This window comes from Streptomyces phaeofaciens, from assembly GCF_014648915.1.
GTDB lineage: Bacteria > Actinomycetota > Actinomycetes > Streptomycetales > Streptomycetaceae > Streptomyces > Streptomyces phaeofaciens.
Genome location: NZ_BMSA01000002.1, coordinates 1 through 57,671, shown reverse-complemented (window position 1 = coordinate 57,671; position 57,671 = coordinate 1). Strand labels below are relative to the sequence as shown.

The following is a 57,671-nucleotide window of genomic DNA, read 5'->3' as shown; positions in this document are numbered from 1 at the left end:
GCCGCAGCGGCACCCGGTCGTACGACGTGACGGCATGCGCGTCACCGTGTCGCGACACGCCGCCGTCGAGAACGATCGCCCGCGCCGACACGCCACCGGGATCACCGGCGGGCCCGCGAGGAGGGGCCTGGCCGGCGCGGGCGACGGAAGCGGCCCCGGGAGCCGCGACGCGCGAGACCGACCGCACGGCGGCGGCATCACGAGTGAGGGACGCCACCGGGCCGTACGAGGAGGGGGAGGCGGGGGAGGCGGGGGAAGTGGTGAGGGCGGAGGAGGGCGCCGAGGTCGCCGAGGACGCGTGCGTCGCCTTCGCCGCCTTGTCGGCGGCCGCGGTCCCGTCCGGCACCGGCGCCACCCCGGCCCCGGCCTCGGGCGCCTGCGGGACGGGCAGCGGAAGGGGCTGCACGGGTAGGGAGGGAAGCGCCGGGAGAGTCGGAAGGGCCGACAGGTCGGGCAGGTCCGGCAGGTCCGGCAGACTCGGGGCTCCTGGAAGGCCGGCCAGATCCGTGAGGTCGGCCGGAGCGGTCGGATCCGTGACGGCCGTGAGGTCTGTGAGGTCTGCGAGGTCCGCCTGCATCGGCACCCCGGCCACCGGCACCCCGGGCGATCCCGTCGCCCTTTCCGCCGCATGCGCCTGTTCCCCGCAGAGGAACCCGAGGGCGAACAACCCACCCACCAGCAACGTCAGTTGCAACGCACGCCGTCCGGCCGCCGTGCGCAGGACGCGCAACGCGGCAACGGGCAGGGTGGCGAGCGAGGCCAAGAGGGGAGGTTCCTCCTGTACGACTACGGCGGAGACGGTGAAGACGTCGGAGACGGCCGAGACTTCGGCGCGGACAGCGGGGTAGGCGCGTGTCGCGGCGTGTCGGTGTGGCGTGGCGTCGATCCTCGCACGCGGCTCCCACGGTCGCGCAACCCCGCCGCCACCGATGGGTAGTCATGTCGGCCATGTCCCGTTCACAGCCTTTCACCGCCCTTCACAGCCCTTCGCCGCTGTTCACCGCCCTTCACGGACCATCACGGCCCTTCCGCCCGCGTGTCACATCGTGTCCGGCACGGGCAGGGGGCGTTTCTCGATCGCCGCCGCCATCACCTCCGGGAAGAGTTCGGGTGTGCAGGCGAACGCCGGTGCGCCCAGGGCCGCGAGCGCGGCCGCGTGCTCCCGGTCGTAGGCGGGCGCCCCTTCGTCCGACAGTGCGAGCAGCGCGACGAACTGCACCCCGGACGCCTTCATCGCCGCGACCCGCTTCAGCATCTCGTTCCGTATGCCGCCCTCGTACAGGTCGCTGATGAGGACCACGACCGTCTCCGCGGGACGGCTGATCCTCGACTGGCAGTACGCGAGCGCCCGGTTGATGTCCGTCCCCCCGCCGAGCCGGGTGCCGAAGAGGACGTCGACGGGGTCGGCCAGTTCCTCGGTGAGGTCGGCGACCGCCGTGTCGAACACCACCAGCCGGGTGCTGATCGACCGCATCGACGCCAGCACCGCCCCGAACACCGACGCGTACACCACCGACGCCGCCATCGACCCCGACTGGTCGACGCAGAGGACGACCTCCTTCTTCACGGACCGCGACGCCCGCCCGTACCCGACGAGCCGCTCCGGCACGACCGTCCCGTACTCGGGCAGGTAGTGCTTGAGGTTGGCGGCGATCGTGCGGTTCCAGTCGATGTCGTGGTGGCGCGGGCGGGCGATGCGCGCGCTGCGGTCGAGGGCGCCGGTGAGTGCGGCCCGGGTGCGGGTGGCGAGCCGCTTCTCCAGGTCCTCGACGACCTTGCGGACGACGGCACGTGCCGTCTCCTTCGTGGTCTCCGGCATCGCCTTGTTGAGGGAGAGCAGCGTGCCGACGAGGTGCACGTCGGCCTCCACCGCCGCCAGCATCTCCGGTTCCAGGAGCAGCGCGGACAGCCCGAGCCGGTCGATGGCGTCCCGCTGCATGACCTGGACGACGGAGGAGGGGAAGTACGTCCGGATGTCCCCGAGCCATCTGGCCACGGAGGGCGCCGACGCCCCGAGCCCCGCCGAACGGTCCCGTGCCTGGCGGGGCTGCTCCCCGTTGCCGTAGAGCGCGGTGAGCGCGCCGTCCATCGCCGCGTCCCGCCCGGACAGGCCGTGTCCGGTGCCGTCCGCCGCGTCGCCGCCGAGGACCAGCCGCCAGCGCCGCAGCCGCTCGCGCCCGGCGTCGCCCACCGGCGTGGGCTCACTCACCGTCATGTCCCCGCCTCCCACGGACCCGTCGTCCCGGCCCGCACCGGCTCGCTGTCGCCGTCCCCACCGGAACCCCTTCCGTCGTCCAGTCCGAGCAGCAGCCGCACCACGGGCAGCACGGCGTCCGCCCGTTCCGTGTCGAGCCCGTCCGCGTACCCCCGAGGGACCGGCCCGGCCCGCTCTGCGCCCGCCCGCTCCCCCGGCCCCCGCCGGACCAGCTCGCCAAGGGTTCTGCGCACGCCCGCGTCGTACGCCGAGAACGTCCGCCGCAGCAGCGGCAGGACATCCGTGAACGCCTCCGCCGGCACCCGGGTGAGCCATCCGTCGACCAGGGCGAGCAGCCGCTCGTCGTGCACGAGCAGCAGCCCGCCCCCGGCCCCGCCCCCGACGAACCCCTCGATCCACGCGGCCGCGCCCGCCGGCGGCGTCCCCGGCGACAGGGCGAGCCCCATCAGGCGCGCCGCCTCCTCGTGGTCCAGCTGTCCGTCGTCCAGCAGCAGCCGCACGGCACGCCCCCGGACGACACCCGGCACCCGCTCCCGCCCGGCCAGCACCCGCAGCACCTCGCGCCAGCGCCCCCGCAGTCCACGACCGTGCCGTCCCCCCTCGGTCGACGCCCCCTCGCCCGCGGCCCCGCCCGTCGCGTCCGCCGCCGTCTCCTCCAGCAGCCCCACCGCCCCGTGCACGGCGTCGACATGGCGGCGCATCTCGTCCGCCGCGTCCGCGTCCAGGGCGGCGCAGGCCGGGGGCAGGCCGACGAAGATCCGCTCGGCGAGGCCGGCGGCGACCTCCGCCAGGGCGCCGGTGTCGGTGCCGCGCACATCGCCGTAGCGCAGGGAGCGGACGAGGGCGGGCAGGGCCTGGGCGAGCCGGCCGACGTCCGTGTCGAGGGCCGCGCGGTCGGCGAGGATCCGCATGACGGTGGGGAGCGCGTCCGCCAGTCCGGCCAGCAGGCAGCGCTCGGCGAGCGCGGTCACCTCGGCCAGCCCCCGCGCGGCGACCGCGTCGGCCTCCGCCTTGGAGGTCGCCGCGGCCCGTACGGTCGTCCCCCACACGCCGGCCTCGGCGACCCGCACGGACAGCTCGGGCTCCCAGCGCAGCCGCCAGGTCTCCCGGAACGTCCCCGTGCCGCTCCGCGAGACGGCCGGCTCGCCCCACGCGACACCCAGCAGCCGCAGCCGGTGCAGCAGCCGGTCGCGCTCGGCGTCGGTCTCCCCACGAAGGTCGAGCTCCAGCTCGCGCTCGGCCGCCTCCGGTTTGAGCCGCAGCCGGCGCTGGAGCCGGTCCAGGTCACGCTGCAACGGGACCGAGGGCGCCCCGGCCGGCACCTCACCCAGCACGTCCCCGACCACGAGCCGGTCCCGCACCAGCGCCAACGGCACGTCCGAGCCCTCGCACAGCACCGCCCGCACGGCGTCGGTCGTCTCGGCCAGACCGGGCAGCGGTCTGCCGCGCAGCGCGGCGAGCGTCTCGGCCAGCCGGACCGCCTCGATGACGTGCGCCGAGGACACGATCCGGTCCTCCTCCCGCAGCAGCACGGCCACCTTGGTCAGCCAGCGTTCGACCGGCCGGTCCGGCGCGCCGAACAGATGCGCGTACCAGCCCGGCGAGTCGATCCCCGCCCCGTATCCCCCGGCTCGCGCCAGCCTGCGGTGGGTCCACGGCACCCAGGTCAGGTCGGCCCTGACCTTGGCCAGCCCCTTGAGCAGCGCCCGGTCGGCGGCGACGGCGGTCCTCCGGCGCAGGGCCGGCACATGCCACGCCCCGCACACCACGGCCACCCCGTCGTCCCCGAACTCCTTCTGCGCGGCCCGCACCTGAAGGCGCATGTACGCCTCCCGCACCAGGTCCCGGCTGTTCTCCCCCGCGCCGTCCTCCGCCTCCCGGAGCGCCCCCATGGCCTCATCCAGTGCGGCGAACGGCGCGAACGGGTCCCCCACACCCGCCCCGCGGTGCTCGACGACGTCCTCCCACCAGCGTTCGGCGTCGTCGTGTCCGGCGATCTCGGCGAGTGTGGCGAGCGGGTCGGCCCGGAGACCGTCGGCACGCGCCCGCGTGCCCGGCTCCGCCGGCTCCCCCTCGGCTCCCGCCCGCTCGGCCGTCTCCTGCGGCTCCCGCCGCGCCCCCACGTCCTCCTCCCCCTGCCACGCCAGGGTGTGGGTGGCCGGCAGGTCGATGAAGCGGGCGGGCACGTCGTGGTCCAGGGCCCAGCGGAGCGCGACCCACTCCGGGGAGAACTCGGCCATCGGCCAGAACATGGAGCGGCCGGGCTCGTCGACGGCATGGGCGAGCAGGGCGACCGGCGGCCGCATGTCCGGGTCGGCGGCCAGCGGGATCAGGGCGTCGGCCTCGGGCGGCCCCTCGACGAGGACGGCCCGGGGCCGGGCGGCGTCCAGCGCCGCCCGGACCGCCCGTGCCGAACCCGGCCCGTGGTGCCGTACTCCGAGCAGGAACGGCCACCGTGTGTCGTCGTCGCTCCGGGCGGCCCTTCGGCCGCCGGTGTTCTGAACCCCCGTCATCCTTTCCCCACCTTCTCCCGATGCCGCTTCCGCTCCTTCTCGCACCGCCGCGCCCGCACGGGCGCGGTTCACCCGCTCACCTCGCGGCAGGCCCGGTAGAAGTCCGTCCATCCGTGGCGCTCGCGGACCACCGCTTCCAGGTACTCCTGCCAGACCACCCGGTCCGCCGCCGGATCGCGGACGACCGCGCCGAGGATCCCCGCGGCGACATCGCCCGCCCGCAGCACGCCGTCGCCGAAGTGCGCGGCGAGCGCGAGGCCGCCGGTGACGACGGAGATGGCCTCGGCGGTGGACAGCGTGCCGCTGGGCGACTTCACCTTCGTCCGGCCGTCGGAGGTGATGCCGTCGCGCAGTTCCCGGAAGACGGTCACCACGCGGCGGATCTCGTCGACGCCGTCGGGTGCGGCCGGCAGGTCGAGGGAGCGGCCGATCTGGTCGACACGGCGGGCGACGATGCCGACCTCGGCCTCGACGCTCTCCGGCAGCGGCAGCACCACCGTGTTGAAGCGGCGGCGCAGGGCGCTGGACAGCTCGTTGACCCCGCGGTCACGGTCGTTGGCGGTGGCGACGAGGTTGAAACCGCGGACCGCCTGCACCTCCTCACCCAGCTCCGGTACGGGCAGCGTCTTCTCCGAGAGGATGGTGATGAGGCTGTCCTGGACGTCCGCCGGAATGCGGGTCAGCTCCTCGACCCGGACCGTCCTGCCCTCCGTCATGGCCCGCATGACCGGGCTGGGGACGAGGGCGGCCCTGCTCGGGCCGTTCGCCAGCAGCTGCGCGTAGTTCCAGCCGTAGCGGATGGCCTCCTCCGGGGTGCCGGCCGTGCCCTGCACGAGCAGGGTCGAGTCGCCGCTGACCGCCGCGGCAAGGTGTTCGGAGACCCAGGTCTTGGCGGTGCCGGGCACGCCGAGGAGCAGCAGGGCGCGGTCGGTGGCGAGGGTGGTGACGGCGACCTCGACGATGCGGCGCGGGCCCACGTACTTCGGTGTGATCACCGTGCCGTCGGGCAGGGTGCCGCCGAGGAGGTAGGTGGCGACGGCCCACGGCGACAGCTTCCAGCGGGCCGGGCGCGGCCGGTCGTCCTGGGCGGCGAGCGCGGTGAGTTCGGTGGCGAAGGCGTGCTCGGCATGCGGTCGCAACGGCTGCGCGGACTGCTGCTGAGCGGGTTCGGGAAACAACGGGTCTACGGACACGGACATGGCTGAGGTCCCCTCCAGCTCGGCCGGTTCGGATCTGGTGTCCACCGTGCACCACGCCACTGACAACGCGATCTGACCTGCGGAAATGCCTCGGCGAGGGTGCTCACCGGACCGATTGTCAGTGGGAGGATCTACCTTCGATGTCATGACTCAGCAGGAGGTGCGCCGGACGGCGGACCGGGTGCTGGCCCGGCGCCTGACTCCGTGTCACGCAAAGCGGGAAGCAAACTCGGCGCGGCCGGGCCGTGGTCCGGTGCGGGCCGTTCGCGGGAGGGGGGCGGTGTGACCGGGAAGGGAGTGAAGGGGGAGGAAGCGGCCGGGAGTTCGGGTCCGGTCGATCCGGAGGCGGCGCGCAGAAGAGCGGAGCGGCGCGCCGAGCGGATCACGGCGGGGGCGACGGAGCTCGAGCACCGCCTGGCCGACCTGCTGCGTTCCGGCCTGGCCGCGGCCGAGCAGGCGGGACACGGGCTGTGGGAGGAGACGGCCGCCCGCATGGTCGACGCCCAGGCCCCCGGACTGGCCTCACGCGTGCGGGAATTGGGCTCGCTGCCGGGGTCCGGCCCCGACTGGCCGACGCGTCTGCTGGAGGAGTGCGCGCTGCTCCATCTCCTCGACCAGGGCTGGCTGCATCGCGAGCGGCTGCCGCACGCCCTGGCGGCCACGGTCCGCACCCGTGTCGGCCTGCCGTCGACACCGGCCGGCCCGCCGACACGCGACCACTGGCTCGTTCTCGCCCAGTACGACGCGTCGGACCCGAAGCTGACGACCCGTCGCATCTGGCTCCACGGCCTGGCCTCGGGGCGCACCTCCCTCGTCCTCTCCTACGGCCCCGCGGGCCGCGCCCCCGACCTCGCCCTGCCGGTCGGCCTGGTCCTGGACGCGGAGCTGTCCGCGCACCCGGGCGCCGGACGGCAACGGGCCTCGCTGGGCGAGCGGTTCGCCCCGCCCGCGCCGACCATGTCCCGTCCACCGGGTTTGACGCCGACCGAGGCGGCCGCCCGTTACGGCGAGGCGCTGCGCGACGACCCCTGGCAGGAGTCCGTCCCGGTGACCCTGGACGACGTCGTCCCGACCCCGGAGGGCGACACCTGGCAGCTGGCCGACGCCCACGGTGACACCGCCCTGCCCCTCACCCTCGGTGCGGCCGGCCGCTCCGCCCTGTGGCGGCTGGTCGCCCTCTCCGGCGGCGCCCCCGTCAAGGTCTTCGGCGAGTGCGGCCACCGGGGTTTCACCCCCCTGACGGCCTGGCCGCCCGGGGCCGGAGAGGCGGTACGCCTGTGAACGCCACGGAGGGGACCCGCATGAACACCACCCCGACACCGACGAATCCGGCACCCACGAATCCGGCACCGACCGCCCCAGCCACCACCGCCCCCACCACCACCGCTCCCGCCCCCACGGCTCCGGCACCCGCCGCCACCCCCACCCCCTGGGACGAGTTGCTCACCGCCGCCCTCCTCGGCACGGACCGCCGTACGCCCCCGGGAGCCACGCCCGGCCGGGCGGCGCCGGCCGCCCTGCTGGACGCGGCCGCCGCCGAGACCGTACGCCGACGGGCCGGGCGGCGGCCGGGACGGGCCGCGCCGCGCCCGGAGCCGGCCCCCGCCGATCCGCGCCCGGTTCTGCCTCCGGCCGCCGCCCGCAGACTCGCGCTGCTGCTGGCCGACCGTCCCGGCACCGGTGGAGCCGGCCGCAGAGGCACCGCGCCGGACCTCATGGAGCTGCTGCCGCAGTGGCTCCAGGCGGCGAACACACGCGGATTCGCGCCGCCCTCCGAGTCCCTGCCCGCGCTGCTGGACGCGGCACGCGCGCGTACGGACCTGCGTCCGGCGGCACTGGAGTTCGCGGGCCCGCGCGCCCTGTGGCTGGCCCGGCTGAACCAGGACTGGCGGTTCGTCCTGCGTGCCGCGCCGGGCGCGGACGGCGCACTGCCGCACCCGGAGGAGACCGACCGGATCGAGAAGCTCTGGCAGGAGGGCCTGTTCGCCGAGCGGGTCGCCCTCCTGGCGTCGCTGCGGTCCCGCGACCCGGACGCCGCGCGCGAGCTGCTCGCCGCCACCTGGCCGACCGAGCGCGCCGAGGACCGGCTGATGTTCCTCGACTCGCTGCGCACCGGCCTCGGCGCGCGGGACGAGCCGTTCCTGGAGCAGGCGCTGACCGACCGCAGCCGCACCGTACGGGCGACGGCGGCGGAGCTGCTGTCGGCGCTGCCGGGATCGGCGCTCGCGTCGCGGATGGCGGTCCGGGCCGGTGCCTGCGTGGCCGTCGACCGCACGCGGGACACGCCAACGATCGTGGTGGAGGCGCCCCACGAGTGCGACGCGGCCATGGAGCGCGACGGCGTGGCCCCCAAGGCGCCGGCCGGTCGCGGCGAACGGTCGTGGTGGTTCGGGCAGTTGGTGGAGTCGGCGCCGCTCGCCGCTTGGCCGGCGCGGCTGGGCGGCCGTACGCCGCGGGAGATCCTGGCGCTGCCGGTGGCGGACGACTGGCTGGGCGAGCTGCACGCGGCGTGGTGCAGGGCGGCCGTCCGGCAGCGGGACGCCACCTGGGCGCGCGCGCTGCTCGGGACGCCGTCGGCGCCCGGGGCGGGCGGTCCCGGCGCTGTCTCGCTCGCCGAGCGGGCGAAGCTGCTGGGCACGCTGCCGGTGGGTGAGCGGGCCGCGTGGGTGGCCGGTTTCATCGCGGCGCACGGTCTGTCGGAGGCGTTCCAGCTGCTGGGGGTGTGCGCGGTGCCGTGGGCGGCGCCGCTCGGCCGGGCGGTGGTGGACGCGCTCAACATCGCGCGGGACGCGGGCAGCTATCCCTGGAGCTTCAGCGGGGTGATGGGCCTGGCCGAACGCTGTCTCGACCCGTCGGAAGCGGCCCGGCTGGACGGCCTGCTGGCCGTGCCGGACGAGCCGGAGGACGCGTCACCGGGCGCCGGCAGCTACTGGGCGGAGGCGTTCCAGCGGCTGGGGTCGACGCTGCGGCTGCGCGCGGTGATGACACAGGAACTGGGCGGCGACGAACCGTCGCCCCGTCCGGTGTTCGAGCACGGAACGCTGTCGGCCGCACCGCACGACGGGGCACCGTCGGCCGCACCGAACGACAGAGCGCCCTCGGCGCCGAGCGGCCGTCCGAGACCGTCGTCCCCGGGGACATCGCCCCCGGGAGCAGCACCCCCAGAGCCGGCGCCCCCCGGGTCGGTCGCCCCGGGCGCCCCGTTCCGTGCGTCGGCGACGGTCGCTCCGGACGACCCGCCGCACCGAGCGTCCGCCTAGGACCTAGGGCCAGAACCCCACGACCCCGGCAAGATCCGAAAGAGAGGCCCTAGGCTCCGGCCGGCTGCCGCACATTCGCGCGGACCCAGTCCACGATCGACGCCGTCGTCGCCCCGGGGGTGAAGATCTCCGCGACGCCCTTCTCCTTCAGCGGCGGGATGTCCGCCTCGGGGATGATCCCCCCGCCGAAGACCAGGATGTCGGCCGCGTCCCGCTCCTTCAGGAGCTCGATGACGGCGCCGAAGAGCGTGTTGTGCGCCCCGGAGAGGATGGAGAGGCCGATCGCGTCGGCGTCCTCCTGGATCGCCGTGTCGACGATCTGCTCGGGCGTCTGGTGGAGGCCGGTGTAGATGACCTCCATACCGGCGTCGCGCAGCGCCCGCGCGATCACCTTGGCCCCGCGATCGTGGCCGTCGAGCCCCGGCTTGGCGACCACCACGCGGATCGGACCGGCTGCCACACCCATCACTGCCTCCATGAACCGACTCCGTCCATCCTCGATGGCCAGGCCACCCCGCGCCACATCGCCCGGGGAAGTGAACGAACGTTATCTCCAGCATCCCGCAACCGGCAGTTTCATGGTGCGGACCGAGGGGGAAATCACACGTTGGGACAACTTCACCGCGCACTGCTCCCCCGCGCCACGGAGGAGCGGCCGCACACGGGAGCCGCACGAGGTCGCCGTACCGCCGCGCCGCAGGCCGCGCGCCGCGGCGGTACGGCGCATCGGTACAGGCACGATCGGTACGCAGGGCAGGCAAGGCACGACGGCGGGGAGCCCGGTCGCCAGGGACCCTCGTCACGTCGACGGTGCAAGGGGTGCGCACGTCCGGCGCCCGTCACCCACCGGGCTCGCTCCACGGACGTCGGTCGTGCCCGGGCCGGCCTCGGCCGCGACTTCCACGAGGGCACACGGGGGACGGAGCTGTCGTCCGTGTGCCGACAGGAGGTCGGCCATGCAGGTCACCCGGGCGCTGGAGCCCTTTCTCCCGTTGTGTCAGCGACTGATGCCGAGCCTGCCGGCCGCGCCGGGCAGACTGGCCGGGCTCTCCGCGGCGCTGCTGAAGGCGACGGCCCTGGAGATCGCGATCCTGGCCGGTCACCTCCTCCTCTATCCGTCCGGCATCGCCCAGGAGCGCCGGGCCGCGCTCCCCGCGGGCGAGGGCGGCGACGATCCGGCCCGGCTGCCGACGCAGGCCCCGCCCCCGGTGGTCCTCCTGCACGGTTTCATCGACAACCGCTCCGTGTTCGTGCTGCTGCGCCGCAGCCTCGCCCAGCACGGCAGGCATCGGGTGGAGTCGCTCAACTACTCCCCGTTGACCTGCGACATCCGCACCGCGGCCGAGCTGCTCGGCCGGCACATCGAGGAGATCTGTGCGCGCACCGGCAGCAGCCGGGTGGATGTGGTCGGGCACAGCCTCGGCGGCCTGATCGCCCGCTACTACGCGCAGCGGCTGGGCGGTGACGTGCGGGTGCGGACGCTGGTCACTCTCGGTACCCCGCACTCCGGCACCCGGGTGGTGCCGCTGGCGAACGCGCATCCGATCGTGCGCCAGATGCGTCCCGGCTCGGCGGTCATCGAGGAGCTGTCCCGGCCCGCGCCCGGCTGCCGTACGCGTTTCGTCAGCTTCTGGAGCGACCTCGACCATGTGATGGACCCGCTGGAGACCGCCCGGATCGACCACCCCGACCTGCTGGCGCAGAACATCCCGGTGACCGGTATCGGACATCTCGCCCTGCCGGTCCATCCGGCGGTCGCGGCGGGCATACGACAGGCCCTCGACGCCGCTCCGGAGGACGCGGCGACGGCCCCGTCCGCGGGCGGTCTGACGGTCGCGTGACGGTCCCGACCCCTCCAACGTCGAACACTCTTCGAACATAGAGCCAAAACCCGTGCCCGCCCTTCCCCGAAACAGGGCCGAATGCCCCTTTCCCTCGGGCACGAAACCTGCGGAAGATTGTCGTGCCCGCATACCGACGGGTACAGTCGCCGCACTGCTCTGGCAGCCCCTGTTGTCGGCGAAAGAGAAGTTGGTGAACGACCGTCACCCGTCGGGGATCATGACCACCCCGACCCCGGCTTCTGACGCCGACTCGGCGCCCTACACGTCGTACGGCACACAAGCGGAAGCCCAGTACGACGGCTTCACTTCGTACGACAACGGCTATGGCACCGGCACCTTCCACGCCGGGGCGCACACCACCGGCCAGTTCGCGGCCGACCCCCTGTTCGGCAGCCTCCCGGACGACGGTTCCGCCACCGGCTCGTACGACCACGCGCAGTGGAACACCGGCGGCCACCAGAACCCCGACACGGGCAGCCACCAGACCCTGAACTACGACCCGTACGCGGCCCAGCACCACGCCGCCTACGACACGGGCGCGTACGAGACGACCGGCTGGTCCGGCGACGTCCCGCAGCAGGCCGTGATCCCGCCGCAGGGCACGACGACCGACACCAGCGGTCACTGGGACGCGAGCGCCTGGCTCCAGCCCGACCCGTCCAGTGGCCCGGCCGACCAGACCCAGCACTGGGAATGGGGCACGCAGGCCTTCGACACGGGCGCGTACGACGCCACGCAGTGGAACTCCGACGGCGGCGAGAGCGCCACGGCCGCCGGTGCCGCCGACGAGTACGAGCAGCCGGCCGAGGTCCCCTTCGACCAGCAGGCCACCGCCACCTTCGAGCAGGTCGGCTACGACGAACCCGCCTCGGACGACGGCGAGTCGGCCGCCACCGGCGAGCTGCCCGCCCTCTCCGAGCCGCCCCTCCTCGACGAGCAGGAGGAGGTCGCCCCGGTACCTTCCTCCCGCGCCGCCGCCCGCAACGCGAGCCGCTCCCGCCGCCGGCCGCCCGCGCGGCGCTCCGCGCTGCTGACCGTGGCCGTCCCCTCCGTGTGTGTGATGGGCGTCGCCGGGATCGCCGCCGCCTCCGTCTCCACGCTGAACAGCGGTGACGACAAGGACACCACGGCGTCCGCCTCCGACGCGCAGGCCGTGAAGCCGTCCGCCGCCAACAACAAACTCGACGCGCAGCTCGAAACCCTGAGCGCCGAGGCCGACGACTTCGGCGACCGGGTCAGCCGCACGCAGGAACGTATCGACCTCAAGGCGCAGCAGGAGGCCGAGAAGAAGAAGGCGGCCGCCGAGGCCGCCCGCAAGGAGCGGCTGCGCCCCAAGTACGCCCTGCCGGTCGCCCAGCGCGGGCTCAGCGCCTACTTCGGCCAGGCCGGCATCAACTGGATGTCCCAGCACACCGGCATCGACTTCCCGGTGGCCTACGGCACCTCGGTGGTCGCGGCGACCGACGGCACCGTACGGACGCAGTGGAACAGCGCCTACGGCAACATGCTGATCCTGACGGCGAAGGACGGCACGGAGACCTGGTACTGCCACCTCTCCAGTTACCGCGTCGCCTCCGGTACGACCGTGAAGGCCGGCGACCCGGTCGCGTACTCCGGCAACTCCGGCAACTCCACCGGCCCGCACCTGCACTTCGAGGTCAGGCCGGCCGGCGGTTCGGCCATAGACCCGCTGTCGTGGCTGCGCAGCCACGGGCTCGACCCGACATAGACGCCTTCCTCATGAGCCCCCGCCGTCGAGGTGGGGGCTCATTTCGTTCGGCTACAGCTTCTCCACCGGGGCGTACCGCAGCAGCAGCCGCTTGGGCTTGGGGTCGCCGAAGTCGACCGTCGCCTCCGCGTTGGCTCCCGTGCCGCTCACTCCGACGACCGTGCCCAGCCCGAACTGGTCGTGGGTGACGCGGTCGCCGACGGCCAGCGAGACCACCGGCTTCTCCGCCGCCCCCCGGCGGGTCGCGAAGCCGGACGCACCGGCGGCCGAGGACCGCGAACGGGACGAGGACAGCGAGGCCGCGACCCCGGACACCGGACCGGAGGACACGGGCGCGGTCGCCCCCGTCCGCTTCCAGTCCACATGCGTCGCCGGGATCTCCTCCAGGAACCGGGACGGCGGGTTGTACGACGGCTGCCCCCAGGCGCTGCGCATCGCGGACCGCGTCAGGTAGAGCCGCTCCCGCGCGCGCGTGATGCCGACGTAGGCCAGGCGGCGCTCCTCCTCCAGCTCCTTGGTCTGGCCGAGGGCGCGCATGTGCGGGAAGACGCCGTCCTCCATGCCGGTGAGGAAGACGACCGGGAACTCCAGGCCCTTGGCGGTGTGCAGGGTCATCAGGGTGATGACGCCGGAGCCGTCCTCGTCCTCGTCGGGGATCTGGTCGGAGTCGGCGACGAGCGCGACCCGCTCCAGGAAGGCGGCGAGCCCGACGGGCGCCGCGCCCTCTCCTTCACCGGCCTCCTGCTCGAACTCCAGCGCCACGGCCGCGAGTTCCTGGAGGTTCTCGATGCGGGTCTCGTCCTGCGGGTCGGTGGAGGCCTGCAACTCGGCGAGGTAGCCGGTGCGTTCGAGCACCGCCTCCAGGACGGTGGCCGGGCCCGCGCCGGACTCGACGATCGTGCGCAGCTCCTCCATCAGGACGTTGAACCGCTTCACGGCGTTGGTGGAGCGCGCGGCCATGCCGTACGCCTCGTCGACGCGCTTGAGCGCCTGCGGGAAGCTGATCTTCTCGCGCTGGGACAGTGCGTCGATCATCGCCTCGGCGCGCTCGCCGATGCCGCGCTTGGGCACGTTGAGGATGCGGCGCAGCGGGACCGAGTCCTCCGGGTTGGCCAGGACGCGCAGGTAGGCCAGGACGTCCCGGACCTCCTTGCGCTCGTAGAAGCGGACACCGCCGACGACCTTGTAGGGCAGGCCCACGCGGATGAAGATCTCTTCGAAGACACGGGACTGGGCGTTGGTGCGGTAGAAGACCGCGACGTCACCGGCCTTGGCGTCGCCCGCGTCGGTGAGTCGGTCTATCTCGTCGGCGACGAACTGTGCCTCGTCGTGCTCGGTGTCGGCGACGTAGCCGGTGATGCGCGCGCCCGCGCCCGCGTTGGTCCACAGGTTCTTGGGGCGGCGGGACTCGTTGCGTTCGATGACAGCGTTGGCGGCGGACAGGATCGTCTGCGTGGAGCGGTAGTTCTGCTCCAGCAGGATCGTCGTCGCGTTCGGGTAGTCCTCCTCGAACTGGAGGATGTTGCGGATCGTCGCGCCCCGGAAGGCGTAGATCGACTGGTCGGCGTCACCGACGACACAGAGCTCGGCGGGCCGGAGGTCGTACTCGCTGGGCGGTACGTCCACCGGGTGCTCGGCGGTGCCGACCAGCTCGCGCACGAGGGCGTACTGGGCGTGGTTGGTGTCCTGGTACTCGTCGACCAGGACGTGCCGGAAGCGGCGGCGGTAGTGCTCGGCGACGTCGGGGAAGGCGCGCAGCAGGTTGACCGTCGTCATGATCAGGTCGTCGAAGTCGAGGGCGTTCGCCTCGCGGAGACGGGACTGGTACATGGCGTACGCCTGGGCGAGGGTCTTCTCGAAGCCGTCGGTGGCCTGGGCGGCGAAGTCCTCCTCGTCGATCAGCTCGTTCTTCAGGTTGCTGATCTTGGCGCTGAAGGACTTCGGCGGGAAGCGCTTGGGATCGAGGTCCAGGTCACGGCAGACCAGGGCCATCAGGCGCTTGGAGTCGGCGGCGTCGTAGATCGAGAAGGAGGAGGTGAAGCCGAGCTTCTTCGACTCGCGCCGCAGGATCCGCACGCACGCGCTATGGAACGTCATGACCCACATCGCGTTCGCGCGCGGGCCGACGAGCTGCTCGACGCGCTCCTTCATCTCGCCCGCTGCCTTGTTGGTGAAGGTGATCGCGAGGATCTGGCCCGGGTGGACGTCGCGCTCGGCAAGGAGGTGGGCGATGCGGTGCGTGAGCACGCGCGTCTTGCCGGAGCCGGCGCCGGCGACGATGAGCAGCGGGGTCTCGGCGTGGACGACGGCCGCCCGCTGGTTCTCGTTCAGCCCCTCCAGGAGCGCTGCCGCGTCGATCGCCGGGCGCGGGGCGCCGTCGCGGTAGTAGGCGTCCCGGTCCGGGGGCACGTCGAACTTCCCGCCGAACAGATCGTCCGGAAGCGGCTCCGGAGCGTGATCATCCTCGGGCGGCGGCGGGGTCTCCTCCGCGTGGGCACGGGGGCCCTGGAGGTCCGCCAGGAAGCTGTCGTCAAAGAGGCTGCTCATCGCTCTCCGAGTCTAGGGGGCGCCACTGACAACCGGCCGCCGTCCCCGAAACATCCCGCCACTCACCTTCCGGGGCTGCCCTATCACAACACGTGACCAGCCGGGCGGCGTTTGGCCCAGGTCACGAAAATGTATCGGGCATATCGCCCATCAACCTTCACACGCGCCACACGAGTTGGCTACCGTGCCGGGCAGGCCGTACGACCTCCACCGGCGAACCTCGCCGGGCCGCGCGGCCTCCGCCGAGTCCGGCACGCCCCCTTCGCGGCAGCCGGAGCCGGGGACCCACCGAGACTCTGGGGTGAATCGGCCCGACCCCTTTCCGGGGAACGGGCCGTAGGGCAACCCTTCCGAACCATCCGCCCGAACCCGACAGCTAACCCGGTAGGCGGACGATGGAAGGAGTCGCCTCCCTTGGCGTCGCAGCACCGCAAGCCGCGCTCCACCGGTTCACGCGTGGCGGGCATACGCACGCCCGCTCTCGCCACCGCCGCCCTCACGTCGGTGGCCCTGCTCTCCCAGTCGGCGAACGCCGCCCCGTCGGACGACGGCAGGCCGAGCCTGGAGGAGGTCGAGAAGAAGGTCGACGACCTCTACCGCCAGGCGGAGTCGGCGACCGAGAAGTACAACGCCGCCAAGGAGAAGACGACCAAACAGCGCAAGCGCGTCGACGGCCTCCTCGACGACGTCGCCCAGCGCACCCAGAAGCTCAACGAGGCACGCGAGGAGCTGGGCTCCTTCGCCGCCGCCCAGTACCGCACCGGCGCCTCCGCGCCCGACACGGCGACCTTCCTGCTCGCGGACACCCCGCAGGACTACTTCGACCAGACGCAGCTGATGGGCCGGATGACCGACCGTCAGAAGGGCGCGGTCGACGACTACGTCACCGAGCAGTCGGCGACGATGCAGAAGCGCCGGGAGGCCGGCGAGAGCCTGGCCGCGCTCACCGACACGCAGAGCGACCTGAAGACGGCCAAGGCGACCGTCCAGAAGAAGCTCGGCGACGCGCGCGAGCTGCTGTCGCAGCTGACCGCCCAGGAGAAGGCGCGGCTCGCGGCGATCGAGCAGCAGAAGCAGGAGGAGGCCGCCCGCAAGGCGGCGGAGCTCGCGCAGCGGCAGGCGGCCGAGCAGGCGGCGCAGCAGGAGAGCGGCGGCACCTCCTCGGACGCGGGCGGCACGTCGTCCTCGTCGCCCGCCCCGGACGCCTCGTACACCACCAAGGCCGAGAAGGCCCTCGCCTTCGCCCGCTCGCAGATCGGCAAGCCCTACGTCTGGGGCGCGACCGGCCCCGACTCCTTCGACTGCTCCGGCCTCACCCAGGCCGCCTGGAAGGCCGCGGGCGTCACCCTCCCGCGCACCACCTACGACCAGGTGAACGCCGGCACCACCGTCTCCCTCGCCGACGCCCGCCCCGGTGACCTGGTCTTCTTCTACGACGACGTCAGCCATGTCGGCATCTACATCGGCAACGGCATGATGATCCACGCCCCGAAGCCGGGCGCGTACGTCCGCGAGGAGTCGATCTACTACGACGGCGAGTCGGGCATCCACAGCGTGGTCCGGCCGGCCTGATCCGCCGCACACGCGCATAGGCCCTCTTTCCCAGGCACGTGGGTACGGGCGCCGCTGTGTGCCCGTACGCGCGTGTGCGGCCCGCTGGGCGCGCGGTACGCGCGTGTGCGGGCAGTTCTGGCGGCACACGCGCGTGAGGGTCCGTAGGGGCGGCTGAGGGACCCCGGGGAGCGTGATCTGCTCACCCTTGCGCGTGGCGTGCAGGCCGTGTCGCGCCGGGCGCATCCGGAACCCGCCGCGCGCCCCACCCCTCGCCGCCGCACCCCTCGCCGCCGCACCCGTCTGCGTACGCCCGCGCGTATTTCCTCGCCCCCGCGCGCGTGCCCCCGCGCAAGCCGCTCCGCACTCCCTAGCATCGGCTGCATGTCCGGCTCCCCCTCCCCCGCCCTCTCCCTTCGTGCCTGGTGGGCGCAGCGTCCCCCGGCTGCCGGGGCCGCCGTGCTGGCGACCGGCATCCTGTCGGTCGGACTGCACCTGACCGGATACGAGACCCTCTCCCGCGTCCTGCTGGCGCTGGCCGGCGCCGCCTGGGTGGCGCTCGGCGTGGACTTCGCCGTCCGGCTGGTGGGCGAGCGCGAGCGCTGGCTGACGGAGGCGGCCACACCGGGCGGGCTGACCGCCGTGGCCGCCACGACCGTCCTCGGGACCCGGGTCTCGGCGCTCGGCTGGCAGACCCTGGCCGAGGCGCTGCTGGCGCTGGCAGCGGTGCTGTGGCCGGTGCTGCTGCTGCGCGTCATGGGGAACTGGTCGCGGCGGATGCCCGGGGAGGTCTTCCTGTGCTGTGTGGCCACGCAGGGGCTCGCGGTGCTCGCGGCGACCGTGGCCGCGGCGGAGGCCACGGCATGGCCGGCGCACGCCGCGCTGGTGCTGTTCTGGCTGGGGCTGGTGCTCTACGTACTGATGCTGGCCCGGTTCGACTGGCGTCAGGTGACCGAGGGCGCCGGGGACCACTGGGTGGCGGGCGGGGCGCTCGCCGTCTCGGCACTCGCGGGCGCGAGGCTCGTCGCGGCCGACAGCCCGGCGCTGTACCTGTGGAACGTCGACGACATGGACGTACTGCGCAAGGTGACCGTGGCACTGCTGGTCCTCGCGCTGTGCTGGTACGCCGTCCTGCTCGTCGCCGAGATCGGGTGGCCGCGCCCGCGCTACGACGTGCGGCGGTGGGCGACGGTCTTCCCGCTGGGGATGACGGCGGCGGCGATGACGGCGGTCTCCACGGCCCTCGAGCTCGCGTGGCCGGAGGGGACCGGGAAGGTGCTGCTGTGGGTCGCGGCGGCGGCGTGGCTGGTCGTCGCCGCCATGGCGGTGGCCGAGGCCCGACAGTCGATCAGGTCCACAGCACGGCGATGAAGACGTTCGCCACGGTCAGCAGTCCGACCAGGGCGAACAGCGGCTTCTCCACCTTCTCGTCGTCCCGCTTCACGTAGACGAGGCCGAGGATCACGATCAGCAGGGCCAGCTTCACGCCGATCTTGACGTTGTTGACGGTCTGGTCGTCCGCCTGGTTGAGGCCGACCAGGATCACGCCGGTGACCAGCATCGTCGCCGCGCCGTGCAGCATCGCGGGGACGAAGCGGGCCGTGCCGCGGCCCATCGCCTTCAGCTGTGTGAGGAAGCCGCCCAGCAGCGCGGCGATACCGATGATGTGCAGGCCGACGAAGAGATGGATGAGTACGTCCATGAGGCCGGATGCTAGCCAGCCGGGTACGGACCGCCCGACACCGCCCCTCCTCCGACCGCACCCGCATATATGCGTTCCATAGCAGCCCTGCGCCGCGGGGCACCCCGGAATCGCCGCTTCGGTCAGCGCACCCTGTGAAGCCGACGGCCCCGGTCCGGATTCCTGGGCAGATACGGTCAGTCGGCAGTCCACTCGTGCCATTTCCGTACATCGCGTTACCAAGCCGACACAGACGGGCCTAGCGTCCTCCCCCAGGTGACCGGCTCCCCACAGCCGCCCGGGCCAGGGGCGGCAGTCGGCCACCACCGCCGAGAAGGTCCGGCGGCGTCCCGCTCCCCCTGTGCGGGCCGTCGCCGGACGCGTCAGCCACACCCCCCGTGGCCGTCCGTCCGCTCACCCGACGGCCGTGGACCCGCTGACCGCCGTCGGTCGGGCCGACCTCGTCGGTCCGCCTGACGCCCGTACGGACGAGGCGGTCGTACGAAAGGACGTGCAAGTCCCAGGTGGCAGCGCACCGCAAGCCCCGACAGCGCTCGCTCGGCGGCCAGAAGGCCCGTACGGCGTTCACACTCGCCCTCGCGGGCGCGGCGACGGCGACGGCCTTCGACGGGACCGGACAGGCCGAGCCGAACCTGACCCCCGCGCAGGTCAAGGCCAAGGTGGACCAGCTGTACCGCGAGGCGGAGGACGCCACCGAGAAGTACAACGGCGCCCAGGAGAAGGCCACGGCCGCCGCCCAGCGCCTGAAGACCCTGCGGGACGAGGCGGCCCGCAAGGAGGAACGGCTCAACTCGGCCCGGGAGGAACTGGGTTCGATGGCCGCGGCGCAGTACCGCAACGGCGGGCTCGACCCCGCCGTGCAACTCGCGCTCTCCGACGACCCCGACCAGTACCTCGACGGCGCCGCCTTCGCCGAACGCGCCGGCGACCGGCAGTCGGCCACCGTCAACCGTGTCCGCCGACAGCTGCGGGAGATCGAGCAGTTGCGAGGCGCCGCCCGCCTCGAACTGACCACGCTCAGAACCCGCCGGGCCGAACTGAAGCAGCACAAGACGACGATCACCGGCAAGCTGGACGCGGCCCGCCGCATGCTGGAGCAGCTGACCGCGGCGGACCGGGACCGGATCACGGAGGGCACCGGCCCCGGCGGCACGACGGCGGGCCGCGCCTCCCGGGGCACCACGGACGCCCGCGACACGCTCTCGCCGCCCGGCTCCGCCACGGCCGGGGCCCCCACCTCCCGCGCCGCGGCCGCCGTGTCCTACGCCTACGCCAAGCTCGGCAGCCCCTACGTCTGGGGCGCGACAGGCCCGGACGCCTTCGACTGCTCGGGGCTGGCCCTGGCCGCCTACCGCTCGGCCGGGATCTCCCTGCCTCGCACGACCTACGCCCAGATCGACGCCGGCCGACGGGTCTCCCGCTCCGCGCTCCTCCCGGGAGACCTGGTGTTCTTCTACTCCGGCATCACCCACGTCGGCATCTACATCGGCAACGGCCAGATGATCCACGCCCCCAACCCCTCGGCCCCGGTCCGCGTGGCACCGATCGACGAGATGCCGTTCGCGGGGGCGACCCGCGTCGTGTGAGACGCGGGACCGGCCGGGCGCTGTGCGAAGGACGGCCCCTGCCGTGAGGAGGGCGGTCCCGCGACAGGCGGCGCGGCGCCCTCGCTCACACCAGTCGCCGCGCCGTCGCCCACCGGGTCAGCTCGTGACGGTTGGACAGCTGGAGCTTGCGCAGGACCGCCGAGACATGCGACTCGACCGTCTTCACCGAGATGTAGAGCTGCCTCGCGATCTCCTTGTAGGCGTACCCACGGGCGATGAGACGCAGCACCTCACGCTCACGCTGGGTGAGCCGGTCCAGGTCCTCGTCGACCGGCGGGGCGTCCGTGGAGGCGAAGGCGTCGAGGACGAACCCGGCGAGGCGCGGCGAGAACACCGCGTCGCCCTCCTGCACCCGGAAGATCGAGTCGACCAGATCGGTGCCGGTGATCGTCTTGGTGACATAGCCCCGGGCGCCGCCCCGGATCACACCGATCACGTCCTCCGCCGCGTCCGAGACGGACAGGGCGAGGAAACGCACCGGCCGCTCGGCGTCGGCCATCAACGGGGCGCAGCGGCGCAGCACTTCGACCCCGCCGCCGCCCGGCAGATGGACGTCGAGGAGGACCACCTCGGGCCGGGTCGCGGTGATCACCGTGACCGCCTGGTCGACGTCCGCCGCCTCGCCGATCACCTCGACGCCCGTCTGTTCGGTCTGGCCGATCTCCGCCTGTACGCCCGTGCGGAACATGCGGTGGTCGTCGACCAGGACCACCTGCACCCGGCGCCCGTTCGCGCCGTCGCCCTGGCCGGGCTCGGCTCCTTCGGCCGCCCCCGCCGTCCCGTTCGCCTCGGTCGGGTCACTCATGTTGTGGCCTCCGCCCTCTCCATCTCCAGCTCGACCTCCGTGCCGCCGCCGGGGACCGCCCGCAGCCGCGCCGTGCCGCCGTGGCGCTCCATGCGGCCGATGATCGATTCTCTGACGCCCATGCGGTCGGCGGGTATCGATTCCAGGTCGAAGCCGGGACCGCGGTCCCGGACGGACACGAAGACCGTCCTGCCCTCGACTTCGGCGTAGACCTGTACGGCGCCGCCCTCGCCACCGTACTTGGCGGCGTTCACCATCGCCTCGCGCGCGGCCTGCATCTGTGCCCCCACCCGTTCGTCGAGCGAGCAGTCGCCCACGATCACCACCTCTATCGGGACACCGTGCTTGTCCTCGACCTCCGCCGCGTTGCGCCGGACCGCGTCGGCGACCGTGGTCGGCTCGTCCGCCTCCTCCTTGCCCGTGCCCTCGGGCTTGTAGAGCCAGGTGCGCAGGTCGCGCTCCTGGGCGCGGGCGAGACGGCGCACCTCGTTCGCGTTCTCCGCGTTGCGCTGGATCAGGGTGAGGGTGTGCAGCACCGAGTCGTGCACATGTGCCGCGACCTCCGCGCGCTCCTGGGCCCTGATGCGCATCAGGCGTTCCTCGGAGAGGTCCTGGGTCATCCGGACCAGGTAGGGCCCGGCGAGGAGCGTGATCCCGACGAGCACGGCGAGCGCGGCCTGGAGGACGGAACCGAGGTGAGCTGCGGAGCCCTGAAGGACGAAGATGCCGGAGACACCGGCGGTGACGAGGAGAACACCCCCGCCGGCCCGCAGGAGCGTGAGCGTGCGGCGTCTGCGGCCGACCTCGACCCAGCGGGCCCGGCGGGCGTTGTCCGCCTGCCGCCAGACCAGGGCGACACCGGCGCCGACGAGCACGGCGGGCAGCAGATACGCCTTGGCGCCGCTGCCCAGGTTCACATTGCCGACGAAGACCATGGCGACGACGACCATGAGGAGCAGGGCGACGATCTGCCCCTTGTCGGGCTTGCGCGCGACGAGTCTGCGGCGGCCGTCGGGCGCGGCCTCGGTGGTGACGAGGGACGGCGGCTTCTGGTCGCCGACCCCGCCGACGCCGAGCGGCACGAAGAACCAGAAGGCCGCGTACAGCAGGGCACCGAGGCCGTCCGCCATGAACAGGCCGACGAAGACGAGCCGCACCCACACCACGGGCAGCCCGAGATGCCCGGCGAGCCCCCGCGCCACGCCACCCAGCCAGCGTCCGTCGCTGCTGCGGTAGAGCTTGCGCGGCGGCCGCGGTTCGACGAGTGGCGCTGCTGCGGCTTCCGGCATGCCAACGATGCTCACACAGCCGACCGGCCCGGGCATCAGGGTTCGCCCCCGAGACGCCCCTGATCTTCGACGCCGGCGCACGTCGAACGCCTCCCCGGTCCTGGATCAGGGCCGATATCAGGGTCCGACCAGGGTCATTCCGACTGCCGCCGGGGCCGCCCGCCCGCCACCATGGAGTCATGGCAGACCACCAGCACGCCGCGGACGCCGTGCCCGACGGGGACACCGCGCCCGACGCGGCCACCCCGTCCCCCGGCACACCCGGCAACGCAGGTGAGGAACCGCGCGCGCACGAGCGGGCGGGCGCGCAAGGAGAAGGAGAACGGGGAGAAGGAGAACAGCGAGGCCCGGGCGACCAGGGAAGCCAGGAAGGCCAAGGAGGCCAGGGAGTACTCAGCGATCGCGACGACCCGGGAGACCTGGACGCCCGAGCGGGCAGGAACGGCCCGGACGACCGGAAGGGCCGGGAGGCCCCGAAGGATCGGCAGGACCCGAAGGACCGGCAGGACCGGGACGAAGGCGATTCGTCCGCGGGCGCAGGCGCGATCGCGGGCGCGGGCCGGGCGGAAGATGCGGGTGGGGCCGAAGAGGCCGGCGGTACGGAGGAGACAGGAGCGGCAGGGGTGGTGAAGGACATGCGGGGCGGCGACGGCGTGACAGCGGCCGAGGCCGCGATCGGCGCCGCCACGGCGTGGGCGGCCGGGGCAGGATCGAGCACGGCCGGCCCGGGGACGACCGAGGCGGCGGGGGCGAGGGCTGCCGGCGGTGCGGGGCCGGCGGAAGCGGCCGCCGCCGAAGGGACCGGCGCCGCGGACGGCACCGACGCCGTCGTACCTCCCGACAGATTCCGGCGCGACCGGCGGCACAAGGTGCTGGCGGGGGTCTGCGCGGGGCTGGGGCGGCAGTGCGACATGGATCCGGTGATCTTCCGGATCACGCTCGCCGTGCTCTCCGCGACCGGCGGCATCGGTCTCATCTTCTACGGCTTCGCGTGGCTCCTCGTCCCCTACTCCGACGAGGAGCAGAACGAGGTCCGCAAGCTGCTGACCGGCCGGGTCGACGGCCAGGCCCTCACGGCCGTGCTGTTCGCGCTGGTCGGCTGCGGGGTGTTCCTGTCGATGCTGAAGAACGGCGGGGTGCTGACGTTCGCCGTCGTCCTCTCCCTCCTTCTGGCCGGCGCGGGGTACTGGTCGCGGCACCGGGACTCCTCGGCCCCCGACCCGCTGGCCGCGCAGGCCGTCGCGGACGCCCCGCCGGAGGCCCAGGCACCGCCGGTGCCGTCCGCCTACCCCTCCTGGTGGCGCGACCCCATCGTCAAGGACGGCACGCACGACGGCGGCACCGGCTATCTGTGGGGCCCCCGGGACTCCCGCGGTCGGGACATCGCGGCGGCCGTCAATGTGAGCCTCACCGGCCACAGCCACCCCGAGGACATCCACACCCCGCGCGAACACATACGCCGGCCGCCCGGTCCCCGCTGGATCGGCGGGTGGACCTTCCTGCTCTCCCTGCTCGCGGGCTGCCTCGTCACCCGGCACGCCTGGGACGATCACCCACTCGGCACCAGTCTTCAGGCCGGCCTGGCGGCGGCGCTCGTCGTGCTCGGCGCGGGCATCGCGATCAGCTCGTTCCTGGGGCGCACGGGGGCGGGATCGGTGTTCCTGGCGATCGTCGCGGCGGGCCTGCTGGCCGCGTCGGCGGCCCTGCCCAAGGACGTCGGCACGCACTGGATCGACCGGACGTGGCGTCCCGCAGCGGTGGCGGACGTTCAGAAGGCGTACGACCTGGGCACCGGCGACGGCACGCTGGACCTGTCCCGGCTGGACCTCGCCAAGGGGCAGACGGTGAGCACCAGCGCCGAGGTGGGTCTCGGCCGGCTGCGGGTGATCGTGCCGCCGGACGTGACCGTGAAGCTGAACATCGACGTGGGACTCGGCGACATCCAACTGCCGGGCGACAACGAGAAGGACGTGGACGTGGAGCCGGGCAAGCAGAAGAAGACGACCCTGCCGCCGGTGCCGGGCACCGGGGGCGGCGGGACGCTCGACCTGGACCTCCATGTCGGCGTGGGACAGGCGGAGGTGACCCGTGCTGCGTCATGAGTTCCAGCCCGGACGGCTCGTCGCCGGGGCCTTCCTCACCTTCGCGGGGGTCGTCTACGCGGGTGACGCGGGCGGCCTCTGGGACACGCCGTGGTTCGCGGTGATCCCGATGGTCGTCGGCGGCCTCTGTCTGGCGGGCGCGACGGGCGTGATGGCCCACGCGATACGCAGCCGCCGTGGCCCCGGCCGGCACACACCGACCGAGGCCACGGGCTCGGACACAAGGATCTGATCTGGGCTGCGCCAGGTCGGACGGGAAGGTCTGATCTGGGCTGCCCCAGGTCGGAAAGGAAAGTCTGATCTGGGCCGCGCCAGGTCGGACACGGAGGTCTGACCTGGGCTACGCCAGGCCCCCCGCCGACTCCCGGCGCCTCTTGCGCAGGACCGCGTCGAGGGAGAGGACCGGGGCGCCCGCGAGGACGAAGGGGAGCCAGGCCATGAGGTAGGGAAGGTCGTTGCCGTAGTAGTAGGGCTCGGCGGACCAGCTCACGGTCAGCCAGAGGCTGAGCGAGATCAGGGCTCCGCCGAGGGCGGCGAGGCGGGTGAGCAGGCCCACCAGGACGCCGATGCCGACGGCGAGTTCGCCGAAGGCGATGGCGTAGCCGAAGCCGACCGGGTTCTTCAGAGCCAGGTCGACCAGGGCCGGGATGGCCGAGGAGTCACGGACGGCACGCATGGTGTCGCCGATGGAACCGGCACCGCCGTCCTTCATGAAGGCGCTGTCCGTGAGTTTGTCGAGACCGGCGTAGATGAAGGTGACGCCGAGGAAGACGCGCAGTGGGAGCAGGGCGTACCGACTGGCGGTGTCCCGCCAGTCCCGGCCGCCGCCGTCGAGATAAGGAGGGTACGTGTCCGTTCGCATGCCATGAGTCATCGCCCGAGCCGCCTCTCGCCCGCCGTGGTGGGACCCCTCAACAGACCATACGTACGAAATGGGGGCCATGCTCAACTGTTTGCACGCAACTCGCCAACGCTCCATCCGCACCGCCGCCCGTTCCCTTCCTCACGGGGCGGCGCGGGGTCACTCCGTCACGTCGATCGTGTACCGGTTCGTCTCGACGCCGGCGGCCGTGACGACCTGCACCTCGACCCGGCCCGGCTCCACGTCGGCGGGGACGGGGACGGTGAGGAGGTCATCGGTGGGATTGCTGAAGCCGCCGGTGACGGGGACCAGAGGCACATGGACATGGACGGGGCCGATACGGACCACCATGCGGGAGAGACGGTCGGCGGCCTGGGCGCCGGGCGGGACGAAACCGGCGCCGCGGATCTCGATGTCGTCGCCGGTGCGGATCGGGGCGTCGAGGTCGCCGGCCTCGCGGGAGCGGACGACGGAGAGGATGACGGGGCGGCCGCCCTCCGCGTACTTGCCGGCGAGATAGGTCGCGGCGGAGACGAGGACCACGACGGCCAGGCCCCAGGGCAGGTCGGGCAGCTGATCGGGGCGGCGGGCGAGGCGGACCGCGGCGAAGGCGAGGGCGACGGCGCTGATCACGACGTACTGGATGTCGGCGAAGGTGCCCCGGCCGGAGTCGTCGGTGAGCAGGTCGGCGGCCCTGGGCCGGTGGGCGCGCACCTTCTGGAGCCGCTGGCCGAGGACCCGCGTCCCGATCACGCGGCGTACCAGGACGGCGATGCCGCAGACCACGGCGAGGACGGTCACCACGCCGGCGCCGCGGGCGAGGTCGAGGCCGGAGATCAGGGTGTCGCGTTCGGTGTGGCCGGAGGCGGCGGCGAGCCTGCCGACGAGGACCAGTACGGCGTAGGCGACGAACAGGACCCAGGCCGCGGCGACCGCGCGGGAGGTGGAGAGGCGGTTGTCCTCGCCGATGACGGGGGCGAGCGCCCCGCCGCGGGCCCGGTGGAACCAGGAGGCGGCGGTGAGCGCGCCGGCGACGACGAGGGCGGCGAGGAGTCCGGCGGTGCGGGCGGAGCTCCAGCCCGCGCCGATCGCCGTCAGCGACTGGGCCAGCAGCAGCGCGACGACGCTCGCCCACACCGTGACCGCGGTGCGCTGCCAGAGGCGGCCGAGCCAGGCCTCGCCCTCGGTGCGGCCGCGGTCGGCGACGAGTTCCGCGGACTGGGTGAGTTCCTCGGACACCCACTGGCGGGAGGCCGAGGCGGAGTGGGCGACGGCGGCCGGGAGTCCCTGGCCGGCGGCGAACTCGTCGCGCTTGAGCAGGAACTCGGCGACCGCGCGCCGGTGTCCCGCGCGGGCGCCGTGCGGGCAGTCCCCGCAGGTGCAGCCGCCTTCGTGCGGGCTCGCACCCGCGCCCGGGCTCGCGCCCTGTCTCGCCTCCTGCACCGCCACGTCCGACGCCTGCCTTCCCCGTGACCCGAACGGACGGCGGCCCTCGTGGAACCCGGTTCGGATCCCGTCCGCCGCCCTGTGGACAACTCCCCTGCGATCTCAGCGAATTGTGCCCTACCCCACACCGTGTGCCCTCGGCAGGTCTGGTCAGCGCGGGTGAAGCGGGGACGGCCGTGTTGACCCGGCTGCGAGAATTTCCGTATGGCCGAGATCATCCAGCGTGACGGGACCTGGGCCTTCGACGGCACGACGGTCCGGATCACGCCGGGGCTCCACCGCTCCGTGCCGCTGTTCCGGCAGTCGTACGGGGAGATCGCCGTACCGCTGGAGGCCGTCGCCGGGATCGTCTACGAGCCGGAACGCCGGCGCGGGCGGCTGCGGATGCGGTTGCGGGAGGGGGCGGATCCGCTGCTCCAGGCGACGGGCGGACGGCTGCCAGAGGCGGCGGATCCCTACCGGCTGGCCGTGGACGTGGACCGGTCGGGGGTCGCCGCGTACGTGGCGGAGGAGATCCGGCACGCGCTGCTGCTCGACCAGGTTCCCCAGGAGCCGACCAGCGCCTATCTGCTGCCCGGCCCGCCGGTGCCGGTGTCGGTCCGTTCTTCCGACGGCACGGTCTCCTTCGACGGCACCCAGGTGCGGATCGACTGGGCCGACACCTCGGACCGGGTGAAGCGGTCGACGGGGCCGCGGATCATCACCGCGGCGGACGTGGTGCGGGTGGAGTGGCTGCCCAACTCCGGTTACGAGGACGGCTTCCTGCGGTTCGCGACCCGCGAGACGGCGTTCTCGAAGCTGCCGCCGGAGAAGGACCCGTACGCCCTGGACCTGTGGGGCAATGTGCGCCGGGACCTGCTGACCGCGCTGGTGGCGACGGCGGTGACGGCGCGGCTGCCGCATCCGTCCACCCGTACGGGGGAGGACGGGGAGCGGCCGCTCCGGCGCACGGTGTCCGTCCCCGCGCAGGCCGAGCACCACGACGTCCTGTTGCGGCGGCTGCGGGAGTTGGGTGAGCTGCACCGGGACGGGGTGCTCACGGACGAGGAGTTCGCGAGGACGAAGACCGTGATACTGCGGGGCTTCCAGGTCCTGCCCCAGGACCTGTCCTAGCTCGGCGGGACCAGGCCTAACTCAGCAGGTCGGGTTCGCTTCGGCTGATGTCCTGCCACAGGGGCTGGTAGTTGATCCAGGCCACCAGGTCGCCGCCGAGCTGTTCGCGGGTGGCGACCGCCGCCTTGTGGTCGATCAGGATGGGGCGGCCGGCCGCACGGGCGGTGAGCTGGACCTGGCTGGAGCGTTCCATGGACAGGAACCACCATGCCGCGGCGTCCACCGAGTCCCCGACGGTCAGCAGCCCGTGGTTGCGCAGCACGAGCGCCTTGCGGGAGCCGAGCGCGCTCGCGATGCGCCGGCCCTCCTGGGCGTCGACGGCGACACCGGTGTAGGCGTCGTAGAGCGCCGCGTCCTCGTAGAAGGCGCAGCTCTCCTGGGTGATCGGGTCCAGCAGTTCGCCGAGGGCGGCGAGGGCGCGGCCGTGCACGGAGTGACAGTGGGCGACGGCGACGACGTCCGGGCGGGCGGCGTGGACCTGGGCGTGGACGGTGAAGGCGGCCTGGTTGACGTGGTAGCGGCCCTCGATGACCTGGCCGTCCTGGTTGGCCAGCACGAGGTCGCTCACGGTGACGTGCTTGAACGGCATGCCGAACGGGTTGACCCAGAAGCAGTCGCTGAACTCGGGGTCGCGTGCGGTGATGTGCCCGGAGACGCCGTCCTCGAAGCCCATCCGTCCGAAGAGGCGTACGGCGCCCGCCAGGCGTTCCTTGCGGTGCCGGCGCTCGTCCTCCACCGAGTCGTGCATCGGCGGCATGGCGAACTCCAGCCGATCGGTGGGCAGCGGGGCAGGCGGCGTGGGCCCGTGCATCGGTCCTCCAGCACTGGGTGGGTGTACGGGCGGAAGTTACCCTCGGTCAGCGCAGGAGAACAGGCTTGTTATGCAAAGATGACGTGCGGCGCCAGGACACGACACAAGAGTGCTCCGAAAGACGACAGAAGATGTCGGGTATCGGGGCCAGACTCGGTGCATGCCATCTCACTGGGCCGCCTTCGCCGCAGCCGAACCCGACCTCGCGACGACCGTCGAGGAGCGCTTCGGCGCGTACACCCACCACGTTCTCGCCACCCTCCGCCGGGACGGCTCCCCGCGGACCTCGGGCCTCGAAGTGCGTTTTCTCGGCGGCGAGCTGTGGCTCGGCATGATGCCGGGCTCGCTGAAGGTGCTGGATCTGCGCCGCGATCCGCGTTTCGCCCTCCAGGCCAACCCGGGCGAGGGCACCGGGATGGGCGGCGGGGACGTACGGATCGGCGGGCGGGCGGTGGAGGTGACGGACGGGGAGAGCAGGGCGGCGTACGTGAAAGAGGTGGAACCGCCGGAGCCGTTCCACCTCTTTCGCACCGAGCTGACGGAGGTCGTACGGACCTACGTCGAGGACGACACGTATCTCGTCACCCAGGTCTGGAAGCCCGGGGAGCCGGTGCGCACGCTCAAGCGGACGTGACGCCCTCGGGCGCCGTCCGCGGGGAGGGCTACTCCCACTCGATCGTGCCCGGCGGCTTCGAGGTCACGTCGACGACCACGCGGTTGACGTCACGGACCTCGTTGGTGATCCGGGTGGAGATCTTCGCGAGGACGTCGTACGGCAGCCGCGACCAGTCGGCGGTCATCGCGTCCTCGGAGGAGACGGGGCGCAGCACGATCGGGTGACCGTAGGTGCGGCCGTCGCCCTGGACGCCGACGCTGCGGACGTCGGCGAGGAGGACCACCGGGCACTGCCAGATCTCGCGGTCGAGACCGGCGGCCGTCAGCTCCTCGCGGGCGATGGCGTCGGCGTCGCGCAGGAGGTCCAGGCGCTCCTTCGTGACCTCGCCGACGATCCGGATGCCCAGGCCGGGGCCGGGGAACGGCTGGCGCTGGACGATCTCCTCGGGCAGGCCCAGTTCCTGGCCGACCATCCGGACCTCGTCCTTGAAGAGCTTGCGCAGCGGCTCGATCAGCCGGAACTCGAGGTCCTCGGGGAGGCCGCCGACGTTGTGGTGCGACTTGATGTTCGCGGTGCCGGTGCCACCGCCGGACTCGACCACGTCCGGGTAGAGGGTGCCCTGGACCAGGAACTCCACGGCCGGGCCGGCGTCGGCGATGATCTCCGCCTGGGCCTGCTCGAAGACGCGGATGAACTCGCGGCCGATGGTCTTGCGCTTCTCCTCGGGGTCGGAGACGCCCTTGAGCGCGGTGAGGAAGCGCTCCTCGGCGTCGACGACGACCAGCTTCACGCCGGTCGCGGCCACGAAGTCCTTCTCGACCTGCTCGGTCTCGCCCTTGCGCATCAGACCGTGGTCGACGTACACGCAGGTCAGCTGGTCGCCGATGGCCCGTGCGACGAGCGCGGCGGCCACCGCGGAGTCGACACCGCCGGACAGGCCGCAGATCGCGCGCTTGTCACCGACCAGCTCACGGATCGCGGTGATCTGCTCGTCGATCACGTTGCCCGTGGTCCAGTCCGGCTTCAGGCCCGCACCGCGGTAGAGGAAGTGCTCCAGGACCTGCTGGCCGTGCGTGGAGTGCATGACCTCGGGGTGGTACTGGACGCCGTAGAGCTTCTTCTCGTCGTTCTCGAAGGCGGCGACCGGGACGACGTCCGTGGACGCGCTGACGGAGAAGCCCTCGGGGGCGGCGGAGCAGGCGTCGCCGTGCGACATCCAGACGGCCTGCTCGGCGGGGGTGCCCTCGAAGAGGGTGGAGGAGGACCGGGAGACGTGCAGCTCGGTGCGGCCGTACTCGCGGGCGCCGGTGTTGTCGACCGTGCCGCCGAGGGTCTGGGCCATCAGCTGGAAGCCGTAGCACATGCCGAAGACGGGGACGCCGGCCTCGAAGATCGCGCGGTCGAGGCGGGGGGCGCCCTCCTCGTACACGGACGAGGGGCCGCCGGAGAGGATGATCGCCGCCGGGTTCTTGGCGAGCATCTCCTCGACCGGCATGGTGCTCGGCACGATCTCGCTGTAGACCCGCGCCTCGCGGACTCGACGGGCGATGAGCTGGGCATACTGCGCGCCGAAGTCGACGACCAGGACGGTGTCGGGGGTGGCGGCAGTAGGAGTCGCTGATGACACGGGAGCCTTCCGGCGGTGGGGCGGGGGTCTGTGTGTACCGCCGATTCTACCGAGTGGGCGTCGGGGCGGTCCCGGTCCCGCGGGCTCCGCCCCGGACCCCGGCCTCCGTCCGCCCACCGGACGGTTCGACGGGCCGGGAAGCCGCCTGGCATACTGACCGCATGTTCACCCACACGACCTTCGTCTTTACCTATGGCACCGGGCCCACCGGCTGCCATGGTCGTGCTGCTTGAGCAACTGACAAGCGACTTCCCCAGGCGCCCCGGGCCGACAAGGTCCGGGGCGCCTGGCGTTTGCGGACTTCGCCGGTCCGGGGCACTCCCCCTTAGCGAATGAGGAGCCCCGACATGACCGCCCTCGATGTGACCGGCGCCCGTACCTCCGAGGCCGCCGATGTGATCACCGGCGCGCGTGAGCGCATCGACACGCTCGACGACCGGATCATCGGTCTGATCCAGGAACGGATGGCCGTCTCCGCCGTCATCCAGGAGGCCCGGATCACCTCCGGCGGCCGGCGCGTGAACCTCTCCCGCGAGATGGAGGTCCTCGGCCGCTACCGGGACGCGCTGGGCAAGCCCGGCACCGGTCTCGCCATGACGCTGCTGGAGCTGTGCCGGGGTCGCATCTGAGTTCGGGCCGCCTCTCACCCGTACGGCGCGTGACCGGCCCCGGGCACGCTTCGTTGGTCCCGGTGTCCGTTCCAGCCAGGGGCGGGCAGGGAGAACCACGCGTGGCTCACTGGAGCGTTGAGGCGTACGGATCGTGCTGTGCGCCGTGGGACCTCGCTCCAGGAATGTGATCGGACGGCAGGGGACAGCAGCCCGGTCACCCTAGAGAACGGTCGGCCTCGGGGACGCCCGGGGCCGATCGGCGGAAAAATGCAAAAATGCACAAGGGCTGGGTCAAACGGTTGCGGGCGCCGCTTTCATCCAGCACGATGCGTAGAAAGCCCCCAGCACCCCCGGACAGCCCCAAGTCCCTTCCCGGACAACTGCATTGCCTGCGTCACCCCGATCGACTGCCAGAGGTCCAGACCTGTCGCGCGCCCCGTGCGCGCCGGGGCGCCGACCCGGCGGAGACAGGGGCGCGAATCCAGCGGCGCAACCCCCCGGCGCCGCTCCCAGGCACCGGCGCTGCCCTGACGCCGGTGCTGACGGTAAAGAAGGGCCCTGCGGATCCGTCCCGCGGGGCCCTTCGTCACGTCGACGGTCACCTCCTCCGGCACGCACCCCCACCCCCTCCTTTTGTGTGACCTAAGTCACATAAAGTTTTCGTGAGGGAAACGCAACTCTTCACAGACTTCGCGGGTCACACCTACCGGAACAGGAGCCACTCCCACGTCTCACGTGCGGAGGACCTCCCCCGACCGCGCCGCGCTCTTCGCAGTCGCAGCGCACCCGATCCCCGAAGGTCCCCATGAAGCTCCGCCGCTCTCTCGTCACCGTGGCCGCCACGGCCGCCCTGGCGCCGGTCGTGCTGCTGGCCGCGCCCGCGGCCTTCGCCGAGGAGAGCGGCTCGCCGTCGCCCACCGGTTCCGCGTCGCAGAGCGCCGCCTCCCCGGCCGCGTCGGACGGCTCCGGCGCCTCGGGCCCGGCGTCCGGCAGCTCGTCCGCGGCCTCCACGCCGGAGCAGGACGACCTGGCGCGGACGCCGTCCACCCCCGCCTCCGGATCCGCGTCCGGGTCGCCGTCCGGCTCGCCCTCGCCCTCGGCCTCGGGCGCCGCCTCGCCGAGCCCGTCGGCCGGCGAGGACGAGACGCCGTTCGACCCGTACGAGGACTGCCGGGACTTCGAGCTGGACAAGAAGCTCAAGGCCCGGATCACCGGCCTGCCGAGCAAGATCGTCGCCGGGTCCGGCTGGCACGACTTCACCTTCGAGGTCGAGAACAACTCCGCCGAGGACCTGAAGGACGTGTACCTCGACACGTACCTGGAGTACGCCGACGACTCGGACGTCTGGCTGTCCGAGGGCCTGGCCGTCCTCCAGGTCGAGGAGGACGGGAAGTGGACCAACGGCTACCAGGACTCCTACGAGGACGAGCACGGCGACACGGTCAACGTCACGGGCTCCTTCGTGGCACTGCTCGACTCGCTGGAGAAGGACACCTCCGCGACCTTCGACCTCCGGGTCAAGGTCAAGGCGTCGGCCCCGGCCGGCTCGTCGTTCGCGATGAGCGAAGCCGTCTACGCGGACGACGACGAGACCTGCCATGTCACCGATGACTTCTACGACGTCCGGATCCTCGCCGCGGGCGGCGACGCGGGCGATGCCGGCGACGCCAAGCCCGGCGGCCACCAGGGTGACGGCCCGCGGCCCCAGGGCGGCCCGGCCCGCACGATCGACGGCAGCCTCGCCGAGACCGGTACCAGCTCCGCGCTCCCGGTGATCGCCCTCGTCGGCGGTGTCGCCGTCGTGGCCGGCGCGGGCGCGGTGATCGCCGTGCGCCGGCGCAGGCCGAAGGCGTGACACAGACCTGAACCGGCCCTCGCGGCCGACGGGAAAACGACAGAGGGACCTGCGCTCGGAGGGGGGTGCAGGTCCCTCTGTCGTGTCCCGGCCGGGTCCGCCGCCGGTACGCCCGCCGATACCTCCGGCGGTGGCGTCACTTCTTGGGCGGCACCTCAGGCATGCCCAGGAACGGCAGCCGCAGCGCGCCGAACGCCTCCGCCGGGACCGCCGGCTCGCGCGGCTCCACCGGCCGCAGCCTCTCGTACGGCTCCCCCTGCGCCGGGCGCGGGTCGCTCTCGCCCTTGTTCGGCCAGTACGACATCGCGCGCTCGGCCTGGGCGGTGATGGTGAGCGACGGGTTCACCCCCAGGTTCGCGGAGACCGCGGCACCGTCGACGACCGAGATGCCGGGATGGCCGTAGAGGCGGTGGTACGGGTCGATGACCCCCGACTCACGGGAGTCGCCGATCGGGCAGCCGCCGAGGAAGTGGGCGGTGAGCGGGGTGCCCATCAACTCGCCCACATTGGAACCGGCGAAGCCGTTGATGTCGGCGGCGATCGCGGAGGCGGCCTCCGAGGCGGCCCTGATCTGCTTCGGGTTGGGCGCGCCGTGGCCCTGGCGGGCAGTGAGCAGGCCCTTGCCGACACCGGCCGGCTTCAGGTACGTCGTCAGCGAGTTGTCCAGGGACTGCATCACCAGGCCGATGATGGTCCGCTCCGACCAGCGCCGGTTGGAGAGCGAGCGCAGGACCAGCAGGGGATGGCGGGCCGCGTTCGCCAGCCAGCCGGCCACCCGCGACGACCCTTCCGTGTACGGCACCTGGAGGATCGAGAGCCCGCCCATCGAGTTGGAGCCCTTGCCGTAGCGGACCGGCTCGATGTGGGTGTTCTCGTCCGGGTGGACGGACGACGTGATGGCGACTCCGCGCGTGAAGTCGACCTTCGCCGCGCCCGTCGCCTTCCGGTAGCGGCGGTCGTCGGTCTGGGCGCCGACCAGGGCCTCGGAGTTGGTCCGGGTCAGCTCGCCGAGCCTGCCGGAGAGGTACGGCAGCCGGCCGTCCGCCTTCATCCGGTGCAGCAGGGTCTGGGTGCCGTAGGTGCCGGCGGCGAGGACGACCCTGCGGGCCTTGAAGGTCCGGCCGCCGCCCTTCCTCTTCGCGTCGGTCGGCAGGGTGGTGACCGCGAAGCCGCCCTGCGAGTCGTCGGTGACCGACACGACCGTGGTCAGGGGGTGCACGACCGCGCCCGCCTTCTCGGCGAGGTAGAGGTAGTTCTCGTTGAGGGTGTTCTTCGCGCCGTGACGGCAGCCGGTCATGCACTCGCCGCACTCCGTGCAGGCCTTGCGGGCCGGGCCCGCGCCGCCGAAGTACGGGTCGGCCACGGAGTCGCCGGGCGCGGCCTTCGCCGTGCCGTCGGCGTCCTCGCCGTCGCCGAAGAAGACGCCGACCGGTGCCATGTGGAAGGTGTCGCCGACGCCCATCCGTTGCGCGGCCGCCTTCAGATGGACGTCGGAGGGGGTCGTCGTCGGGTTGAGCCGTACGCCGAGCATGCGCCGCGCCTGGTCGTAGTACGGCTTCAGCTCGTCCTGCCAGTCGGTGATGTCGCGCCACTGGGGGTCGTCGAAGAAGGGTTTCGGCGGGACGTAGAGGGTGTTGGCGTAGTTCAGGGAGCCGCCGCCGACGCCCGCGCCGGCGAGGACCATGACGTTGCCGAGCAGATGGATGCGCTGGATGCCGTAGCAGCCGAGCCGGGGGGCCCAGAGGTAGTTCCTCAGGTCCCAGGAGTTCTTGGGGAGCGAATCGCGGGTGAAGCGGCGGCCTGCCTCCAGGACGCCCACGGTGTAGCCCTTCTCCGTCAGGCGCAGGGCGGTCACCGAACCGCCGAAGCCCGATCCGACGACGATGACGTCGTAGTCGTAGGCGTCCTGGGACACGTGCTCTCCTTGTGCTCTCGTCATTGAGAACGGGTTCTCGTCCTTGCGGCGGGGCGATGGTCAGCGCAGGCGGAGTGCCTTCATCACCCTCAGGCTGGTGCTCATGAAGGCCGCGTACTTCTCGTCGGTCATGCCCAGGGAAGGGGCCATCGGCAGGAGGCGCTGCTGGGCGACGGTCTGGGCCTCCGTGTACTTGAGGATGCCCTCGGAGCCGTGGCGGCGGCCGAGACCGGAGTCCTTCATGCCGCCCATCGGGGACTGGACGCTGCCGTAGGCCGGTGCGTAGCCCTCGTTGACGTTCACCGTGCCGGTGCGCAGCCGGGCGGCGACCTCGCGGCCGCGGCGGCCGTCCTTCGTCCAGACCGAGGAGTTCAGGCCGTAGGGCGTGGAGTTGGCCAGCTCGACCGCCTCGTCGTCCGTCGTGAAGCGGTAGACCGAGACGACGGGGCCGAAGGTCTCCTCCCCGCACACCGCCATGGGCTCGGTGACGCCGTCGAGGATCGTCGGCTCGAAGAAGTAGGGGCCGATGTCCGGGCGGGCCACGCCGCCGGCGACGACCGTCGCGCCCTTGGCGACCGCCTCCTCCACGTGCCGCGTCACGGTCTCCAGCTGGCGGTCGCCCACCAGGGAGCCCATGTCGGCGCCGTACGCGAGGGAGTTGCCGAGGCGCATGCCCTTGGTGCGGGTCGCGAAGCGCTCCAGGAAGGTGTCCGCGATCGACTCGTGGACGTAGAGCCGCTCGATGGAGATGCAGAGCTGGCCGGCGGAGGAGAAGCAGGCACGGATCGCGCCCGCGGCCGCCTTCTCGATGTCGGCGTCCTCCAGCACCAGCATGGCGTTCTTGCCGCCGAGTTCGAGGGAGACGCCGACCAGACGGGCCGCCGCACCTTGTGCGACCTCACGCCCTGTCCGGGTGGAGCCGGTGAAGGAGACGTAGTCGGCGTGCCGGACGACCTCGGGGCCGACGACCGGGCCCTCGCCGAGGACGACCTGGAAGACACCGGCGGGCAGACCGGCCTCGATGAGCAGGTCACGGGCCCAGAGCGCGGTCAGGCAGGTCTCGGTGTCCGGCTTCATGACGACCGCGTTGCCCGCGACGAACGCGGGGAGCGCGTCGCCGACGGACAGCTCCAGCGGGTAGTTCCAGGGGGCTATCTGGCCGACGACGCCGCGCGGGTGGCGCAGTTCGGTGACCTTCGTCAGGGTCGGCATGGCGCCGGCGTGCCGCTTCGGCCGGAGGTAGGCGGGCGCCTTGCGGCCGTAGTGGCGGGCGGCGACCGCGACGGCCTGCACCTCCTCGTGGGCGTGCAGCCGGGCCTTGCCGGTCTCCAGCTGGATCAGGTCGAGGACCTCGGCCTGACGGGCCAGGATCAGGTCGTGGAAGCGCAGCAGGACGGCGGCGCGCTCGCGGACCGGGGTCGCCGCCCAGACGGCCTGGGCGGCGCGGGCCGCCTCGTAGGCCTTCCGTACGTCCTCGGGGGTGGACTCGGGCAGGTCGGCGAGCTTCTCGCCGGTGAACGGCGTGTGGTTCGCGGTACGGCCGGAGCCGGCGACACCCTTGGTGAGCTGGGCGACGAGCTGGGGGGTGACCACGTCGGCGGCGGTGCGGACGCCGGTGGGGGCGGGGGCGAGGGGGTTGGTACCCGTGCTGGGGGTGGTACCGGGCTTTTCCGGCGCCTGCGAGTCCGTCATGAGCCGCAGAGTATGACGCGGGGCGGACTTTGGGTACCCGCGGGTAATAGGGATTCACCGACCGCACACATGGCGCCAGTGTTCACTGGCAACAAACCTGCTGATCAGGACGTTGTGTTCGGTATTTCAGCCGTTCCCGATCTCCAGCCGGTCGCGCGCCTCCTCGAACACCGCCGCGCCCCGCCGCTCCGCCGCCGTGCCCTGCGGCATGTCGACGCGCAGCTCGTACATGCGGCTGTCGTCGGTGCGCACGAACAGTTCCAGGACACGGGTCGGGGACTCGGCGGCCCGGTAGGTGGTGTCGGCGAGGGCGGCCTCGTAGCCCTGGAAGGTGGTGCGGGTGGCCCGGGTGCGGGCGTCGGCGTCCTGGCCGCTCCAGCCCGTGCCCGCCTGGGCCGCACGGTCCATCGGGGCGGCCGGGGCCCGGTCCCACTGCGTGAGGCGTACGTCGACGGAGCCGGCCGAGTAGACCACGAGCCGGGGCTGCGCCCCGCCGCCGCCGCGCCGGGCGGACTCCCGGTAGCGGGTCGGAAGGGTGAGGACGGCGGCCATGGCGGGCTCCGGGTGGGTGACCCAGACCGACGCCTGCGGGGCGGCCCCGCTGTCGGGCTCCCCGAGGAAGGAGGTGCCCAGCCAGGCGCCTCCGGCGAGGAGGAGCGTGAGGACGGTGAGGGGGAGAGGGCGTCGGTGGAGGGGTGTTCGGGTGGGGGCATCGGTGGGGGCAACGGTGGGGGCGGGTGCCGTCGGTTCCGGTGCCGACGCTCGCGGCTCCGGCTCCGGCTCTGACGCCGGCAGTCCCGCCACCGCCGCCAGTTCCTCCGCGACCTCCGCCGCGCCCGGCCGCCGTTCCGGGTCCCGGGTCAGGAGCCGTACGAGGAGGGGGCCGAGCAGGCCGGAACGTTTCGGTTCGGGCGGGGCCGCGGCGAGGATCGCGGCGGACGTGTCCCGCGGACTCGTCCGGCGGAACGGTGAGGTGCCCTCGACGGCGGCGTACAGCAGGGCGCCGAGGGACCAGAGGTCGGACGCGGGGCCGGCGCCGCGTCCGGACAGGTGCTCGGGGGCGAGGAACTCCAGGGCGGCCACGGACTCCCCGGTGACGGCCGGGGACTCCTCGCCCCGAGGGTGCGCGGTGCCGAAGTCGGTGACGACGACCCGGCCGTCCGCGCCGAGCAGGACGTTGGCCGGCTTCAGATCGCGGTGCACGATGCCGACGGCGTGCGCGGCGCGCAGGGCGCCCAGGACGGCGAGGCCGATCCGGGCGGTCTCGGCGGGGTCGAGGGCACCGCGGCCCAGCACCGCGTGCAGGGACTCGCCGGGGACCAGCTCCATGACGATCCACGGAGGCCCGCCCTCCGCCTCGGCGCCCTCCACCACCACGTCGTGGATGGTGACGGCGCTGGGGTGGTCGACGCGGGCCGCGGCGCGGGCCTCGTGGAAGAGGCGGTGGGCGGTGCGGCGGTGGGTCTCGTCCTGCGGATCACCGGGCGGCCAGGGCTGTTTGACGGCGACTTCGCGCTCGGCGAGCAGGTCGTGGGCCCGCCAGACGGTGCCCGCGCCCCCGGAGCCGATGCGTTCGAGGAGCCGGTAACGGCCGCCGACCGTAAGGCCGTTGGCACCTCCGGGGTCACCGTCGTCGCTCATGTCCCATCAGTACCGCGCGGGACGCCCGCTTGTCGACGCGGGCGGAGCGGGCGCCCGCTCCGCCCGGCGGACGCTCGGCTCACTTCCCCTGCAAGGACAGTCCCTCGGGGGAGACGAGCCCCTTGGCGGGGTCGGCGCGGAGGCCCGCCGTATAGGCCGTGGGCGCGCAGGCGGCACCGTTGGGGTGCTGTTCGGTCAGCCGGACCCGTCGGCTGTCGGTGACGAGGACACGGCCGTCCTTCGTCGACGTCACGGTGAGGCGCACCGCGACGGTCCGGGCGCCGATGTCGTCCGCGAGCTTGACGGAGACCCTGGCGAACGGGTCGCGGGGGTCGCCGGACACCCGCTGCCGGCAGGTGTCCGACACGCACACGCGGATCGTCGCCGCGTCCTCGACGCCGAAGTCGGCGGGCCGCCACATGACACCGACCTCCGAGTCCATGTCCGTCAGGGTGCACGGCGCGCCCCGGCCGAAGAGGGAGCAGCCGGTCAGTGCCGCCGCCGTGCACAGAACAAGAAGGACGCGTCGCATGCCGGTCACCTTCGCACGGGCGTTCGCCGACATCACCCGCCGACCCGTCGCTAGAGCTTGTCGAGCTTCAGGTTGGCGATGGCCGTGCGGGCCACCTCGCGGCCGCGCTCGGTGAAGTCGCCCTTGCCCGGGTAGGCGACGGTGAGCTTGTACATGTCGCCGGCGGAGGACTTGTAGTACAGGATCCGCAGCTCGCGGGGGCGCGGGTCCTGGGAGTCGTCGGTGATGTACGGGACGGTGTTCGCGGCGGCCTTGCGGCCCTGGAAGTCCACGTTGCCCTCGGTCGCGGTCTTCACGCCCTTCGGCATGTCGAGGGCGTAGCTGCCGCTCTCGTGGAACTCGGCGTCGTCCGCGTACATCTCGGCGGCCGCGGACGGCTGGATGTCGTTGCCGGTGTCCTCGCTCTTGCGGACCACCGTCAGCACGACGGAGACCGCGCCGCTCAGGTCGGTGTAGCTGACCCAGTGGCTGTCGTCCGAGTCCCGCTCGGGCACGGCACGCCGGTAGGTGTCGGGTATCGCGAGCGTGGCGGTGACGTCCTTCTCGTGCGCCGTCTTCCAGTGGTCCGGCAGCGGCCCGGCGAACGGGTCGGCGAGCACCAGGTACGCCGTCACCGCCGCCGCGACGACCGCGGCGCCGAGCCCGAGCCACGCCTTGGGGCCGAACCGGAGCCGGGAGACGGGGACTTCGACGTGGCGCACGATCTCGGTGGGCGGCACCGGCTGCGGCGCGGGCGGAGCCGCGGCGGCCTCCAGCAGCTGCCGTACCCGCGCGGCCCCCGGACGGCGCGCCGGGTCCTTCTCCAGCAGCCCGTTGACGGCCTCGGCGAGCGGGCCCTGCGCGGCGGCGGGCGGCGCGGGCGCGGCGTTCAGGACGGACTGGAGGGTGGCCGGCGTGTTGCTGCGGCGGAACGGCGACACGCCCTCCGTCGCCGCGTACAGCACGACGCCCAGGGACCACAGGTCGGAGGCGGGGCCGGGGCGCTGGCCCAGCACCCGCTCCGGGGCGATGTACTCGGGCGAGCCGACGAAGCCGCCGGTGTCGGTGAGGTTCGTCTCGCCCTCGATCTGGGCGATGCCGAAGTCGGTGAGGACGACCCGGTCGTACCGGCCGAGCAGGACGTTGTCCGGTTTGACGTCCCGGTGCAGGATGCCGGCCGCGTGCGCGGCCTCCAGCGCGCCGAGCACCTCCAGGCCGATTCCGGCGGCCTCGCGCGCGCTGAGCGTGCCCTCCTGGAGGGCGCTGCCGAGGGAGCGTCCGTGGACCAGCTCCATCACGATCCACGGCCGGCCGTCGACGACCGCGACATCGTGCACGTTCACCACGGCCGGATGGTCGAGCCGGGCCGCGGCGCGTGCCTCGCGCCGCATCCGCTCGTACGCGTTGGCCCGTTCCCGCTCGGGAAGGTGGTCCGGGACGCGGGGTTCCTTGACGGCGACCTCGCGGTCCACCATCTCGTCCTTGGCGCGCCACACCGTGCCCATCCCGCCGTGCCCGAGCTTGGCGAGCAGGCGGTAGCGGCCCGCGACGAGTCGTCCGACGCCCGGCTCCGGCGCGGGTTCGGGTTGCGTGGGCAGCACGGCAGGATGAGGGTTCGGCGGTTGCAGAACAAAACTCGTCGTGTCGTCGGGCTCGTGCCCGACTCCCCCGTTGTGGCTCATGGTTCCATCCATATCGCGCCAGACAGGCCGGTATCCACCGCGCGGGCGCACCGGTCACAGACCCGTGACGCGCGGCGTTCCTTATGCACTATTTATCGGGCTGTGAACGTGTCGATCGCGACGTCGAAGTACTCCCGCGCCTCCCGCACCTTCCCGACCGGTGCCGACACCCACACGTCGTACAGCCGGCCGTTCGCCTCCCAGCACAGGTCGTAGGTGTGCCGGGCGCCCTCCGCCGCGCTGAAGCCGTTCCAGGTGAACTCCCAGAGGGCGGCCGGGTTCCCGGCGTGCATGGTCTCGGTGACCCGGCCGTCGTGGTAGCCGGGGTTGGTGTCCGGGCCCTTGGCGGCCGCGCGCCGCATCACGCCCAGGGGGCCGCCGGGTTCGGGGTCGTCGATCTTGATGCCGAGCCGGAAGGTTTCCCCCGGTGACAGGTAGAAGACCCGCTCGCCCTGGGGTGCCCGCGTGAAGTCGTCCGGGACGGCCAGGGAGAACCCTTCGGGGTCCTCGGCGACGCGGTAGCCGGAGGGGGCGCTGGGGCGGTCGTCGGAGGCGGGGGCGGCGCTCCCGGAGGAGGCCGCGTCCGAGGACCGCGTGGCGCTCCGGGACGGCGTGGCGTTCGGGGACGACGTGGCCGAGGCCGTGTCGCCCGCCGCGCCGCTCGCGGTCGGTCCCGACGCCGGGCCGGTCGTCTCGCGCGGCGCCGAACTCGTGGGAGAGCCACCGCCTCCGTCCCCGTCCCGGTTCACCAGCAGCGCCGCCGCCGACACGCCCGCACCCGCCACCGCGGCGACCAGCAGCGCGGCCACCAGCACACCGCGCGTGGACCGCTCCCGGGCGTCCGCGGGCCGCAGGGGCGCCGTCCGCGGCAGGTCGGCCCGGGTCGGGGTGTACCCGGACGCCGCCGGCGGGGGCGTCCGCCCGGTCTCCAGGAAGGTGCGCAGCAGCCGCTCCGCCTCCGCCGCGCCCAGCCGCCGCTCCGGATCGCGCTCCAGCAGCCCTCGTACGACGGGCAGGAGCGGCGCGGCCTGCGCGGGCGTACGGATCTCGGCGAACACGACGGCGTGCAGGATGCCACCCAGCGAGTCGCGCCGGAAGGGCGACTCGCCGCTCAGCGCGGTGCACAGCAGCGCGCCCAGCGACCACAGGTCGGACTCGGGGCCGGTGGACGCCCCCGACATCCGCTCGGGGGCGGTGTACTCGGGCGAGCCGACGAACGACCCGGTCTCGGTGAGCGTGGTGGCGCCCGCGACCTGCGCGATGCCGAAGTCGGTGAGGACGACCCGGTCGCCGTCGCCGTCGAGCAGGACGTTCGCGGGCTTGATGTCCCGGTGCAGAACACCGGCCGTGTGCGCGGCGCGCAGGGCGCCCAGGAGCGCGATACCGATCCGGGCCACCTCTTCCGGCCCGATCGGTCCGTGCTCGGCGATCCGGTCGGCTAGCGAGCCGCCGTCGATCAGCTCCATGACGATGTACGGCCGTTCGCCGTCCTCGACGACGTCGTGCACGACGATGATGTGCGGGTGGCTGAGCTGGGCGACCGCGCGGGCCTCGCGCAGCGTCCGGTCCCGGCGGCCACGGGCCTGCTCGGCGGAGAGCGTGTCGTCCTGGATCAGCTCCTTGACCGCGACACGCCGTCCCAGCAGCTGGTCCGTGGCGCGCCATACGACGCCCATGCCACCGCGCCCGAGCCTCGCCTCCAGCCGGTAACGGCCCGCGATGACCCGGAAGTCGTCCCCCTCGGTCCCCATGAGCCCATCATGCCCCACCGGACGTTCCGCCTCCGGGTCGCCGACCGGCCAACCCCCCGTCAGGAGGCGCCCGGTTCCCGCCAGCTCCGGAGCACGGACGTGAACTGCTGGGCGGTCGTCTTCCAGTCGTCCGCCGGGGACGACATGTAGATCACGTACTCCGTGCCGCTGCGGGAGATGTACGTCTCCTCGATCGCCCGGCGCGGCCCGGGGAAGTCCGTGTCCTTCGCCAGCGCGGTCCACGTGTACTCCCACTCGGAGCCCGCGCGGTCGCGGTAGACGTTCTTCTCCAGCGTGACCGTCCGGTAGTCGACCAGCCGCTGGAGCTGCTCCTCGAGGTCCTTCTGGTGGGCGTACGGATCGTCGAAGTCGGGTGACGTGTCGACGGCGATCCGGACGAAGTGCTCGCCGCCGTCAGGGGTGTAGTCGATCTGCTTGAGGTCGCCGTCGTCCTGGTACACCTCCCGCTCCCAGCCCTTGGGCAGCGAGAGCCCGAAGCCGAGCGGGTCGACGACCGGCACCCACGTGTCCGGTCCCGGGGTGCCGCTGGCCGAGGGGCTCGGCGAGGTGGACGCCCCGGCCTGCGGCCCCCGGCCCCCGTCGAACTGCTGGAGGACCACCGCCGTCCCGCCGCCGACCAGGGAGGCCGCGGCGACCACGAGCGCGAGGGTGCGCAGCCGGCGGCGGCGCGTGGGCCGCTCGGGTGCGTGCCCCCGCGCGGACGCCGGTGCGTGGACGGCGTCCGGGGCGCCGATGACCGTCGGACCGACGGGCGCGGAGGCAGACGCCTCCGGCGCGTACGCGGTGCCCGTGCCGGTGGTGCCGTACGGCGTCCCGGTGCCGGTGCCGGTCGTGTGCGAGGTGAACGGCGTGCCGGTGGAGGGGTACGGCGTACCGGTGGAGGGGTACGGCGTGCCCGTCCCGTCCGTCGCGCCGTCCGGTCCGCCGTACTGGGTGGGCACGAACGCCTGTGCACCGCTCGGGCGGCGGCCCTCCGCCGCCTCGGCGAGCAGCTGTTCGGCCTCGGTGGTGCCGGGGCGGGCGGCCGGGTCCTTGCGGAGCAGGGCGGAGATGACGGGGTCGAGATGGCCGGCGTACCGGGGCTCGGCGGCCTCCTCCTCGACCACGGCCTGGAGCGTGGACAGCGGCGAGGTCCGCCGGAACGGCGACCGTCCCTCCACCGCCGTGTACAGGGTCGCGCCGAGCGCCCACAGGTCGGAGGACGGGCCCGGGTCCTGGCCGCGCACCCGCTCGGGGGCCAGGTAGTCGACGGAGCCGACGACCTCGCCGGTCCGGGTGATGGTGGAGTCGCCCTCGATCTGGGCGATGCCGAAGTCGGTGAGGAGGACGCGCCCGTCGTCGGAGAGCAGCACGTTGCCGGGCTTGACGTCGCGGTGCAGGACACCGGCGGAGTGCGCGGCGCGCAGGGCGCGCAGCACCCACAGGCCGATCCGGGCCGCCTCGGCGGGCTCGATCCGGCCGTCCTCCTTGACCGCGTCGGCCAGCGAACGGCCCTCGACCAGCTCCATCACGATCCATGGACGGCCGTCGTGTTCGAGCACGTCGTGCACGGTGACCACGGCGGAGTGGTTGATCCGCGCGGCCGCGCGGGCCTCCGCACGGGTACGGGCGAGCAGCCGGTCCCGGTCGCTCTCGGAGACGTAGAGAGCGGCGGTCAGCTCTTTGATCGCGACGGCCCGGTGCAGCAGTTCGTCGTGCGCGCGCCACACGCGGCCCATGCCGCCGCTGCCGATGGCGTCGGCCAGTCGGTAGCGGCCCGCGATGAGCAGGCCCTGCATCTGATTCACGTTGCCCCGCAATGCTCTTGACAGGGTCAGCGTAAGGATCGGGCCGCGACCGGGGAACCATCGGGGTCCCAAGGAGACCGCACTGTGACGGTTGTCGCTTCTGTCGCACACCGGGAACCGAAGGGACGGTTCCGGTTCAACCGGTGTACCGGTAACTGGCGGACGCCTGCTCGTACAGCCGCGTCACCTCGTCCCGCTCGGCCTCCGGACCGCGGACCTGTACGACGTGGTAGCGCCCGTCGACGAGGATCGCGAGGTTGCGCACATACAGCTCGCGGCCGCCGTCGTTCCAGGTGAACTGGCCCTCGGCCATGGTCCGGTCGCCCACCGTCGTGGTGCGCAGCCCGGAGGCCGTCGCCCAGCTGGAGTCGCGGTACGGCTGGAGCTCGCTCTCCTTCTCCCGCTGGTACACCATCGGATCGCCGCCGTTCGCGGACGCGCTGTCCCGGCCGGGTACGACGATCAGCTCGAAGTCACCGTGCGTGTACACGACCTGGCCGCGCCCGTTCTTCGGCGTGCGGTCCCAGCCGTCTCCGACGGCGACCTGGAAGCCGGCTTCGTCCTTGCGGAGCGTGAACCCGTCGGCCACGTCGGAACCGGGCTGTGCCGGTGTGCCGTCGGAGGACGCCGACGAGCCGCTCCCCGAACCCGGCGTGGTCTGGTCGGGCCGGGGTTCGCTGCTCGCCTCGGGTGCCTGCCCGGCCGGCGGCGCGGTCGCCCCGGCCTGCTGGGTGGCGCCGGCCCCGGACGCCCCGTCCTCACCGGCCCTGGGCATGAACAGCAGGGCGTACGCGACCGCCGCGGCCAGCGCGAGCAGTATGAACAGCACCAGCGTGCGGCCGAGGCTGCGCGGTGAACGGTCCGTGTCCTGCCGGGCCCGCTTGTGCCGCCCGTGCGGGCCGGCCGCGGGCAGCTTGGCGCGCCGCCTGCGCACCAGCTCTCCCTTCCGGCGCACGATCGGCAGCCGGCTGGGATCGGCGGGCGGCGCGGCGACGACGTACGTCCCCGCCTCCGGCTCCGGCGCCGACCGCACCAGCGAGCGCAGCCAGCCGCGCAGCTCCTCGAAGTCGAGGCGATCGGTGGGGTCCTGGCGCAGCAGCGACTCCACGACCGGCCTGAGCGGCCCGCACTCCTCGGCGAAGGCGGGCGGCTCGGCGCACACCAGCTGCACCAGCTCGGCCGTGGACTCCTCCGGATAGGGCGCATGCCCCTGTACGGCCCTGAAGAGCAGCGCGCCGAGCGCCCACAGGTCGGTCGCGGGACCGATCGGGGCGGCCAGCTGCCAGTTCTCGTGCACCGGTCCGGCCTGTTCCGGCGCCCAGCGCTCGGTGACCGGTCCGACCACGGCCATCCGCGCCTGCCGCGCCCGCTCGGCGGCGAGAGCGGTGGCGGGGCCTCGGCGGGGCGGGGTGACGGGGGCGCCGGCTCCCGGGGTCCCGGCCGCGACGAGGTCGTCCCAGCGGGTGGCCGGGGGTGCTTCGGCGGGTGCCGGGGCCGGGTGGGCGGACTGGGCCGGCACGGGAACGTGCGACGCGGGCGCGGGATGGGGGGCGGGGGCGAAGCCGGGGCCGGGCAGGTGCCCTGTGCGGCCCGGCGCGCCCCGGACACCGTAGGGGTCGGCGATCTGTCCGGGGGGCGAGCCGGGGGCGGTCCCGGGGAACGTGCCGCCCTCGCCGGGCACGGGGTACGGCGACGACGTCACCCCCGCGCCGGTGTCGCCGTCGGCCGGGGTGCGGGCTCCGGGCAGGGCGGGCCGCCCGTTCTGCTGGGCCTCCTGGACCCGGGCCGCGGCCCGCGCGCCCGCACGGTACGCCGCGATCGCCCCGGCCCGCGCGGCACGGATGTCTCCGCCGGTCTCCACGGCCGCCCTGCGGGCCACCGCTCCCGACGGCCCACCGGGGCCCGGCTGCTCCGCCACGGGCGCCGGCAGCCCGCCGGCCGCCCGCGCCTCGATGGCGGCCCGCCGGGCGGCCTCGGGATCGATCGCGCCACCGACCCCTCCGGCGCTGTCTCCGTGGAGCGCGGGACCGGCGGCCGGACCGGTCGTGAGGCCGGGCCGGGATCCTGCGGGACCACCCGCGCCGGGGTGGCCCACGAAGCCGCCCGTGCCTGCGGGCCCCTCGGGACCCGCCCCGGGCGCGTCGCCCTCCTCCACCGGCACCGGGTCGTAGCCGCACAGCGCCTCTTCCGCCGCGCCGACGGCCAGCCCGGTCAGCATGACCCGTCCGTCGTCGCAGACGAGGACCGTGCGGGCGGTGATGTTGCGGTGCACCCAGCCGTGCGCGTGCAGCACGCGCAGCGCCATGAGCACGTCGGAGGCGACCTCGGCCGCCCGGTACGGCGTCAGCGGCTTCTCGGCGAGCAGTGCGGCGAGCGGCCGCGCGGCCACCAGTTCACTCACTATCCACAGCGACCCGCCCTCGGCGAACACGTCGAAGACCTGGTCCAGCCGGGGGTGGTCGGGAATGCCCGCCGCGGCCTGCGCCGCCTCGACGGCGCGCCGCACGACGGGATCGGCGGGCCTGCGGGTCCCCGCGCCTGCTCCCGGACGGACCCCCGTCGGCCCCGCACCGCGCTCACGCGCGGTGAACCCCGCGGGCAGTCCCTCCGCGTCGAGCACCTCGGCCTCGACGACCTCCGGCAACGGCACCTGCCGGACCAGGACTTCCTGCCCGCTGTAGGTGTCGAAGGCGCGTGTCTCGGTGAGTTCGTACTCGTCCGAGGGCGGCAGCGGCAGGCGGTAGCGGTCGACGAGCACTCGACCCGCATAGTCGTCCACGTTGCCTCCCCCGGCCACCTGGTCGGTCACATCCGTTCGTTCCGCGTGCCGTTCCAGCCGTATTCGGCCGTACAGCTGAATGCGTACGGTCCGCAGGCATTCACGATACGTGCCGGAGGCAAGCCCAGAGAGGGGATGCCCAGATATCCCGCTTCGAACGCGGACCGAACACCCCGGGGGCCGACGCTACTTCTTCGGCGTGAACGACTCCGTCAGCGTCTTCCAGGTGGACACCCGCAGATCGGACCCCCACTTGGCGGCCTTCGCCGTGTACATCAGGGCGTACCCCTGGCTGTCGCTCACGACGAACCCACGGTCGATGGTGCGGTACTTGGTACCGCTGTCCTGGTAGGTGAACTCCCAGTCGGCCGTGTTCCAGCCCCGGTAGTCCACCGCCTCTATTCGGATCTTCTTGTACTGCGAGCGCTCCATGTAGCGCTCCTGGTTCTTCCAGTCGGCGACGGGGTCGTCCTTGGGCGTGCTCGTCCAGGCGACGAGGAGCTTCTGGCCGTCGGGCCCGGTGAAGCGGTCCCCCGCGGAGTCCGAGGACTGGAACTTCCACCCCTTGGGCAGTCCGATGGAGTATCGGCCGCCCTCGTGGGTCGTCGCGGCCTCGCCGGCCTCGGTGGCGGAGACATCGGATCCGGTGCCGCCGGCCGTGGTGGCGCTGCCGCTGGGCGTGGTGCCGGTCGTGCCGCCGGCCTTGGCGGTGTCCGACCCGGAATCGTCGCTGCCGGTCCCGCCGTTCTTGTCCTCCTTGGTGCCCGCGCTCGCGCTGCCGCCGGCCACCGTCTTGGCACCGCCGCCCGAACCGCCGGCGTTGTCGTCGCCGCCGCCGCCGAGCACGATGCCGATGACGGTGCCGAGCACGGCCAGCACGACCACCACGGCGATGATGACCAGCGTCCGCTTCGGCACCACGTCGGTCAGCGGCGCCCTCGGCACCTGCCGCGGCGGCAGATCCGGCGGCGTCATCACGGGCCACCCGGAACTTCGGCCCCCGGCCCCGCCATTGGTCCCGGCCGACGGCGAAGCCGCGGTCGAGGACGAGGTCGAGGGTGACGAGGGTGACGAGGGTGACGAGGGTGCGGACGAGGTCGAGGGCGACGAGGGTGCGGGCGAGGCCGCCCGCTGGGCCGTGCCCGCGGACCCGGCCGTGGCCGACGGCGAACCCGCCCCGCCGGCACCCCGCCGTGTCGCGTCCGTCCCCACGGAAGCGGAAGTCGCCGTGCCGTTCCCCGGCTTGGTGCGGGACGCGGCCGCGGAGGTGGCCGCGCCCGCCGCGACGGCGGCCTTGCGCACCGAACGCAGCGCCCCGCGCAGCTTCACGCCCGCCTCGCCGGACGAACCGCCCCGGCCCTCGGAGCCGCCCGGCTGCGCCGGCAGTGGCACGACCTTCGTCGCATCCGCCGGCTCCGCCTCCCTGCGGTCGGGCGCGTGGATCACGGCCTGGAGCTTCGCCCGCGCACCCGCGTCGTCGAGCCGTCGCGCCGGGTCCTTGGTGAGCAGCCCGTAGATGACGTCCCTCAGCGGACCCGCGTTCTTCGGCTCCTCCAGCGGTTCGGTCATCACCGCGGTGAGCGTCGCGATGGCGGAACCCTTGTCGTAGGGGGGCGAGCCCTCGACCGACGCGTACAGCAGTCCGCCGAGCGACCACAGGTCGGCCGCCGGTCCCGGCTTGTGCCCGCGGGCCCGCTCCGGGGAGATGTAGGAGGGCGCGCCGACGAGCATGCCGGTGGAGGTGATGGACGGGTCGCCCTCGACCTGGGCGATGCCGAAGTCGGTGAGCACGACCCGGCCGTCCTCGGCGATCAGTACGTTCGACGGCTTCACGTCACGGTGCAGGATGCCCTCGCGGTGCGCCGAGCGCAGCACGTCGAGGATGGCGAGACCGACCTCGGCCGCGCGCCTCGGCTCCAGCACGCCGTCCTCGCGGATGGCCTCGGCGAGCGACTTGCCCTCGACGAGTTCCATCACGATCCACGGCCGGTCGTCCTCTTCGACCACGTCGAAGACCGTCACCGCGCTGTTGTTGCGGATCCGTGCGATGGCCTTGGCCTCGCGCAGCGTCCGTGTGATCAGCCGGCGCTTCTCGTCGTCGTCGATGTTTCCCGGGAACCGCAGCTCCTTGACGGCGACCGTCCGCCCGAGGGTCTCGTCCTCGGCGCGCCACACCGTCCCCATGCCACCGCGGCCGAGTACATCTCCCAGCCGGTACCGCCCGGCGAGGAGACGTGCGCTCTTGTCCTGACGGGATGTCCCCGCCCGCTCCGCCTCCGACATGCGTCCCCTCATGCAACCCGCCCTGACAGAGCCTCCATTGTCCCTCACCCGACAAGTGCCCGACGCCCAGGGTGCCCCTCATCGCACCCGAGGAGGGGAGCATTCCGGCCAGAAGGTGCAGCACACTCCGGCCAGAGGGTGCCAGGCGGTCCGGCCAGAGGGCCCATCGCGCTCCGACCGGGGGGTTCCGGCGCACTTCAGGGGAGGGGGCCGGGGACTCCGGGCAAGAGTTCGGCGTACGCCGGGCGGAGGGTGCCGCGCGCCGCGGGCAGGGCCCCTGCGACCGGCGGCGGGTCCGGCCCCGGGCCCGCGTGAAGTCCGCACAGCACCACCCTGCATGATGGCCCAACGAGGAGAGGGGGGCGCGTTGCCACCGCTGCGGAGCCTGCTGGCCATGCCCGTGGCCATGGCCCTTCTCTGCCTGGCCGCGACCGGGTCCCAGGCCGGCCCGATCCCGCCCACGGACGCCCTGCTCCCGCTGCTCCTCACCCGGGGCACGGCCCCCGCCGCGGCCCTGCTGGCCCGTGAGGAGGCCGGTACCCGCTACGCCGGGACGGGACCGGACATCTCCCGGGACGACCACTTCCGGGCCGGCAGCATCACCAAGACCTTCCTGGCGACGGTGGTGCTCCAACTGTCCGCCGAACACCGGCTGTCCCTGTCCGACACGGTGGAGACGCACCTGCCCGGCCTGGTGCGCGGAAGCGGCAACGACGGGCGCGCGCTGACCCTGCGTTCCCTGCTCACCCACACCAGCGGTCTGTACGACTTCACCCGGGACACCGGGGGCACCCTGCCCGTGACTCCCCGTCAAGCCGTCCGAATAGCGCTCACCCACCCTCCGGCCGACCGCGGCCGCTTCTCCTACTCCAACACCAACTACGTCCTGCTCGGCCTGGTCGTCGAGCAGGTCACCGGCCGCTCGTACGCCGTGGAGGCCGAGCGGCGCGTGATCGCTCCGCTGGGGCTGACCGGTACCTCCTTTCCCGGATCCCGCACCTCACTGCCGATGCCGCACGGCCGCGCCTACGACACGGACGGAAGCGATGTCACCGCACTCGACCCGCGGGTGGCCGGGGCCGCGGGCGAGCTGGTGACCACGCTCGCCGACCTGAACCGCTTCTACGCGGCGCTGCTCGGCGGGGAACTGCTGCCCCCGCGTCAGCTGCGCGAGATGCTCGACACCCGTGCCGCACACGGCTCGTACGGCATGGGGCTGTTCCCCGCGAGGCTTCCGTGCGGCGTCACGGTGTGGGGGCACAACGGCCGGATCTCGGGCAGCTACGCGCGCACCGCAGCCACCGTCGACGGCCGACGGGTCCTCACATTTCGGGTGAACACGACCACGACGGCGGATCCCGGGATCGAACCGGCCCTGCTCGCCGCCGAGTTCTGCCCTCGCACCCCTTAGAACGAGCCGGTTCCGAACGAAGATCCCGGCCCGCGACACTCGTTCGAGTGAACCGCCCTCGGCGACCGCCCGCACGAGGACGGGGCTCCCGACCGGTCCGACGACCTCACGACCGGTCCCACGACCTCACGGCCGGCCCCCCACGACCTCCCGCGCAAGCGCCGTCACGGGCCGGCCCAGGACCTCCCGCGCAAGCACCCTCCCGGCCGGTCCGACGACCTCCCGCACGAACCCCCTCCCGACCGATCCCACGACCGCCCGCGCAAGCGGCCCTCACGGCCCGCCCTCGACCGCCCTCACAACGGCACGATGTCCGGCGCCCCCAACCGCGCCGCGTCCGCCGTCAGGTCGTCCGGCTGGAGCTGGGACTCGCGCTCCGCCTCCACCCGCTTCTCGTAGTGCTCGACCTCGCGCTCGACATGGTCCTTGTCCCAGCCCAGCACCGACGCCATCAGCTCGGCCGCCTCCCGGGCGCTGCGCGTCCCCCGGTCGAAGGTCTCGATGGAGATGCGGGTGCGCCGGGTCAGCACGTCGTCGAGGTGGCGGGCGCCCTCGTGCGAGGCGGCGTACACGATCTCGGCGCGCAGATAGTCGTCGGCGGCGTGCAGCGGTTCGCCCAGGGACGGCTGGGAGGCGATGAGGTCGAACACCTCCTCCGCCATCGAGCCGAACCGGTTCAGCAGATGCTCCACGCGGACCACGTGCAGTCCGGTGCGGGCCGCGATCCGCGCTCGCGCGTTCCACAGCGCCCGGTAGCCCTCCGCGCCCAGCAGCGGCACGTCCTCGGTGACGCACTCGGCGACCCGCTGGTCGAGCCCGCGCACCGCCTCGTCGACGGCGTCCTTGGCCATCACCCGATAGGTCGTGTACTTGCCGCCGGCGACCACGACGAGTCCGGGCACGGGGTGGGCCACGGTGTGCTCGCGCGACAGCTTGCTGGTGGCGTCCGACTCCCCGGCCAGCAGGGGCCGCAGGCCCGCGTACACGCCCTCCACGTCGTCCCTGGTCAGCGGTACCGCGAGCACCGAGTTCACATGCTCGAGGAGATAGTCGATGTCGGCGCTGGAGGCGGCCGGGTGGGCCTTGTCGAGGTCCCAGCCGGTGTCGGTGGTGCCGACGATCCAGTGCCGGCCCCAGGGGATGACGAACAGCACGGACTTCTCGGTGCGCAGGATCAGCCCGGTGGAGGAGCTGATGCGGTCCCTCGGCACGACGAGGTGGATGCCCTTGGAGGCGCGGACGTGGAACTGCCCGCGCTCCCCGACCATCGCCTGGGTGTCGTCGGTCCACACCCCGGTGGCGTTGACGATCTGCCGGGCGCGGATCTCGTACTCCCCGCCCGCCTCGACGTCCTGCACGCGCGCGCCCACGACCCGTTCGCCCTCGCGCAGGAACCCGGTCACCCGCGCGCGGTTGGCAGCCTTGGCGCCGTAGGACGCCGCGGTGCGCACGAGGGTGGCGACGAAGCGGGCGTCGTCCATCTGGGCGTCGTAGTACTGCAACGCGCCGACCAGGGCGTCCTTCTTCAGGGCGGGTGCGATGCGCAGGGCGTGGCGGCGGCTCAGGTGGCGGTGTGTCGGCAGGCCCCGGCCGTGGCCGCGGGCCATGGACATCGCGTCGTAGAGCGCGACGCCCGAGCCGGCGTACAGGCGCTCCCAGCCCTTGTGCTGGAGCGGGTAGAGGAACGGCACGGGTTTCACCAGGTGCGGGGCGAGCCGCTCCAGCAGCAGTCCGCGTTCCTTCAGAGCCTCGCGGACGAGGGCGAAGTCGAGCATCTCCAGGTAGCGCAGGCCGCCGTGGATCAGCTTGCTGGACCTGCTCGACGTGCCCGAGGCCCAGTCGCGTGCCTCGACCAGGCCGGTGGACAGGCCGCGGGTCACGGCGTCGAGGGCGGTGCCCGCGCCGACCACGCCGCCTCCGACGACCAGCATGTCCAGCTCGTGCTCGGCCATGGCCGCCAGTGACTCGGCTCGCTGCGCCGGCCCCAGTGTCGCTGTCCTCACCGCTGCCTCCCGCTGTCCGTCACGCGGCCGCACCCGTCAGGGCACAGCCCGTCCCGTATCACCCATGCCCAAATTCTGACCTTGTTGCCCCGGTTCAGCCACCACTCGCCCCCCAGCCTGTGGACAACTCTCCCGGAACCCCGGTGGGCCCACCGGGAAACGGACCGGCCGAAACAGCAGATCAACACAGCCGATCAATCCCGCATAACGGTCATATTTACTCCTAGTCTGACATTGCGCTCGCCCGTCCTGTCCACAGGGCTTGCGCACCTGTCCCGCTTCGGTTATTGGGAAGGACGGCCCACGCCATGCCCGCAGATCTCGCCGTCATCGGACTCGGCCCGCTCGGCCTGCCCCTGGCCCAGGCCGCGGTGGCCGCCGGCATCCCCACGCTCGGCTACCGGACCGGCCCCGAGGCGGGCTCCCTCAGCCCCGCCGAACTGCGCCGGATGCTCTCGGGGGGCTTCCGGCACGCGACCAACCCCGCCGAGCTGGGCCGGGTGCGCACCGCCGTCATCTGCGCCCCCACCACGCGCGACGCGGACGGCGGGCTCGACCTCGGTCAGGTGGAGGCGGCGGCCCGCACCCTGGGCGCCCAACTGCGCCCGCACACCACCGTCATCCTGGAGTCGCCCGTCTGCCCCGGGACGACGGGGGAGATCCTGCGACCGCTCCTGGAGGAGGCGTCCGGTCTGCGCGCGGGCCGCGACTTCCACCTGGCGTACTCCCCCAGCCGGGTCGACCCCGGCAGTCGCGCCTTCACACCGGCCACCACTCCGAAGGTCATCGGCGGACTGACCCCGGCCTGCACCGAGTCGGCCGCCGCGTTCTACGGCCGGCTCACCGACAAGGTGGTACGCGCGCGTGGCCTGCGGGAGGCCGAGACCGTACAGCTCCTGGAGACGAACTTCCGGCACGTCAACATGGCGCTGGTCAACGAGATGGCCGTCCTCTGCCACGACCTGGGCGTCGACCTGTGGGACGTCATCCGCTGCGCGGAGACCAAGCCGTTCGGCTTCCAGTCCTTCCGTCCCGGCCCCGGCGTCGGCGGCCACTCCGTCCCCCTGGACCGCACCGGCCGGCCCGGCAGCCCGCTGCGCATGGTGGAACTGGCCCAGCAGGTCAACAACCGGATGCCCCGGTACGTCGTCCAGCGCGCCGCCACGCTCCTCAACGAGCACGGCAAGTCGGCCCGCGGCGCACGCGTGCTGCTGCTCGGCGTCACCTACAAGGCCGACCTCGCCGACCAGCAGGGCACCCCCGCGCACGAGATCGCGATCCGGCTGATGGAGCTGGGCGCCTCCGTCAGCTACCACGACCCGCACGTCCCGTCCTGGAGCGTCCTGGACCGCCCGGTCCCACGCGCCGATTCGCTCTACGAGGCCGCCGCCGACGCCGATCTGACGATCCTGCTCCAGCAGCACCGCACCTACGACCTGCAAGGGCTGTCCGTGAAGGCCCAGTTGCTGCTGGACACCCGCGGAGCCACTCCGACGGGGGCCGCGCACCGGCTCTGAGCGCGCGAAAATCGCAGATGAAGAGGGCGGCGCGGCCCTGCTACTCTGCGGCGACTTCCGGCACACGCGTGCGTGGATGTCTCCGCACCCCGTCGCCGCTCTCCGTTCGTCCGTCCCGTGGGGGGATACCTGTCATGACCGAGTCAGCTCCGCCGCCGCCGCAGCCCGTCGACGGCAACCCGTACGCCCAGCCGGCCCCGGACGCCCAGCCCCAGCCGCCCGTGGGCGCTCCCGCCGCCCCGTACCCCGCGCCGGCCGCCGGTGGGAACCCGTTCGCCCAGCAGCCGGGCGCCGTCCCGCCGGGCGCGGTACCCCCGCCGCCCTTCCCGGCCGCGCCGCGCCAGGGCAACGTCGTCCTCGGCATCCTCACCGCCGTCGTGGTGGCCCTGGTCACCGCCGGTGTCTACGGCGGCATCGTGGGCGCCACCGAGTACGAGATCGGCTACGCGGCGGTCGGCGTCGGCTTCCTGGTCGGCTTCGCGGCAGGCAAGGTCGGAGGCGGCAACCCGGCGCTGCCGATCGTGAGCGCGGTGCTCGCCCTCGGCGCGGTCTACCTGGGCCAGATCATCGGCATCGGCCTGATCATGGCCGACATCGCCGGGGTCTCCGCGACCACGGTCTTCACCGAGCACTTCGGCGTGATCACCGAGGGCTGGAGCGACGAGGCCGACCCGCTGACCTTCGTCTTCCTCGCGGTCGGCGCGTTCGCCGCGTTCTCCGGCGCGAAGAAGGCCTCGGCGTAACACCCGCACCGCGACGAGGGCCCGTCCGCCTCCAGGACGGGCCCTCACGCATGTCCACGGCCGGGCCGGTCCGGCGACACCAACGTGGCACCCCACGACACCTGGCGGCACCCGATGGCACCCGATGGCACCGGGTGGCACCCCGTGGTGTCAGGTGGCGCCACATGGCACCACCGCACGCGTCGCAGACGCATCGACGCCACATGGCGCCGCATTGACACAACCCAACATCGGCACGTCATTGCAGGTCAGAGCCGTCAGTGCTTTGGCAACCCGCAACCAACCCTCCAACGGGCTTGCGTATGGCACCATAGTGGTGCCACTATGACGTCATGGACCTCACGCCGTATGTCGACAACCTCCGCCGCGAACTCGCGGTGGCCGCCGAAGCCGGCGGCGAAGAAGCCCGCGAGCTGGCCGAGCGGCTCACCGCTCCCCTGGAGTCGGCGACCCGGCTGACGATGCTCAACGTGCTCTCCGCCGCGATGGACGAGATCACCCGTGACCTCGCCCCCGGATCGGTCGACGTACGGCTGCGCGGGCTCGACCCCGACTTCGTCGTCACGCCGCCGCCGCGCGACGAGGTGCACGAGGACCGGAGCGGGCCCGCCGAGCCGCTCAAGGCACCGGCCCCGGCCGACGGCGACGAAGGTGGCACCGCCCGCGTCAACCTGCGCCTGCCCGCCCACCTCAAGGCGCGCGCCGAGGAGGCCGCGAGCCGCGAGGGCCTGTCGGTCAACGCGTGGCTCGTACGAGCCGTGTCGGCCGCCGTCGACGGCGGCTCCCCGGCACGTACGACGGAGAAGCCTCGCACCAGCCGCACCGTCGGACAGAGCTTCACGGGCTGGGTGCGCTGACCGCGCCCGCATCCGCCCGCATTCGCCAGAATTCGCCCGGAACTTTACGCCGAGACCCAAGAGGACGGGACAGCCATGCCTTCTTTCGACACTCCCGAACCGATCTCGACCACCGCTTATGTGTACGCCGGTTCCATCCGGTTCACCGCGGGCGACGGCCTCGACACCGTCGTCGAGGTGCGACCCCGCGACCCGAAGAAGGACCTGGACGTACGGACGGCCGACCAGACCGAGGTCTCCTACACGAGCGGACTGCTGACCGTCACCACGCCCAAGGCCAACCTGCTCGGCCGCGGCGGCACCGTCGACGTGACGGTGGAACTGCCCACGGGCTCGCACATCGACGTCACCGGCGCCGGGACCCAGGTGATCGGCGAGGGCCGGCTCGGCGACGTCCGGGTGAAGGTCTCGGCGGGTGACGTCCGCCTCGACACCACCGGCCCGCTGCAACTGAGGAACCCGCACGGATCGAGCATCGTCGACCGGGTCGAGGGCACCGCCGAGATCACCAGCAGCACCGGCAACGTGCGCGTCGGCCTCGTCGACGGTCCCGCCGTCCTGAAGAACTCGCACGGCGCCATGACGGTCGGCACCGTGACCGGCGAACTGCGGGTGAACGGCGCCAACGGCACCATCGACATCGCGCACGCGGAGGCGTCGGTCACCGGCACCACCACCAACGGCTCCCTTCGCGTCACCGACGTCGCACGCGGCGAAGTCCAGCTGGAGACCTCCAACGGCTCCATCGAGGTCGGCGTCCGCGAGGGCACCGCCGCCTGGCTCGACGTCAGTTCCAACCACGGCCAGGTGCGCAGCGCGCTCGCCGCGTCCGAGACCCCGCAGCAGACCGAGGACACCGTCAAGGTCCGCGCCCGGACCAACTGGGGCAACATCGACATCCTCCGCGCCCGGGTCTGACCTGCCCCCGCCGGCTCCTCAGCCGTCAGGACCACTTCACCGCTCACCACGCCTTCGAAGCCTTCGAACGGGAGGGCCCCATGCCTTTCTCTGTCATGCCCACGACCAGTCAGACGGACGGCCGGCAGCCGACCGCCGCCGTCTCCGCCACCGATCTGCGCAAGTCCTACGGCGACAAGACCGTCCTGGACGGCATCGATCTGCGGATCCCGGCCGGGTCCGTGTTCGCGCTGCTCGGCCCGAACGGCGCCGGCAAGACCACCGCCGTGAAGATCCTGTCCACGCTCATCTCCGCCGACGGCGGGCAGGCCCGGGTCGCGGGGCACGACGTCGCCACGTCACCGGACGGGGTACGGGCCGCGATCGGCGTCACCGGACAGTTCTCCGCGGTCGACGGGCTGATCACCGGCGAGGAGAACATGCTCCTCATGGCCGACCTGCACCACCTGACCCGACGCGAGGGACGACGGGTCACCGCCGAACTGCTGGAACGCTTCGACCTCACCGAAGCCGCGGGCAAGCCCGCCGCCACCTACTCCGGCGGCATGAAGCGCCGCCTCGACATCGCCATGACCCTGGTCGGCAGCCCCCGGATCATCTTCCTCGACGAGCCGACCACCGGCCTCGACCCACGCTCCCGCCACAGCATGTGGCAGATCATCCGCGAACTCGTCACGGACGGCGTCACCGTCCTCCTCACCACCCAGTACCTCGAAGAGGCCGACGAACTCGCCGACCGCGTCGCCGTCCTCCACAACGGCAAAATCGCCGCCGAAGGCACCCCCGAAGAGCTCAAGCGACTCATCCCCGGCGGACACGTCCGGCTCCGCTTCACCGACCCGGCCGCCCACCGGAC

The 57,671-nt window shown here is 73.0% G+C and carries 41 protein-coding genes, 1 pseudogene and 1 riboswitch (1 of these 43 running past the window's edge); of the genes and pseudogenes, 19 read left to right on the top strand and 23 right to left on the bottom strand.

The window, feature by feature from the left end; genetic code table 11:
* The 4 genes from IE275_RS03725 to IE275_RS03710 all read right to left on the bottom strand — a co-directional run.
* Positions 1–763 carry the 5' portion of a hypothetical protein gene (locus IE275_RS03725; RefSeq protein WP_189707474.1) on the bottom strand. The gene continues 80 nt to the left of window position 1, outside the view, so only the first 763 of its 843 coding nucleotides appear in the window; it begins with the start codon at positions 761–763; its stop codon lies off the left edge, out of view.
* 276 nt (positions 764–1,039) lie between these two features.
* The gene (locus IE275_RS03720; protein ID WP_189707472.1) at positions 1,040–2,215 is read right to left on the bottom strand and encodes a VWA domain-containing protein; all 1,176 of its coding nucleotides are present in this window, start codon (positions 2,213–2,215) and stop codon (positions 1,040–1,042) included.
* The gene (locus IE275_RS03715; RefSeq protein ID WP_229870085.1) at positions 2,212–4,728 is read right to left on the bottom strand and encodes a DUF5682 family protein; all 2,517 of its coding nucleotides are present in this window, start codon (positions 4,726–4,728) and stop codon (positions 2,212–2,214) included. The genes IE275_RS03720 and IE275_RS03715 overlap by 4 nt, the downstream gene beginning before the upstream one ends.
* A gap of 68 nt (positions 4,729–4,796) precedes the next feature.
* Complete coding sequence (locus tag IE275_RS03710; RefSeq protein ID WP_189707471.1) at positions 4,797–5,927, bottom strand: ATP-binding protein; 1,131 nt, start codon at positions 5,925–5,927, stop codon at positions 4,797–4,799.
* Positions 5,928–6,072: 145 nt separating this feature from the next.
* On the opposite strand from IE275_RS03710, the pseudogene IE275_RS03705 reads away from it, so the two are divergent.
* Positions 6,073–7,208: pseudogene (locus IE275_RS03705) on the top strand (SWIM zinc finger family protein).
* Positions 7,209–7,228: 20 nt separating this feature from the next.
* Positions 7,229–9,187, top strand: a complete 1,959-nt coding sequence (locus tag IE275_RS03700) for a DUF5691 domain-containing protein (protein WP_229870084.1) — start codon at positions 7,229–7,231, stop codon at positions 9,185–9,187.
* Positions 9,188–9,236: 49 nt separating this feature from the next.
* On the opposite strand, the gene icmB is transcribed toward IE275_RS03700, so the two are convergent.
* On the bottom strand, positions 9,237–9,653 hold the full coding sequence (gene icmB, locus IE275_RS03695) for a coenzyme B12-dependent isobutyryl CoA mutase small subunit (RefSeq protein ID WP_189708660.1): 417 nt from the start codon (positions 9,651–9,653) through the stop codon (positions 9,237–9,239).
* Positions 9,654–10,143: 490 nt separating this feature from the next.
* Between icmB and IE275_RS03690 the strand changes: the two genes are divergently transcribed.
* Both IE275_RS03690 and IE275_RS03685 read left to right on the top strand, forming a co-directional pair.
* The gene (locus IE275_RS03690) at positions 10,144–11,028 is read left to right on the top strand and encodes an esterase/lipase family protein (protein WP_189707467.1); all 885 of its coding nucleotides are present in this window, start codon (positions 10,144–10,146) and stop codon (positions 11,026–11,028) included.
* A 193-nt stretch (positions 11,029–11,221) separates the two neighbouring features.
* Complete coding sequence (locus IE275_RS03685; protein ID WP_229870083.1) at positions 11,222–12,760, top strand: M23 family metallopeptidase; 1,539 nt, start codon at positions 11,222–11,224, stop codon at positions 12,758–12,760.
* 51 nt (positions 12,761–12,811) lie between these two features.
* Here the strand turns inward: IE275_RS03685 and pcrA are convergent, their stop codons facing one another.
* Entirely contained in the window at positions 12,812–15,307 is a 2,496-nt protein-coding gene (gene pcrA / locus IE275_RS03680; RefSeq protein WP_189707465.1) for a DNA helicase PcrA, read from the bottom strand.
* A gap of 244 nt (positions 15,308–15,551) precedes the next feature.
* A riboswitch (cyclic di-AMP (ydaO/yuaA leader) is annotated at positions 15,552–15,713 on the top strand.
* Positions 15,714–15,721: 8 nt separating this feature from the next.
* Between pcrA and IE275_RS03675 the strand changes: the two genes are divergently transcribed.
* Positions 15,722–16,879 carry a C40 family peptidase gene (locus IE275_RS03675; RefSeq protein ID WP_189707463.1) on the top strand — a complete coding sequence of 386 codons (1,158 nt, stop codon included), beginning with the start codon at positions 15,722–15,724 and terminating at the stop codon, positions 16,877–16,879.
* 363 nt (positions 16,880–17,242) lie between these two features.
* On the top strand, positions 17,243–18,229 hold the full coding sequence (locus IE275_RS03670) for a tellurite resistance/C4-dicarboxylate transporter family protein (protein ID WP_189707461.1): 987 nt from the start codon (positions 17,243–17,245) through the stop codon (positions 18,227–18,229).
* Here IE275_RS03670 and IE275_RS03665 read toward each other — a convergent pair.
* Positions 18,207–18,560: a hypothetical protein gene (locus IE275_RS03665; RefSeq protein WP_189707459.1), complete on the bottom strand. Its 354-nt coding sequence runs from the start codon at positions 18,558–18,560 to the stop codon at positions 18,207–18,209. The two genes, IE275_RS03670 and IE275_RS03665, sit on opposite strands and share 23 nt — an antisense overlap.
* 503 nt (positions 18,561–19,063) lie before the next feature.
* Between IE275_RS03665 and IE275_RS03660 the strand changes: the two genes are divergently transcribed.
* A complete protein-coding gene (locus IE275_RS03660; RefSeq protein ID WP_189707457.1) occupies positions 19,064–20,146 on the top strand; it encodes a C40 family peptidase in 1,083 nt (360 codons plus the stop codon).
* Between the two features lie 85 nt (positions 20,147–20,231).
* Here IE275_RS03660 and IE275_RS03655 read toward each other — a convergent pair whose 3' ends face one another.
* Positions 20,232–20,972 carry a LuxR C-terminal-related transcriptional regulator gene (locus tag IE275_RS03655; protein WP_189707455.1) on the bottom strand — a complete coding sequence of 247 codons (741 nt, stop codon included), beginning with the start codon at positions 20,970–20,972 and terminating at the stop codon, positions 20,232–20,234.
* Positions 20,969–22,261 (bottom strand): ATP-binding protein, encoded by a 1,293-nt coding sequence (locus tag IE275_RS03650; RefSeq protein WP_229870082.1) that lies wholly within the window; start codon positions 22,259–22,261, stop codon positions 20,969–20,971. The genes IE275_RS03655 and IE275_RS03650 overlap by 4 nt, the downstream gene beginning before the upstream one ends.
* A gap of 635 nt (positions 22,262–22,896) precedes the next feature.
* On the opposite strand from IE275_RS03650, the gene IE275_RS03645 reads away from it, so the two are divergent.
* Positions 22,897–24,363: a PspC domain-containing protein gene (locus IE275_RS03645; RefSeq protein WP_189708655.1), complete on the top strand. Its 1,467-nt coding sequence runs from the start codon at positions 22,897–22,899 to the stop codon at positions 24,361–24,363.
* Positions 24,350–24,595: a hypothetical protein gene (locus IE275_RS03640; RefSeq protein WP_189707451.1), complete on the top strand. Its 246-nt coding sequence runs from the start codon at positions 24,350–24,352 to the stop codon at positions 24,593–24,595. The genes IE275_RS03645 and IE275_RS03640 overlap by 14 nt, the downstream gene beginning before the upstream one ends.
* 108 nt (positions 24,596–24,703) lie before the next feature.
* On the opposite strand, the gene IE275_RS03635 is transcribed toward IE275_RS03640, so the two are convergent.
* Together IE275_RS03635 and IE275_RS03630 are read right to left on the bottom strand one after the other, a co-directional pair.
* Positions 24,704–25,237 carry a DoxX family protein gene (locus tag IE275_RS03635; RefSeq protein ID WP_189707449.1) on the bottom strand — a complete coding sequence of 178 codons (534 nt, stop codon included), beginning with the start codon at positions 25,235–25,237 and terminating at the stop codon, positions 24,704–24,706.
* 147 nt (positions 25,238–25,384) lie between these two features.
* Positions 25,385–26,674 (bottom strand): hypothetical protein, encoded by a 1,290-nt coding sequence (locus IE275_RS03630; protein ID WP_189707447.1) that lies wholly within the window; start codon positions 26,672–26,674, stop codon positions 25,385–25,387.
* 201 nt (positions 26,675–26,875) lie between these two features.
* On the opposite strand from IE275_RS03630, the gene IE275_RS03625 reads away from it, so the two are divergent.
* On the top strand, positions 26,876–27,784 hold the full coding sequence (locus IE275_RS03625) for a DUF4429 domain-containing protein (RefSeq protein WP_189707445.1): 909 nt from the start codon (positions 26,876–26,878) through the stop codon (positions 27,782–27,784).
* Between the two features lie 16 nt (positions 27,785–27,800).
* Here IE275_RS03625 and IE275_RS03620 read toward each other — a convergent pair whose 3' ends face one another.
* Entirely contained in the window at positions 27,801–28,595 is a 795-nt protein-coding gene (locus IE275_RS03620; RefSeq protein ID WP_189707443.1) for a class II aldolase/adducin family protein, read from the bottom strand.
* Positions 28,596–28,755: 160 nt separating this feature from the next.
* Between IE275_RS03620 and IE275_RS03615 the strand changes: the two genes are divergently transcribed.
* Complete coding sequence (locus IE275_RS03615) at positions 28,756–29,229, top strand: pyridoxamine 5'-phosphate oxidase family protein (protein ID WP_189707441.1); 474 nt, start codon at positions 28,756–28,758, stop codon at positions 29,227–29,229.
* Between the two features lie 28 nt (positions 29,230–29,257).
* Here the strand turns inward: IE275_RS03615 and guaA are convergent, their stop codons facing one another.
* The gene (guaA, locus tag IE275_RS03610; protein ID WP_189707439.1) at positions 29,258–30,838 is read right to left on the bottom strand and encodes a glutamine-hydrolyzing GMP synthase; all 1,581 of its coding nucleotides are present in this window, start codon (positions 30,836–30,838) and stop codon (positions 29,258–29,260) included.
* A 347-nt stretch (positions 30,839–31,185) separates the two neighbouring features.
* Between guaA and IE275_RS03605 the strand changes: the two genes are divergently transcribed.
* A complete protein-coding gene (locus IE275_RS03605; RefSeq protein ID WP_189707437.1) occupies positions 31,186–31,467 on the top strand; it encodes a chorismate mutase in 282 nt (93 codons plus the stop codon).
* A 787-nt stretch (positions 31,468–32,254) separates the two neighbouring features.
* Positions 32,255–33,304, top strand: a complete 1,050-nt coding sequence (locus IE275_RS03600) for an LAETG motif-containing sortase-dependent surface protein (RefSeq protein WP_189707435.1) — start codon at positions 32,255–32,257, stop codon at positions 33,302–33,304.
* Positions 33,305–33,440: 136 nt separating this feature from the next.
* Here the strand turns inward: IE275_RS03600 and IE275_RS03595 are convergent, their stop codons facing one another.
* From IE275_RS03595 to IE275_RS03555, 9 genes are all read right to left on the bottom strand, one after another.
* Positions 33,441–35,219, bottom strand: coding sequence for a GMC oxidoreductase (locus tag IE275_RS03595; protein ID WP_308435631.1), 1,779 nt, complete (start codon positions 35,217–35,219; stop codon positions 33,441–33,443).
* Between the two features lie 60 nt (positions 35,220–35,279).
* Entirely contained in the window at positions 35,280–36,911 is a 1,632-nt protein-coding gene (locus IE275_RS03590) for a succinic semialdehyde dehydrogenase (protein ID WP_189707431.1), read from the bottom strand.
* A 126-nt stretch (positions 36,912–37,037) separates the two neighbouring features.
* Positions 37,038–38,552 (bottom strand): protein kinase domain-containing protein, encoded by a 1,515-nt coding sequence (locus tag IE275_RS03585; RefSeq protein ID WP_189707429.1) that lies wholly within the window; start codon positions 38,550–38,552, stop codon positions 37,038–37,040.
* A gap of 79 nt (positions 38,553–38,631) precedes the next feature.
* Positions 38,632–39,084 (bottom strand): lipoprotein, encoded by a 453-nt coding sequence (locus tag IE275_RS03580; RefSeq protein WP_189707427.1) that lies wholly within the window; start codon positions 39,082–39,084, stop codon positions 38,632–38,634.
* Between the two features lie 50 nt (positions 39,085–39,134).
* A complete protein-coding gene (locus IE275_RS03575) occupies positions 39,135–40,745 on the bottom strand; it encodes a serine/threonine-protein kinase (protein ID WP_189707425.1) in 1,611 nt (536 codons plus the stop codon).
* A 92-nt stretch (positions 40,746–40,837) separates the two neighbouring features.
* Positions 40,838–42,496: a serine/threonine-protein kinase gene (locus tag IE275_RS03570; RefSeq protein ID WP_189707423.1), complete on the bottom strand. Its 1,659-nt coding sequence runs from the start codon at positions 42,494–42,496 to the stop codon at positions 40,838–40,840.
* 59 nt (positions 42,497–42,555) lie between these two features.
* The gene (locus IE275_RS03565; protein ID WP_189708654.1) at positions 42,556–44,295 is read right to left on the bottom strand and encodes a serine/threonine-protein kinase; all 1,740 of its coding nucleotides are present in this window, start codon (positions 44,293–44,295) and stop codon (positions 42,556–42,558) included.
* Positions 44,296–44,440: 145 nt separating this feature from the next.
* Complete coding sequence (locus tag IE275_RS03560) at positions 44,441–47,083, bottom strand: serine/threonine kinase C-terminal domain-containing protein (RefSeq protein ID WP_189707421.1); 2,643 nt, start codon at positions 47,081–47,083, stop codon at positions 44,441–44,443.
* A gap of 186 nt (positions 47,084–47,269) precedes the next feature.
* Positions 47,270–49,366, bottom strand: a complete 2,097-nt coding sequence (locus IE275_RS03555; RefSeq protein ID WP_189707419.1) for a serine/threonine-protein kinase — start codon at positions 49,364–49,366, stop codon at positions 47,270–47,272.
* A 367-nt stretch (positions 49,367–49,733) separates the two neighbouring features.
* Here IE275_RS03555 and IE275_RS03550 point away from each other — a divergent pair, with 367 nt between their 5' ends.
* Positions 49,734–50,777 (top strand): serine hydrolase domain-containing protein, encoded by a 1,044-nt coding sequence (locus IE275_RS03550; RefSeq protein ID WP_189707417.1) that lies wholly within the window; start codon positions 49,734–49,736, stop codon positions 50,775–50,777.
* 296 nt (positions 50,778–51,073) lie between these two features.
* Here the strand turns inward: IE275_RS03550 and IE275_RS03545 are convergent, their stop codons facing one another.
* Positions 51,074–52,780, bottom strand: coding sequence for a glycerol-3-phosphate dehydrogenase/oxidase (locus IE275_RS03545; RefSeq protein ID WP_189707415.1), 1,707 nt, complete (start codon positions 52,778–52,780; stop codon positions 51,074–51,076).
* Between the two features lie 308 nt (positions 52,781–53,088).
* Between IE275_RS03545 and IE275_RS03540 the strand changes: the two genes are divergently transcribed.
* The 5 genes from IE275_RS03540 to IE275_RS03520 form a co-directional block, all read left to right on the top strand.
* Positions 53,089–54,297, top strand: coding sequence for a nucleotide sugar dehydrogenase (locus IE275_RS03540; RefSeq protein WP_189707413.1), 1,209 nt, complete (start codon positions 53,089–53,091; stop codon positions 54,295–54,297).
* 134 nt (positions 54,298–54,431) lie between these two features.
* Positions 54,432–55,040, top strand: a complete 609-nt coding sequence (locus tag IE275_RS03535; protein ID WP_189707411.1) for a hypothetical protein — start codon at positions 54,432–54,434, stop codon at positions 55,038–55,040.
* Positions 55,041–55,372: 332 nt separating this feature from the next.
* Positions 55,373–55,897, top strand: coding sequence for a toxin-antitoxin system HicB family antitoxin (locus IE275_RS03530; protein WP_189707409.1), 525 nt, complete (start codon positions 55,373–55,375; stop codon positions 55,895–55,897).
* Between the two features lie 75 nt (positions 55,898–55,972).
* On the top strand, positions 55,973–56,815 hold the full coding sequence (locus IE275_RS03525) for a DUF4097 family beta strand repeat-containing protein (protein ID WP_189707407.1): 843 nt from the start codon (positions 55,973–55,975) through the stop codon (positions 56,813–56,815).
* Positions 56,816–56,895: 80 nt separating this feature from the next.
* Positions 56,896–57,671: ABC transporter ATP-binding protein (locus IE275_RS03520; protein ID WP_373299164.1), on the top strand; the 776-nt coding region annotated here is incomplete at its 3' end.

Bases quoted from the DNA above. Each gene is read 5' to 3' on its own strand.
- IE275_RS03720 (WP_189707472.1), bottom strand. From the start codon at position 2,215: ATGACGGTGAGTGAGCCCACGCCGGTGGGCGACGCCGGGCGCGAGCGG.
- IE275_RS03715 (WP_229870085.1), bottom strand. From the start codon at position 4,728: ATGACGGGGGTTCAGAACACCGGCGGCCGAAGGGCCGCCCGGAGCGAC.
- IE275_RS03710 (WP_189707471.1), bottom strand. From the start codon at position 5,927: ATGTCCGTGTCCGTAGACCCGTTGTTTCCCGAACCCGCTCAGCAGCAG.
- IE275_RS03700 (WP_229870084.1), top strand. From the start codon at position 7,229: ATGAACACCACCCCGACACCGACGAATCCGGCACCCACGAATCCGGCA.
- icmB (WP_189708660.1), bottom strand. From the start codon at position 9,653: ATGGGTGTGGCAGCCGGTCCGATCCGCGTGGTGGTCGCCAAGCCGGGG.
- IE275_RS03690 (WP_189707467.1), top strand. From the start codon at position 10,144: ATGCAGGTCACCCGGGCGCTGGAGCCCTTTCTCCCGTTGTGTCAGCGA.
- pcrA (WP_189707465.1), bottom strand. From the start codon at position 15,307: ATGAGCAGCCTCTTTGACGACAGCTTCCTGGCGGACCTCCAGGGCCCC.
- IE275_RS03670 (WP_189707461.1), top strand. From the start codon at position 17,243: ATGTCCGGCTCCCCCTCCCCCGCCCTCTCCCTTCGTGCCTGGTGGGCG.
- IE275_RS03665 (WP_189707459.1), bottom strand. From the start codon at position 18,560: ATGGACGTACTCATCCATCTCTTCGTCGGCCTGCACATCATCGGTATC.
- IE275_RS03655 (WP_189707455.1), bottom strand. From the start codon at position 20,972: ATGAGTGACCCGACCGAGGCGAACGGGACGGCGGGGGCGGCCGAAGGA.
- IE275_RS03650 (WP_229870082.1), bottom strand. From the start codon at position 22,261: ATGCCGGAAGCCGCAGCAGCGCCACTCGTCGAACCGCGGCCGCCGCGC.
- IE275_RS03645 (WP_189708655.1), top strand. From the start codon at position 22,897: ATGCGGGGCGGCGACGGCGTGACAGCGGCCGAGGCCGCGATCGGCGCC.
- IE275_RS03635 (WP_189707449.1), bottom strand. From the start codon at position 25,237: ATGACTCATGGCATGCGAACGGACACGTACCCTCCTTATCTCGACGGC.
- IE275_RS03625 (WP_189707445.1), top strand. From the start codon at position 26,876: ATGGCCGAGATCATCCAGCGTGACGGGACCTGGGCCTTCGACGGCACG.
- IE275_RS03620 (WP_189707443.1), bottom strand. From the start codon at position 28,595: ATGCACGGGCCCACGCCGCCTGCCCCGCTGCCCACCGATCGGCTGGAG.
- IE275_RS03615 (WP_189707441.1), top strand. From the start codon at position 28,756: ATGCCATCTCACTGGGCCGCCTTCGCCGCAGCCGAACCCGACCTCGCG.
- IE275_RS03605 (WP_189707437.1), top strand. From the start codon at position 31,186: ATGACCGCCCTCGATGTGACCGGCGCCCGTACCTCCGAGGCCGCCGAT.
- IE275_RS03600 (WP_189707435.1), top strand. From the start codon at position 32,255: ATGAAGCTCCGCCGCTCTCTCGTCACCGTGGCCGCCACGGCCGCCCTG.
- IE275_RS03590 (WP_189707431.1), bottom strand. From the start codon at position 36,911: ATGACGGACTCGCAGGCGCCGGAAAAGCCCGGTACCACCCCCAGCACG.
- IE275_RS03585 (WP_189707429.1), bottom strand. From the start codon at position 38,552: ATGAGCGACGACGGTGACCCCGGAGGTGCCAACGGCCTTACGGTCGGC.
- IE275_RS03580 (WP_189707427.1), bottom strand. From the start codon at position 39,084: ATGCGACGCGTCCTTCTTGTTCTGTGCACGGCGGCGGCACTGACCGGC.
- IE275_RS03575 (WP_189707425.1), bottom strand. From the start codon at position 40,745: ATGAGCCACAACGGGGGAGTCGGGCACGAGCCCGACGACACGACGAGT.
- IE275_RS03570 (WP_189707423.1), bottom strand. From the start codon at position 42,496: ATGGGGACCGAGGGGGACGACTTCCGGGTCATCGCGGGCCGTTACCGG.
- IE275_RS03565 (WP_189708654.1), bottom strand. From the start codon at position 44,295: ATGCAGGGCCTGCTCATCGCGGGCCGCTACCGACTGGCCGACGCCATC.
- IE275_RS03555 (WP_189707419.1), bottom strand. From the start codon at position 49,366: ATGTCGGAGGCGGAGCGGGCGGGGACATCCCGTCAGGACAAGAGCGCA.
- IE275_RS03540 (WP_189707413.1), top strand. From the start codon at position 53,089: ATGCCCGCAGATCTCGCCGTCATCGGACTCGGCCCGCTCGGCCTGCCC.
- IE275_RS03535 (WP_189707411.1), top strand. From the start codon at position 54,432: ATGACCGAGTCAGCTCCGCCGCCGCCGCAGCCCGTCGACGGCAACCCG.
- IE275_RS03530 (WP_189707409.1), top strand. From the start codon at position 55,373: ATGGACCTCACGCCGTATGTCGACAACCTCCGCCGCGAACTCGCGGTG.
- IE275_RS03525 (WP_189707407.1), top strand. From the start codon at position 55,973: ATGCCTTCTTTCGACACTCCCGAACCGATCTCGACCACCGCTTATGTG.